At 43.4% G+C, this 57,671-nt stretch carries 51 protein-coding genes, 4 tRNA genes and 1 riboswitch (2 of these 56 running past the window's edge); of the genes, 48 read left to right on the top strand and 7 right to left on the bottom strand.

The genetic code is table 11. The features are described from left to right. The 15 genes from D6853_RS06480 to radA form a co-directional block, all read left to right on the top strand. Positions 1-489 carry the 3' portion of a response regulator gene (locus tag D6853_RS06480; protein WP_158588682.1) on the top strand. 273 nt of this gene lie to the left of the window's left edge, so only the last 489 of its 762 coding nucleotides appear in the window; the start codon falls outside the window, past its left edge; the stop codon is at positions 487-489. A gap of 28 nt (positions 490-517) precedes the next feature. Continuing rightward, positions 518-1,441 carry an orotidine-5'-phosphate decarboxylase gene (gene pyrF, locus D6853_RS06475; RefSeq protein WP_120657218.1) on the top strand — a complete coding sequence of 308 codons (924 nt, stop codon included), beginning with the start codon at positions 518-520 and terminating at the stop codon, positions 1,439-1,441. Between the two features lie 78 nt (positions 1,442-1,519). Further along, entirely contained in the window at positions 1,520-2,203 is a 684-nt protein-coding gene (pyrE, locus tag D6853_RS06470; protein ID WP_120657217.1) for an orotate phosphoribosyltransferase, read from the top strand. 33 nt (positions 2,204-2,236) lie between these two features. Beyond that, positions 2,237-2,389, top strand: coding sequence for a hypothetical protein (locus D6853_RS15390; protein WP_177223755.1), 153 nt, complete (start codon positions 2,237-2,239; stop codon positions 2,387-2,389). A gap of 1 nt (position 2,390) precedes the next feature. Continuing rightward, entirely contained in the window at positions 2,391-2,765 is a 375-nt protein-coding gene (locus D6853_RS06465) for a DUF6142 family protein (RefSeq protein ID WP_120657216.1), read from the top strand. A 9-nt stretch (positions 2,766-2,774) separates the two neighbouring features. Next, on the top strand, positions 2,775-4,874 hold the full coding sequence (locus D6853_RS06460) for an aminopeptidase (RefSeq protein WP_120657215.1): 2,100 nt from the start codon (positions 2,775-2,777) through the stop codon (positions 4,872-4,874). 103 nt (positions 4,875-4,977) lie between these two features. Next, a complete protein-coding gene (gene purE, locus D6853_RS06455) occupies positions 4,978-5,478 on the top strand; it encodes a 5-(carboxyamino)imidazole ribonucleotide mutase (protein WP_120657214.1) in 501 nt (166 codons plus the stop codon). Positions 5,479-5,550: 72 nt separating this feature from the next. Continuing rightward, positions 5,551-6,576, top strand: coding sequence for a phosphoribosylformylglycinamidine cyclo-ligase (gene purM, locus D6853_RS06450; RefSeq protein ID WP_120657442.1), 1,026 nt, complete (start codon positions 5,551-5,553; stop codon positions 6,574-6,576). Next, complete coding sequence (purN, locus tag D6853_RS06445) at positions 6,573-7,217, top strand: phosphoribosylglycinamide formyltransferase (RefSeq protein ID WP_120657213.1); 645 nt, start codon at positions 6,573-6,575, stop codon at positions 7,215-7,217. The genes purM and purN overlap by 4 nt, the downstream gene beginning before the upstream one ends. Then, a complete protein-coding gene (purD, locus tag D6853_RS06440; protein ID WP_120657212.1) occupies positions 7,217-8,491 on the top strand; it encodes a phosphoribosylamine--glycine ligase in 1,275 nt (424 codons plus the stop codon). The genes purN and purD overlap by 1 nt, the downstream gene beginning before the upstream one ends. Positions 8,492-8,510: 19 nt before the next feature. Further along, positions 8,511-9,992 carry an SH3 domain-containing protein gene (locus D6853_RS06435; protein ID WP_158588681.1) on the top strand — a complete coding sequence of 494 codons (1,482 nt, stop codon included), beginning with the start codon at positions 8,511-8,513 and terminating at the stop codon, positions 9,990-9,992. Positions 9,993-10,190: 198 nt separating this feature from the next. After that, positions 10,191-10,571, top strand: a complete 381-nt coding sequence (locus D6853_RS06430; protein WP_092242348.1) for a GntR family transcriptional regulator — start codon at positions 10,191-10,193, stop codon at positions 10,569-10,571. A 19-nt stretch (positions 10,572-10,590) separates the two neighbouring features. After that, positions 10,591-13,176: an ATP-dependent Clp protease ATP-binding subunit gene (locus D6853_RS06425; RefSeq protein ID WP_120657210.1), complete on the top strand. Its 2,586-nt coding sequence runs from the start codon at positions 10,591-10,593 to the stop codon at positions 13,174-13,176. Between the two features lie 81 nt (positions 13,177-13,257). Beyond that, positions 13,258-13,668, top strand: a complete 411-nt coding sequence (locus D6853_RS06420) for an endosialidase (protein ID WP_120657209.1) — start codon at positions 13,258-13,260, stop codon at positions 13,666-13,668. Positions 13,669-13,735: 67 nt separating this feature from the next. Continuing rightward, the gene (radA, locus tag D6853_RS06415) at positions 13,736-15,118 is read left to right on the top strand and encodes a DNA repair protein RadA (RefSeq protein WP_120657208.1); all 1,383 of its coding nucleotides are present in this window, start codon (positions 13,736-13,738) and stop codon (positions 15,116-15,118) included. A gap of 5 nt (positions 15,119-15,123) precedes the next feature. Here the strand turns inward: radA and D6853_RS06410 are convergent, their stop codons facing one another. Further along, positions 15,124-16,941 (bottom strand): hypothetical protein, encoded by a 1,818-nt coding sequence (locus D6853_RS06410; RefSeq protein WP_120657207.1) that lies wholly within the window; start codon positions 16,939-16,941, stop codon positions 15,124-15,126. A 146-nt stretch (positions 16,942-17,087) separates the two neighbouring features. Between D6853_RS06410 and D6853_RS06405 the strand changes: the two genes are divergently transcribed. From D6853_RS06405 to D6853_RS06370, 8 genes are all read left to right on the top strand, one after another. Then, positions 17,088-18,005, top strand: a complete 918-nt coding sequence (locus D6853_RS06405) for a hypothetical protein (protein WP_120657206.1) — start codon at positions 17,088-17,090, stop codon at positions 18,003-18,005. A 43-nt stretch (positions 18,006-18,048) separates the two neighbouring features. Then, positions 18,049-19,038, top strand: coding sequence for a transglutaminase domain-containing protein (locus D6853_RS06400; RefSeq protein WP_120657205.1), 990 nt, complete (start codon positions 18,049-18,051; stop codon positions 19,036-19,038). A 40-nt stretch (positions 19,039-19,078) separates the two neighbouring features. Beyond that, positions 19,079-19,507, top strand: a complete 429-nt coding sequence (locus tag D6853_RS06395) for a hypothetical protein (protein WP_120657204.1) — start codon at positions 19,079-19,081, stop codon at positions 19,505-19,507. Between the two features lie 163 nt (positions 19,508-19,670). Continuing rightward, positions 19,671-20,738 carry a substrate-binding domain-containing protein gene (locus D6853_RS06390; RefSeq protein ID WP_120657203.1) on the top strand — a complete coding sequence of 356 codons (1,068 nt, stop codon included), beginning with the start codon at positions 19,671-19,673 and terminating at the stop codon, positions 20,736-20,738. 123 nt (positions 20,739-20,861) lie between these two features. Beyond that, positions 20,862-21,539, top strand: coding sequence for a hypothetical protein (locus D6853_RS06385; protein ID WP_120657202.1), 678 nt, complete (start codon positions 20,862-20,864; stop codon positions 21,537-21,539). A 140-nt stretch (positions 21,540-21,679) separates the two neighbouring features. Beyond that, a tRNA-Pro gene (locus D6853_RS06380) sits at positions 21,680-21,752 on the top strand. Between the two features lie 312 nt (positions 21,753-22,064). Further along, entirely contained in the window at positions 22,065-23,741 is a 1,677-nt protein-coding gene (locus D6853_RS06375; protein WP_120657201.1) for a putative bifunctional diguanylate cyclase/phosphodiesterase, read from the top strand. Positions 23,742-23,764: 23 nt separating this feature from the next. After that, complete coding sequence (locus D6853_RS06370; RefSeq protein WP_120657200.1) at positions 23,765-24,334, top strand: ECF-type riboflavin transporter substrate-binding protein; 570 nt, start codon at positions 23,765-23,767, stop codon at positions 24,332-24,334. Positions 24,335-24,341: 7 nt separating this feature from the next. On the opposite strand, the gene D6853_RS06365 is transcribed toward D6853_RS06370, so the two are convergent. Continuing rightward, positions 24,342-25,397: a tRNA dihydrouridine synthase gene (locus D6853_RS06365; protein ID WP_158588680.1), complete on the bottom strand. Its 1,056-nt coding sequence runs from the start codon at positions 25,395-25,397 to the stop codon at positions 24,342-24,344. Positions 25,398-25,483: 86 nt separating this feature from the next. Between D6853_RS06365 and epsC the strand changes: the two genes are divergently transcribed. The 11 genes from epsC (at position 25,484) to D6853_RS06310 (ending at position 40,688) form a co-directional block, all read left to right on the top strand. After that, positions 25,484-26,383, top strand: coding sequence for a serine O-acetyltransferase EpsC (gene epsC, locus D6853_RS06360; RefSeq protein ID WP_120657198.1), 900 nt, complete (start codon positions 25,484-25,486; stop codon positions 26,381-26,383). Positions 26,384-26,502: 119 nt separating this feature from the next. Next, entirely contained in the window at positions 26,503-27,831 is a 1,329-nt protein-coding gene (locus D6853_RS06355; protein WP_120657197.1) for a flagellar hook protein FlgE, read from the top strand. A gap of 360 nt (positions 27,832-28,191) precedes the next feature. Further along, positions 28,192-28,277, top strand: a riboswitch (cyclic di-GMP riboswitch). 243 nt (positions 28,278-28,520) lie between these two features. Next, positions 28,521-29,126, top strand: a complete 606-nt coding sequence (locus D6853_RS06350) for a hypothetical protein (protein ID WP_120657196.1) — start codon at positions 28,521-28,523, stop codon at positions 29,124-29,126. After that, positions 29,119-29,694 carry a signal peptidase I gene (lepB, locus tag D6853_RS06345; protein WP_120657195.1) on the top strand — a complete coding sequence of 192 codons (576 nt, stop codon included), beginning with the start codon at positions 29,119-29,121 and terminating at the stop codon, positions 29,692-29,694. The genes D6853_RS06350 and lepB overlap by 8 nt, the downstream gene beginning before the upstream one ends. A gap of 60 nt (positions 29,695-29,754) precedes the next feature. Then, complete coding sequence (locus tag D6853_RS06340; RefSeq protein ID WP_120657194.1) at positions 29,755-34,542, top strand: LPXTG cell wall anchor domain-containing protein; 4,788 nt, start codon at positions 29,755-29,757, stop codon at positions 34,540-34,542. Between the two features lie 115 nt (positions 34,543-34,657). Beyond that, the gene (locus tag D6853_RS06335; RefSeq protein ID WP_120657441.1) at positions 34,658-36,136 is read left to right on the top strand and encodes a SpaH/EbpB family LPXTG-anchored major pilin; all 1,479 of its coding nucleotides are present in this window, start codon (positions 34,658-34,660) and stop codon (positions 36,134-36,136) included. A 137-nt stretch (positions 36,137-36,273) separates the two neighbouring features. Further along, a complete protein-coding gene (locus D6853_RS06330; protein WP_120657193.1) occupies positions 36,274-37,122 on the top strand; it encodes a class C sortase in 849 nt (282 codons plus the stop codon). Positions 37,123-37,147: 25 nt separating this feature from the next. Beyond that, entirely contained in the window at positions 37,148-38,233 is a 1,086-nt protein-coding gene (locus D6853_RS06325) for a Cna B-type domain-containing protein (RefSeq protein WP_120657192.1), read from the top strand. A 60-nt stretch (positions 38,234-38,293) separates the two neighbouring features. Further along, the gene (locus tag D6853_RS06320) at positions 38,294-38,941 is read left to right on the top strand and encodes a sortase (RefSeq protein ID WP_120657191.1); all 648 of its coding nucleotides are present in this window, start codon (positions 38,294-38,296) and stop codon (positions 38,939-38,941) included. Positions 38,942-39,130: 189 nt separating this feature from the next. Further along, on the top strand, positions 39,131-39,901 hold the full coding sequence (locus D6853_RS06315) for an adaptor protein MecA (protein ID WP_147367721.1): 771 nt from the start codon (positions 39,131-39,133) through the stop codon (positions 39,899-39,901). Between the two features lie 7 nt (positions 39,902-39,908). Beyond that, positions 39,909-40,688, top strand: coding sequence for an arginase family protein (locus tag D6853_RS06310; protein WP_120657189.1), 780 nt, complete (start codon positions 39,909-39,911; stop codon positions 40,686-40,688). 26 nt (positions 40,689-40,714) lie between these two features. Here D6853_RS06310 and D6853_RS06305 read toward each other — a convergent pair whose 3' ends face one another. The 4 genes from D6853_RS06305 to D6853_RS06290 all read right to left on the bottom strand — a co-directional run bounded on the left by D6853_RS06305 (position 40,715) and on the right by D6853_RS06290 (position 42,160). Next, positions 40,715-41,323: a class I SAM-dependent methyltransferase gene (locus D6853_RS06305; protein WP_120657188.1), complete on the bottom strand. Its 609-nt coding sequence runs from the start codon at positions 41,321-41,323 to the stop codon at positions 40,715-40,717. Positions 41,324-41,521: 198 nt separating this feature from the next. Then, positions 41,522-41,606 (bottom strand) — tRNA-Leu (locus D6853_RS06300). 55 nt (positions 41,607-41,661) lie between these two features. Beyond that, positions 41,662-41,744 (bottom strand) — tRNA-Leu (locus tag D6853_RS06295). 83 nt (positions 41,745-41,827) lie between these two features. After that, positions 41,828-42,160 carry a hypothetical protein gene (locus tag D6853_RS06290; RefSeq protein ID WP_120657187.1) on the bottom strand — a complete coding sequence of 111 codons (333 nt, stop codon included), beginning with the start codon at positions 42,158-42,160 and terminating at the stop codon, positions 41,828-41,830. Between the two features lie 54 nt (positions 42,161-42,214). Between D6853_RS06290 and D6853_RS06285 the strand changes: the two genes are divergently transcribed. From D6853_RS06285 to D6853_RS06255, 7 genes are all read left to right on the top strand, one after another. Continuing rightward, complete coding sequence (locus tag D6853_RS06285) at positions 42,215-43,783, top strand: sensor histidine kinase (protein ID WP_120657186.1); 1,569 nt, start codon at positions 42,215-42,217, stop codon at positions 43,781-43,783. A gap of 3 nt (positions 43,784-43,786) precedes the next feature. Next, positions 43,787-45,367 (top strand): response regulator transcription factor, encoded by a 1,581-nt coding sequence (locus D6853_RS06280; RefSeq protein ID WP_120657185.1) that lies wholly within the window; start codon positions 43,787-43,789, stop codon positions 45,365-45,367. 132 nt (positions 45,368-45,499) lie between these two features. Beyond that, positions 45,500-47,203, top strand: a complete 1,704-nt coding sequence (locus tag D6853_RS06275) for an extracellular solute-binding protein (protein WP_120657184.1) — start codon at positions 45,500-45,502, stop codon at positions 47,201-47,203. A 95-nt stretch (positions 47,204-47,298) separates the two neighbouring features. Further along, positions 47,299-48,246, top strand: coding sequence for an ABC transporter permease (locus tag D6853_RS06270; RefSeq protein ID WP_120657183.1), 948 nt, complete (start codon positions 47,299-47,301; stop codon positions 48,244-48,246). A gap of 12 nt (positions 48,247-48,258) precedes the next feature. Further along, entirely contained in the window at positions 48,259-49,170 is a 912-nt protein-coding gene (locus D6853_RS06265; protein WP_120657182.1) for a carbohydrate ABC transporter permease, read from the top strand. A gap of 235 nt (positions 49,171-49,405) precedes the next feature. After that, positions 49,406-49,490: transfer RNA gene (locus tag D6853_RS06260), tRNA-Leu, on the top strand. A gap of 476 nt (positions 49,491-49,966) precedes the next feature. Next, the gene (locus tag D6853_RS06255; protein ID WP_120657181.1) at positions 49,967-50,764 is read left to right on the top strand and encodes a hypothetical protein; all 798 of its coding nucleotides are present in this window, start codon (positions 49,967-49,969) and stop codon (positions 50,762-50,764) included. Positions 50,765-50,902: 138 nt separating this feature from the next. Here the strand turns inward: D6853_RS06255 and D6853_RS06250 are convergent, their stop codons facing one another. Further along, the gene (locus tag D6853_RS06250; RefSeq protein WP_147367719.1) at positions 50,903-52,282 is read right to left on the bottom strand and encodes a 1-acyl-sn-glycerol-3-phosphate acyltransferase; all 1,380 of its coding nucleotides are present in this window, start codon (positions 52,280-52,282) and stop codon (positions 50,903-50,905) included. Between the two features lie 157 nt (positions 52,283-52,439). Between D6853_RS06250 and D6853_RS06245 the strand changes: the two genes are divergently transcribed. From D6853_RS06245 to dnaG, 7 genes are all read left to right on the top strand, one after another. After that, positions 52,440-53,063 carry a VOC family protein gene (locus tag D6853_RS06245; RefSeq protein WP_120657179.1) on the top strand — a complete coding sequence of 208 codons (624 nt, stop codon included), beginning with the start codon at positions 52,440-52,442 and terminating at the stop codon, positions 53,061-53,063. 31 nt (positions 53,064-53,094) lie between these two features. Further along, the gene (gene ybaK, locus D6853_RS06240) at positions 53,095-53,565 is read left to right on the top strand and encodes a Cys-tRNA(Pro) deacylase (protein WP_120657178.1); all 471 of its coding nucleotides are present in this window, start codon (positions 53,095-53,097) and stop codon (positions 53,563-53,565) included. Positions 53,566-53,632: 67 nt separating this feature from the next. Then, positions 53,633-54,052 carry a hypothetical protein gene (locus D6853_RS06235; RefSeq protein ID WP_120657177.1) on the top strand — a complete coding sequence of 140 codons (420 nt, stop codon included), beginning with the start codon at positions 53,633-53,635 and terminating at the stop codon, positions 54,050-54,052. 66 nt (positions 54,053-54,118) lie between these two features. Continuing rightward, the gene (locus D6853_RS06230; protein WP_120657176.1) at positions 54,119-54,751 is read left to right on the top strand and encodes a DUF6465 family protein; all 633 of its coding nucleotides are present in this window, start codon (positions 54,119-54,121) and stop codon (positions 54,749-54,751) included. 5 nt (positions 54,752-54,756) lie between these two features. After that, complete coding sequence (locus tag D6853_RS06225) at positions 54,757-55,068, top strand: hypothetical protein (protein WP_092244651.1); 312 nt, start codon at positions 54,757-54,759, stop codon at positions 55,066-55,068. A 108-nt stretch (positions 55,069-55,176) separates the two neighbouring features. Beyond that, positions 55,177-56,184: a deoxyguanosinetriphosphate triphosphohydrolase gene (locus tag D6853_RS06220; protein ID WP_120657175.1), complete on the top strand. Its 1,008-nt coding sequence runs from the start codon at positions 55,177-55,179 to the stop codon at positions 56,182-56,184. A gap of 62 nt (positions 56,185-56,246) precedes the next feature. Continuing rightward, a protein-coding gene (gene dnaG, locus D6853_RS06215) for a DNA primase (RefSeq protein WP_120657174.1) crosses the window boundary here: on the top strand, positions 56,247-57,671 show its 5' portion. It continues 354 nt past the right edge of the window; 1,425 of the gene's 1,779 nt are visible here — the first part of the coding sequence; the start codon lies at positions 56,247-56,249; the stop codon falls past the right edge of the window.

Raw genomic sequence — 57,671 nt, 5'->3', positions numbered from 1 at the left:
TTGGGATTTATAGATGAGTCCAAGGTTCGTGAAATATACATAAGACCGCTCGATGTTAAGCTTCTTGCAAGTGATCTCGATATGGTCGTTGATTACAGCGAAGTCGATGACAATCTCAAAAAGAAGATTCTTATAGTGGACGATGACGGAACAATGCTTCGCATGATGAAGACATGGCTGTCCGTTAAATATCGTGTGTATATGGCAAGCTCCGGAAAGATGGCTCTTTCTTTTCTTGCGGAGAATACCGTTGATCTGATCTTACTTGATTATGAGATGCCGGTGCTCGACGGACCCGCTGTAATGCAGAAGATACGCGACGATGAGATCTTGAGTGAGATTCCGATCATATTTCTGACGGCCAAGGATGACAAGGAAAGTGTCATGAAGGTCCTTAAATTCAAGCCGGACAAATATCTTTTAAAATCAATGCCAAAAGAAAAACTCATCACGGCAATAGATGAATTTTTCGAGGGCAGAGTAGAATAAAAACTCAAATTAAGGAAGGTACAATTTAATGATTTCTAAGCTTATTGACAGAATAGAAAGTACGGGAGCACCTATAGTTGTGGGACTCGATCCCAAGCTCGGTTTTATTCCCGACGATCTTAAGAAAAAGTGTTTCGAAGAAAAGGGCGAGAACCTGGAAGGAGCGGCAGAAGCATTTTGGCAGTTCAATAAAGAGATCATTGACAATATCTATGACGTTGTACCTGCCGTAAAACCTCAGATCGCAATGTATGAGGAACTCGGCATTCCCGGACTTATCACATTTAAAAAGACAGTTGAATATTGTAAGGAAAAAGGACTTATCGTTATCGGAGATATTAAGAGAGGCGATATCGGTTCAACTTCGGAGTCATACGCCGTCGGACATCTCGGAAGCGTGACAATTGAGGGCAATACCTTTAAAGGCTTTGATGAAGATTTTGCAACAGTCAATCCTTATCTTGGTTCGGACGGAGTTAAGCCGTTCATCAATGTGTGCAACAAAGAAGATAAGGGTATCTTTGTCCTTGTAAAGACATCCAATCCTTCAAGCGGAGAATTCCAGGACAGACTTATCGACGGAAGACCTCTCTATGAGCTTGTCGGCGAGCAGGTTGAGAAGTGGGGACTTGAGTCCATGGACGGTTCTTACAGCAATGTAGGCGCTGTAGTAGGTGCGACCTATCCCGAGATGGGTAAGATCTTAAGAGACATCATGCCTCACGCATACATCCTCGTTCCGGGATACGGAGCTCAGGGCGGAAAAGGAAAAGATCTTGTTAATTTCTTTAATAAAGACGGACTTGGTGCGATCGTTAATTCTTCAAGAGGCATAATCGCTGCATGGAAGAGCGAAGAATACGCGCAGTATGACGGCAATGTAGGTGCGGCTGCAAGAGCTGCGGTTAAAGTCATGAAAGAAGATATTGAGGGCGCGCTTTTGGCAAGATAATTGTGTATATACCTTCAAGGTGCTATAATATGCGCGTGTTGATTTTTATATCATTATGATAAAAAGGAGCTGAGGGAGATGGAAAGATACAAGGAAGAGTTTATCGAATTTATGGTGGACAGTAATGTCCTTAAGTTTGGAGAGTTTACTCTTAAGAGCGGACGTAAGTCTCCTTTCTTTATGAATGCGGGAGCCTATGTAACGGGCGCTCAGCTTAAGAAGCTCGGTAATTATTATGCGAGAGCAATTCATGATACATTCGGTCTTGAATTCGATGTCCTTTTCGGACCAGCCTACAAGGGTATTCCCCTTGCGGTTGCTACCAGCATGGCAATAAGTGAATTATACGGAAGAGAGATCAGATATTGTTCCAACAGAAAAGAGATCAAGGATCACGGTGATAAGGGAATCCTCCTTGGAACCAAGCTTCGTGACGGTGACAGAGTTCTTATCATCGAGGACGTTACAACATCAGGTAAGTCCATCGAAGAGACAGTGCCGATCATTCAGGAGCAGGCTGATTGCGATATCGTGGGACTTATGGTTTCTCTCAACAGACAGGAGAAGGGCCAGGATTCGGATATGAGCGCTCTTGATGAGATTAAGGAGAGATACGGCTTCAGCGCACATTCTATTGTGACTATGGAAGACGTTGTTTCATATCTTTACAACAAGCCTATCGATGGCGAAGTTATCCTTACCAAGGACATCAAGAAATCTATCGACGAGTACTATGCAGAGTACGGCGCCAAGAAGGATTGATGTAAGATTCTTATTGATGAGGAGGTAATTTCAATGGATGAGCATACATATAAAGTACTCGGAACTACAGGAGCTTTGAATATAGCATTTGGAGTTATTTCCATTGTTGCGGGGATTGCTGCGGGAGTTCTTTTGATTATAAGCGGAGCCAAGCTTCTTGGAAGCCGCAAAAAGATTATTATCTGATATGAAGATTACAGGATTTAATTATAAGAAATTTATCAAAAAAAATATAAAAAAGCTTGATCCCATTAGGGAAAGATATATGTTTACGGACAACAGGCATCCCGAAAAGGGCATAATGTCTGCTGTGCTTGGTGTACTGTCAGTGATCACACTATCACTGGCTGTACTTTTTTCATACAAAAACGGAGGACAGGCTCTTGTTCAATACGCCGCAGCGGCTTTTGTTGCGGCGATATTTTCGTGTATAGGGTTAGTTCTGGGTATCATGTCCAGATTCGAAAAAGACATCTTTAAATTTTTCCCGAACATCGGTATAATCCTTAATTCCCTGGCGTTCCTGTTTGTACTGTTTTTACTTATTATAGGATTGAGGTAATTGACTTTTATGAACGATAACGAACTGTTTTTTGAATTTGAATCGGGAAATGAAGTCATAGACGAAAGATATGAACTTGCATCCCGCAGAATAAAAGAGATGTCAAAAGAACATCTCAAGAATAAAGAATTTGATCTGTATTTCCACGCTGTCGGAGAATTTCTTGAAATGATGACAGAAACCTATGAATGGGTACTTTCCAAAGGCCCGGACAAGGATTCCATGGAAGAACTCCATAAAAGAAATCAAAAACTCTATGGGGATATACTCCCCGCAAACTACGGCAAAAGCTACGGTAATCCCGCTTTTGCATGTGAGAAGTTGGGAGATGAGTTCGGCAAGCTGTTATCGGCTCTTTACTATGAAATGAGATATCTGATCGTATCAGCTTTCGAGCTTGCAAAGTTTGACATGGTCATCCGCTTGGAGCTTTTTATCGAGATATATGGCTCTTTTGCCTACGCGGACGCTGAAGACAAGCTCCCTTCATATGAGAGCGTAAGACAGACGATGTACTGGTTTTACAGCGATTATGCTGAAGAAGAGAGAATGCAGAGATTTGCGCAGATAGTTAATCCCGTTAATGACTTTGCAAGAAGCATCATCATGGAGAGTGACCTCTCCGATCTCAGATACTTATACAAGTTCGGTGAGTATATTTCGGACAACGAACTTGAGATTGCAAGGCATCTTCTTTCTCTTCCCGAGGAAGAAATAAATAAACTCGCGGATACTTTTACTGAGGGTTACAGGATCGGATTTGCAGCTACCGGCAAAGACATTTCGATCAAGAGTACCGCATCGATCATATATATTCTTGGTTTTGAGAGAATTATCAAAAGAGCTCTCGCCAATCTTAAGACTATCGGACTTGACGCCGGTATCACAAGATCTCTTACAAGTACTTTCTTCATTGAAGGAAGCGCCAGAAGAGTGAACTATCACGGCGCTATTCCAAATAAGCAGTTTGATTACGATCACAAGGATGATTTCGGACTCTTCTTTGACTCCGCTCTTATGAAAAGAAAGCTTGAAGCTGTAAGGGCAGCAGGAGAAAAGTACAAGAAGGAAGCCAAGCTTTACGGAGGTCCGGCGGTACTTGAAGGCTTCGGAGAAAAGCCTTTTTCACCTGAGCCCAAGAAGGAAGCGGTTCATCTTAATGAAAAGCAGCAGAAGATGCTTGGTGAGTACAAGATCCAGGCAGGTCTTATTCAGAATGAATATATCATAGGAAAAGAGAGAAGCTTTACTATAATCTCTTTCCCCGTTCCGGAGATAGGTGACAGATTCCCCGAGATATTCGAGGAAGTGGTCAAGATCAACACACTTGATTACAAGCTTTATCAGACAATCCAGCAAAAGCTTATCGATGCACTTGATGAAGCAAAGTACGTTGTGGTCAAGGGTATGGGAGACAACCGTACGGATATGAAGGTTATGCTCCACGAGCTGGGGGACAAGACCAAGGAGACCAACTTCGAGAACTGCGTTGCGGACGTCAACATTCCCGTCGGAGAGGTGTTTACTTCACCCGTTCTCAAAGGAACGGAAGGAACTCTTCATGTAACGGGAGTTTATCTCATGGGACTTTATTTTAAAAACCTTGAGATTAAATTCAAGGACGGCTGCATAACGGAATACAGCTGTTCCAATTTTGATTCCGAAGAAGAAAACCGTAAGTACATAAACGACAATATCCTGTTTAATCACAAGACTCTTCCGATAGGAGAGTTTGCCATAGGTACCAATACGACGGCTTATACATTTGCAAGAAAATTCAATGTGGCCGACAAGCTCGACATACTTATTGCGGAAAAGACAGGCCCGCACTTCGCTGTGGGCGATACCTGCTACTCTTTTGACGAGGACAACGATACATTTAATCCCGACGGAAAAAGACATATCGCAAAAGAGAATGAGATTTCCGCAGAAAGAAAGAACGATCCCGACAAGGCATATTTCAGTTGCCATACCGATATAACGATTCCGTACGACGAACTCGGTGAGATAACCGCAGTAAGAGAGGACGGAAGCGGAGTAACCATCATGAAGGAAGGACGTTTTGTGCTTCCCGGTACGGAGGAACTGAACAAAGCCTTGGATGAGTAAAGGAAAACAGTCCTTACATCATTCTGATGTAAGGGCTGGCACAATATATGGTATTGTGCTATGATACAAGGGACTAAATATTGCAATGCAAATGGAGGAAAACATGGCAAAAGTTGGAATTGTAATGGGTAGTGACTCAGACATGCCTGTTATGTCAAAAGCAGCTGACATTCTCGATCAGCTTGGAATTTCTTATGAGATGCGCATTATATCGGCGCACAGGGAACCTGATGAATTTTTCGAGTATGCCAAGACTGCTGAAGAAAAAGGATTTAAGGTAATTATTGCGGGAGCTGGAATGGCGGCACACCTTCCCGGAATGTGCGCAGCGATCTTCCCGATGCCCGTTATAGGAATACCCATGCATACAACTTCACTCGGAGGCCGTGATTCTTTATACAGTATCGTACAGATGCCCTCAGGGATTCCTGTTGCCACAGTAGCGATAAACGGTGGCGCCAATGCCGGAATTCTTGCAGCCAAGATCTTGGCAACAAGCGATGATGAGATTCTTAAGAAACTCAAGGACTACACAGCTTCACTTAAGGATGCGGTGGTAGCCAAGGACAAGAAGCTTCAGGAAGTAGGCTACAAGAACTATTGATATCGGTACACTTACCGGATGACCGGTACCGAAAGATCTTTTTATAGAAATGAGGAGTTAAATATTATGGCACTGGATTACAAGAAGGCCGGAGTTGACATTGAAGCCGGCTACAAATCTGTAGAACTTATCAAGGGTTATGTTAAAGAGACCAACAGACCCGAGGTACTTGGCGGACTCGGAGGATTCTCCGGAGCATTTTCACTTAGCAAGATAAAGGAAATGGAAGATCCGGTTCTTTTGTCCGGAACAGACGGAGTAGGAACCAAGATTAAGCTTGCATTCCTTCTTGATAAACATGACACTATCGGTATCGATGCTGTTGCAATGTGCGTTAACGACGTAGCATGCGCAGGCGGAGAGCCTTTATTCTTCCTTGATTACATTGCATGCGGCAAGAATATACCCGAGAAGATCGCTGCTATCGTTAAGGGCGTTGCAGAAGGCTGCAAGCAGTCTGACGCGGCACTTATCGGCGGTGAGACCGCAGAGCATCCCGGACTTATGCCTGAGGATGAATATGACGTTGCGGGATTTGCGGTTGGCGTTGTTGATCGCAAGGACATGATCGACGGAAGCTCAATTAAGGCAGGCGATGTGCTTATCGGTGTTGCTTCAAGCGGCGTACACAGTAATGGTTTTTCACTTGTTCGTAAAGTATTTGATATGACAAAAGAGAGCCTTGAGACATATTATGATGAGCTCGGTGCGACTCTCGGAGAGACTCTTTTAACTCCCACAAGAATCTACGTTAAGATGATGAAGTCCATCAAGAATGCGGGCGTTAAGGTTAAGGGCTGCAGCCATATCACAGGCGGCGGTTTCTATGAGAATATTCCGAGAATGCTTCCCGACGGAATCAAGGCCGTTATCAAAAAAGACAGCTATGACATTCCTCCTATCTTCAGTCTAATGGCTAAGAAGGGCGGAATTGAAGAAGAGATGATGTACAACACCTACAATATGGGTCTTGGAATGGTACTCGCGGTTGATCCCGCAGATGTCGACGCTACAATGAAGGCTATTGAGGCTTCAGGCGACAAGGCTTGGATAGTAGGAACTGCCGAGAACGGCGAGAAGGGTGTAGAGCTCGTATGAATATAGCGGTAATGGTATCCGGAGGCGGAACCAATTTACAGGCAATTATAGACGGAATAGACAGCGGTGTTATTACCAATACCAAGATATCGCTGGTTTACAGCAACAATCCGGATGCATATGCTCTTGAGAGAGCAAAGAAGGCAGGCATACCGTATGTTGCTAAGAGTCCCAAGGAGTTTGACAGCAGAGCGGATTTTAACGAAGCACTGCTTAAGATATTACAGGACGCCAACCCCGATCTTATCGTACTTGCGGGATGTCTTGTTGTTATTCCGGAGTGCGTTGTTAAGGCATTCCCCAACAAGATCATCAACATTCATCCGTCACTTATTCCTTCGTTTTGCGGAACGGGATATTACGGACTTAAGGTACACGAGAAGGCACTTGAGAGAGGCGTCAGAGTATCGGGCGCAACGGTTCATTTTGTTGATGAGGGAACAGATACAGGTCCCATCATTTTACAGAAACCGGTTATGGTCAGAGCGGACGATACTCCCGAAGTTCTCCAGAGACGAATCATGGAGCAGGCGGAGTGGAAGATAATGCCTATGGCGATCGATCTTATTGCCAACGGCAAAGTTAAAGTAGTTGACCGTAAGGTCATAATCGAAGGTTATGAAGAGGAGAAGGTTTTCTGATGAAAGTTTTGGTTGTAGGCGGAGGCGGAAGAGAACACGCTATCTGCGAGGCTATTTCAAGAAGCAGCAAGGTTGATAAGATTTATTGCGCACCCGGTAACGGCGGAATTGCAGAGCTTGCCGAGTGTGTTCCGATAACTCCCATGGAGTTTGATAAACTTGTTTCTTTTGCAAAAGAAAAAGAGATCGATCTTACCGTTATCGGTATGGATGATCCTTTGGTAGGCGGAGTTGTAGATGAGTTTGAGGAGGCAGGCCTTAGGGTATTCGGACCCAGAAAGAATGCGGCTATCCTTGAAGGAAGTAAGGCTTTTTCAAAAGACCTTATGAAGAAGTACAACATTCCCACAGCGGCTTATGAGACATTTGATAATGCCGAAGCTGCTCTTAAGTACCTTGAGACATCCAAGTTCCCCATTGTTCTTAAGGCTGACGGACTTGCACTCGGAAAGGGTGTTCTTATCTGCAACACTTTGGAAGAAGCCAAGGCCGGAGTAAAAGAGATCATGGAGGACAAGAAGTTCGGTGATGCCGGCAACCACATGGTCATCGAGGAATTCATGACAGGTCGCGAGGTTTCGGTTCTTTCTTTTGTAGACGGAAAGACAGTAAAGATAATGTCATCCGCTCAGGATCACAAGAGAGCGGGAGACGGTGATACCGGTCTTAATACGGGCGGAATGGGTAACTTTTCACCCAGCCCTTTCTATACCGAAGAAGTTGATAAATTCTGCAAAGAGAATATTTACAGCAGAACGGTTGAGGCAATGGCTGCCGAGGGCAGAGAGTTTAAGGGAGTTATCTTCTTCGGACTCATGCTTACACAGGACGGTCCCAAGGTTCTTGAGTACAACGCAAGATTCGGTGATCCTGAGGCACAGGTTGTTCTTCCCAGATTAAAGACAGACATCATTGATGTGTTTAATGCCTGCATAGACGGCACGCTTTCAGATATCGATCTCGAATTTGAGGATAAGGCTGCTGTTTGTGTTGTTCTTGCAAGTGACGGATATCCGGTTAGCTACGAGAAAGGTAAGCTTATCACAGGACTTGAGAACTTTAAAGGCAAAGACGGATATTATTGCTTCCATGCAGGAACCAAGGCTACTCCTGAGGGAATAGTTACAAACGGCGGACGAGTTCTCGGAATAACCGCCAAAGGGGATACCCTTAAGGAAGCGCGGGCTAAAGCTTATGAGGCAACGGAATGGGTTAGCTTTGAGAATAAGTATATGCGTCATGATATAGGAAAAGCGATTGATGACGTTAAGTAAGGAAGGAGGAAAGCTAATTATGAGAAAAGCGACAGGAAAGAGAATATTTGCATTTGTCATTGCTGTAGCTATGATCGTCACAATGTTTATGACTGCGATGCTTCAGACATTTGCATACACTGAGTCGACCGGAACGGTTTCAAATGACAACGTTAAAGTCAGAGAATCGGCGAGCACATCGGGCTCACAGGTTGCCAGCCTTAAAAAAGGAGATGTTATCGATATTATCGGGGAAGAAAAGGATTCTTCCGGATATATCTGGTACAAGATAAGAGTAAATAAGAATGAGCAGGGATATGTAAGAAGCGACCTTGTTAACAAGGCAGGCGGTCCCTCAACAGCATCGGATACAAACGCCGAAAAAAAAGAAGAAAAAGCCTCTACTCCGCCTGCGGAGACACAGGTTACGGATGTTGAGAACAAATCTGCGTCGATCGGATATGATAACGTTGTTATCAGAAAAGGCGCAGGTAAAGATTATGATTCCCTTGATAAAGGAACAAAGGGTGAAGCTGTTACCATAACAGGAGAAGCCAAGGGAACTGACGGAAAAACCTGGTACAGAATTACCTTCGGCGACGGAAAAGAGGGCTTCATAAGAGGTGACCTTGTTGATACAAGCGGAACCGCTCAGCCTGCACCTGAACCTGCTCCCGCACCTGCAGAGACCGCAGAGGCACCCGAGGCTACGGCTGCGCCCGAAGAAGGTGAAGGTGAGCAAGCCGAATCTGAAGAAGGAGAGTCTGAGGAGGGTTCTGAAGATTCCGAGGATTCAGAAGAGGAAGAACAGGAAGAAGCTCCTGCTACGGTAGGTGACGGTACTTACTCACTTACATATGAAAATGATACATGGTACTTAAATGATTATTCCGAACAGCGCAGAATAGAAGTTAAGCAGCTTATCGATCTTGCAACTAAAGCACCTGCATTTGATAAGCAGGCCAAGAACTTCAAGCTTATTGCTATAGGACTTGGAGCTCTTGCCGGAATTCTTCTTATCGCCGTTATCATTCTCGCACTCAAGCTCAGAGAGTCTATGTACTATGAGGATGAAGAGGACGAGGAAGAATTTGAGCGTTTCTCCGACAGCAGAAGGAGAAGAGCAAGAGACGATGAAGAGGAAGAAGAAAACAATCGTCCTTTCTCAAGAAGAGAGCGTTCTTCACGCGATGATGAGAGAGGTTCAAGAAGAGCATCTTCAGCCAGAGCAGAAGCATCAAAAAGAGGAGACGACGAAAGAACGGTTCGTCCGAATTCCGATGATGAAAGAACTGTAAGACCTTCAAGAAATCCCGAGGACAGACCTGCTCGTCCGAGAAGAAGCGAGGAAGACAGAGATCGTGCTTCAAGAAGATCTTCGGATTCAAGATATGATGAGCGTCCTTCAAGAGATTCTTACAGAGATGAGGAGCGTGAGGCTCCCAGAAGAAGAGCAAAGAACTTTATCGGAGACGATGACGATTTCGAGTTTGAGTTCCTTGATCTTGACGATGAGAAATAAAAATATAACGTGAACTATGAGAACCGTGCAGAGCTAAGCTTTGCACGGTTCTTTTAAGTAATCACCAGACTCAGTTTTTTTGAGTCGTGGTGTACTACTTAGTTCTGGCGAGCGTATGCGAGAGCAGAACTTCATATTTTATTATTATGTGATATGTGTTATACTAAACATATCACAAAAAGACTCATGGAGGCGGATATGATCATAGAGATTGATTTTAATAGTGATGAAGCTATATATTTGCAGCTTTGCAATCAGATCATACTGGGCATTGCTACGTCTCAATTTCGTGAGGGTGAGCAGCTCCCCAGTGTCAGACAGCTGGCTGAGACAATTGGTATCAATATGCATACGGTAAATAAGGCGTATTCCATATTGCAGCAGGACGGCTTTGTCAAGATCGACAGAAGGCGCGGAGCCATAATTGCCATCGATATCAACAAGCTTAAGGCTCTTAACGAAGCCCGGGATGAACTTGCGGTAGTTCTTGCACGGGCAATCTGTAAGGGAATAGGAAGAGAAGACATTCACGCTCTTGTTGATGAACTCTATGACAATTATGAATTTAACAGCAGATAACATGAAAGGATGATGAGATATGGATTCTAAATTCACCGTAATGGCTTTGGATGCACTTAAGCTTGCCAAGAAAACAGCCAGATCCTTGAAACTCAATTATGTCGGAACAGAACATATCCTTATGGGTCTCATCTTGGAGGATGGAAGTGTCGCTTCCAGAATTCTTATAGACAATGGAATAGATGAGAATCGCATGATGGATATGATAAGAGACCTTATCGTACCCGACAGCAGTGTTCGTACTCTGGATAAGGACGGTTTTTCTCCGAGAGCGGAGAAGGTCTTGGAAGAGGCTCACAGAATGGCTGAGCGTTTTCATGCAGACAAGACCGGTACAGAGCATATTCTTTTGGCACTGATAAAAGAGGGAGAGAACGTAGCCGTAAGGCTTATCAGTACTCTCAATGTACCCGCGCAGAAGATCTACGCGGAGACTTTGGCTGCAATGGGAGAGGACCCCAATATAGTTAAAGAGGACCTCGGAAGAAAGAATAATCCCAAAGCCGGTAAGAAAGCTTCGATACTTGCACAGTACAGCCGTGATATGACTGCACTTGCGATGGAAGATAAGCTTGATCCCGTTATAGGACGTGAGCGCGAGATTAAGCGTGTTATTCAGATACTCAGCCGTAGGACCAAGAACAATCCTTGCCTTATCGGAGAACCGGGTGTCGGTAAGACTGCGGTAGTTGAGGGACTTGCACAGCGTATTGCCGCAGGAAACGTTCCTCTTACAGTTCAGAACAAGAGACTGGTCACACTCGATCTTTCGGGTATGATCGCAGGCTCCAAGTACAGAGGAGAGTTCGAGGAAAGGATCAAGAAGGTTATAAAAGAAGTTGCGGAAGACGGCAACATCATTCTTTTTGTCGATGAGATGCATACACTTATCGGTGCCGGCGGCGCCGAGGGTGCTATCGATGCTTCCAATATCCTTAAGCCTTCTCTTGCAAGAGGCGAGATTCAGATGATCGGTGCAACCACCATCACCGAGTATCGTAAGTACGTTGAGAAGGACGCGGCGCTTGAGAGACGTTTCCAGCCTGTAAACGTCGATGAACCCGACAAGGCAGAGGCAACCGAGATCTTAAAGGGAATCGTAAGTAAGTACGAGGAACACCACAAGGTTACGATTACGCCTGAGGCTATCAAGGCTGCTGTTGAGCTTTCCGAGAGATATATCAACGACAGAAATCTTCCCGATAAGGCGATCGATCTTATTGATGAAGCAGCATCCGCAGTAAGACTTCGCACCATGGGAGTTTCTTCCAAGGTTAAAGATATTGACGATCAGATAAAGAACCTTGATCTTGAGATAGAGACCGCTCTTAAGAACTCTGATTTTGTTCTTGCGGGCGAGCTTAATAAGAGACAGAAGGCTCTTATCACCAAGCTTTCAAGAGTTAAGTCCGCTGAGAGGAGAAAAGAGCTTTCATCCGGATTTATCGTTAATGAGAACGATATAGCGGAAGTGGTCGCCGAGTGGACAAGAATTCCCGTTAAGAAGATAGCGGAGAAGGAGTCGGAGAAGCTTCTTAAGCTTGAATCCGTTCTTCATAAGAGAGTTATCGGTCAGGAGGATGCGGTTAAGGCTGTATCCAAGGCTATCAGAAGAGGAAGAGTCGGTCTTCAGGATCCCAACAGACCTATCGGATCGTTCCTGTTCCTCGGCCCTACCGGTGTAGGTAAGACAGAGCTTTCCAAGGCTCTTGCAGAAGCAATGTTCGGCGATGAGAATGCGCTTATCAGAGTTGATATGTCTGAGTACATGGAAGGTCATTCGGTTTCCAAGATGATCGGTTCACCTCCCGGATACGTCGGATATGACGAGGGCGGTCAGCTCAGTGAGAAAGTAAGAAGACATCCGTATTCGGTTATTCTTTTCGATGAGATTGAGAAGGCCCATCCGGATATATTTAACGTGCTTTTACAGGTGCTTGATGACGGTCATATTACAGACGCCAAGGGCAGAAAAGTCAGCTTCAAGAACACTATTCTCATCATGACATCCAATGTCGGCGCTCAGAGAATAGTCGATCCCAAGAAGCTTGGATTCGGTGCGGGCGATGACGCCAAGAAGGACTACGAGGATATGAAGTCCGGCGTTATGGAAGAGGTCAAGAAGCTCTTTAAGCCGGAGTTTATCAACCGTATAGATGAGATCATGGTATTCCACACTCTTACCGAAAAGGAGATGATGGATATCGTTACCCTTCTTTCAAGCAATCTTGCCAAGAGATGTAAGGCACAGATGGATATCAGCCTTACGATTTCTCCCGCGGTAAAGAAGTACCTTGTTGAGAAGCATTCCGACGCCAAGATGGGTGCAAGACCTCTTAAGAGAGCAATCCAGTCCGCAATTGAAGACGCGATGGCGGAAGAACTTTTAAAGGGTAATATCAAGGCGGGAGACGATGTTACCGTAGGCCTTAAGGATAAAAAGATTGTATTTACCACTGCAGACGGGAAAAAGACTTCCGTTAAGAAGGTCAGTGTTAAGACAACCAAGCCAAAAAAGGCTTCAAAAACAAAGAGTGCGGTGACTACCAAGAAGCCTGCAAGTAAGGCTCGCAAAACCACGGCTTCACGATCAAAGAAAAAGTAATAAAAATTTCAGTTTATCATTGGGTAGACTTGAATTATAATGTAATTAACTAAATATTTGTTTTTTGTCAGGAGGGTTAATATGGCTGTCGTAGAGCAGTTGATTCGCGCTGAGAGCGACGGAAGCATCAGCTTTGGTAACTATGAGCTTCCCGAGAAGAAGAAGCTTGAGAATTTCGAGCACAACGGAGATATCCTCAAGGTTAAGACTTTCAAGGACATTACTAAGCTCGAGTGCAACGAGAACTTTGTTTATGAATCGGTTCCCGGCACAGCGGTCACAGGCTTTAAGGAGTCCGACGGAGGTGTTGAATTCACCGTAGAAGGTGTTAACGATGCACAGATTACCTTGGGACTTTTGGAAAGCACAGAGTACAGCGTGTTTGTAAACGGAACCGCTATCGGCAAGATGAGCACTAATGTCGGAGGTAAACTCAATTTTAGTGTTGAATTGTCAGATGGAAGTTCTGCCAAAGTTAAGATTGAAAAATAAAAATTAAATAAATGGCCGAGGGCTTTTCGGGATACCTGAAAAGCCCTCGACGTTTATGGGAGGATATATGGCAACTAAGATAAAGACTATATTTTATTGCCAGAGCTGCGGATATGAATCATCCAAGTGGATGGGACAGTGTCCGGGCTGCAAAGAATGGAATACTTTTGTTGAGGAGACGGTCAAGCCGGCGGTAAAGACCAAGGGCGTGAGCTCTTCTTCCGCAAGACTTATCTCAGGAGCCTTGGAGGCTCCCAAAGCTCTTTCCGAGATAGAGATAAATGATGAGGAGAGAGCGGATACACATATCGGAGAACTCAACAGAGTTCTTGGAGGAGGCCTTGTAAGAGGATCGATGATCCTTGTCGGGGGAGATCCCGGAATAGGAAAGTCGACACTTCTTTTGCAGGTTGCAGGCAATCTCTCGGGGGATAAAAAGAATATTCTGTATATCTCGGGCGAGGAATCGCTTAAGCAGATCAAGCTTCGTGCCAACAGGATAGGAGAGTTTTCGGATACATTGAAATTCATGTGCGAGACCAATCTTTCCGTGATAGAAGATACGATCACATCCGTAAAGCCTGAGATCATCATCATAGATTCGATCCAGACTATGTTCAATGAGGCGATATCATCAGCGCCCGGAAGTGTTTCTCAGGTCAGAGAATCAACCGCGGTGCTTCTTAGAATTGCCAAAAGTCTTAATATAACCGTGTTTATAGTCGGACATGTAACCAAAGAAGGACAAGTTGCCGGACCTAGAGTTCTGGAGCATATGGTTGATACCGTGCTTTACTTTGAGGGCGACAGACACGCTTCCTACAGGATACTGCGAGCAGTAAAAAACCGATTTGGCTCAACCAACGAGATCGGTGTGTTTGAGATGGCTGAAAAAGGCCTTATGGAGGTCAAGAATCCGTCGGAATTTATGCTTGAGGGAAGGCCCGAAAACTCTAGCGGTTCTATCGTTACATGCTCTGTAGAGGGAACGAGACCCATTCTTATAGAGCTTCAGGCGCTTGTGTGCAGAAGTAATTTCGGTTTTCCGAGGCGTCAGGCCAACGGAACGGATTATAACAGAGTCAATCTCTTAATGGCTGTTCTGGAAAAGAGAATAGGACTTCAGCTTGGCGATTACGACGCATATATCAACCTTGCGGGCGGAATGAAGATAGCGGAACCATCACTTGATCTCGGAATCTGCATGGCTATCATTTCAAGCTTTAAGAATAAGCCTATAAGCGATGATATGATAGCATTCGGTGAGGTTGGACTTTCGGGAGAGGTAAGAGCCGTTAATATGGCTGAGCAGAGAGTCTCTGAGGCCAAAAAGCTTGGCTTTAAGACCTGTATTGTTCCCAAGGCTCTTTGCGCGAAGATAAAGAAAAGCCACCCCGATATCAATATAATAGGAGTGGCTTCTGTAGCTGATGCTATGAATTATATCTGATTATTTTAATTTGATAATTTCTTTTTACGCATAAGAATGACGATTGCGGTGCATGATGCGGCGATAATGAGGATTCTTCCTGCAATATCGGTATCATCACCTGTCTGACCCATTCTGGGAATCTTTTTGGTGGCGCCGAGTACTGTCAGTTCGGCGTCATTTTCTTCGAGTGCTTTTACGATTACGTTTTGCTGGAATGCCGCAAGAGTTACGCTTTCCGGATCGGTGTTATTAGCGCTTTCATCATTGCTGTAGTTTCCGCCATCAACAAATTCAAGCTTTCCGGCAACGCATTTTACGTTATAGAGTGAAGTTACGTCTTTTCCGTTCTCATCAACGATCATGTAAGAAGTTATCTCGTTCTTGGATGAGCCTATAACGCTTTGGCTTCCGCTTAAGACTACGCTCTTAAGCTTGTGACCTTCAAGGAGTGAGCCGGATGTGATGCTGACCTTATCGTTTGTAAGAGTCGAGCCGTCATAGTTCTTTACGGTTGTTCCGGCTTCAAGCGTGATGTTTCTTTGCTTGACGTTTATCTTGGCGGTGGTGGGCGTTTGCTGAGAAATGATACTTGCAGGGAGCTTGACCCATTCGCCGTCTTTTTCGTAGCTTACACTGATGTCCTTAGGATCAATTACTTTTCCGTTAAAAAGAAAAGGAATTGTGTATGTCTTTATCTCGGATGCCACTACATAAGCCGCATCGATATTTACCCAGTAGTTTATGCCGTTGTTTGAAAAATAGGTTCCGCTTCCGTTTGTTCCTGCGCAGGCTTCAACGGTCAGCAGGTCTCCGAGAGCATTAAATATATTTTTAAGTGTAGGGCGCTTGTTATCAAGGTCTTTTACCACGATATTGAAACCGCCTATTATATGCTCTTTTCCGTCGTATTCGATATCTGTCTCTTCACAGGTTGTGTAGATCTCAATTGAAACGTTTGGATAATCTTTCTCTATAATCTCCTTTGTTTCTTCGCGTGTTTTGATGACTCCGTCAACGTGAATGCTTGATTTCTGAGCTTTTTTGACGTACCATATAACGTATTGTTTGTCGGGATCGAATGAAGGGACAACGTTCTTGATGTCTTCGGCACTCGGATGGTTGTGGAGGTAGCTCAGTACTCCGTTGTTGGCGGTAAAACCGTCATCTGCAAGATCATTGGATGAACCGCCGTTATCGACAACCGGTAAATAGTAACCGAAATCATTCGGAATTGCCTCTTCTACAGTGATAGCGCTGCTGTAATCATCCACTGAATGATTCTTGGGCTCTTCCGGAATATCCGCATCTATAGTATTTAAGATATAGAAATATGCTGTGCTGTATGTCTGAACCCTGCGAGTTTCGGGCTCTTCTATGGGTATTTCTCTTTTTGGAGCTTCTTCTGGAAGTTTTTCTTCTATAGGAGGAGTTTCTATGGGAGCATCCTCTTTTTCTTCTATAGGAGCTTCTTTGGGAGTTTCCGACTTTTCTTCTATAGGAGCTTCTTTGGGAGTTTCCGACTTTTCTTCTATAACAACGATGTCCTCGGGAACTTCTTCCTTAATATCTTCTGTATCCTTTTTTTCTTCCGGTATGGGAATTATGTCTGTAGGATCTGCAGGAACGTCCTCTTTTTCCGAAGGCTTGTCCTGTAAGTTTGATTCAGATGTATCAAGTGATGTAGATGCATCGCCGGGCTTGGTATCATCATTGGCGTAGGCCGGATCTGCCTGCGATGTCTCGGCATGAGCTGTGATGGGCAAAGCGTGAAGTGTCAAGAAAGATGATGCAAGAGAAAATGCCATCAGCAGTGCCAAGGATTTGTTCTTCCTCTTAAACATAAAAAACTGCTCCAAATAATAATCGAAAAAATAAATAAATCAATAAATCGAACACACTCGAATATAATAACACATAAACTAAACTTTTTGTAAATAATGTCGATAAATTTTATATATAAAATCTAAAGAGGGGTAAGTCTGTCCGTATGAAGAAAATTATCAGATCAGCATTCGCCGTATTTTCGGCAGTTGCGCTAACTATTTTTACTATGTTTTCCGAGGTGTGTTCTTTGGAGATTCATGCCGCGGACGATCCTTATACTGCTTTATCAAAGGGCACGACCGTTTATAACGGTGTGGACTATAAATCTGAGTACAATCCGCTTTTTTACTATCTGAATTATGCAGATCTAAGACAAGCTTTCGGAACTGATGCCAACAAGCTTGTTGAGCACTGGGCTCTTTTCGGTAAAAAAGAAAAGAGAGTTGCAAACAGGCTTATAGGCGACAGCACGGAATTTGTTGTACCGACTGGAGATGAGGGCGTTGTTGTTATTCCAAAGACCAAGCATGACAACGGCGGAATGACCTATGCACAGGAGATTCAGGCAAGGAGCATTGCCAAGCAGATCGCCGATGCGATAAACAGAGCCGCTGAGGAATCCGATACTTCAAAGAGCTCGTCCTCTTCATCCAAATCATCCAAATCTTCATCTAAGTCTAAGACCAAGGAGATAAAAGAGGTCGAGAAGGTTGCATACGCAGCGGGCGTAGTAAAGGCCTATTGCGATCTCGGAACATATACTACAGAAGGTAAGATATACAGGACTGCCTACGGCGTATTCATCGGAGGCGAGTATTCATGCGCAGGATCAACAAGAGCGCTCGGACTCATACTCGATTATCTTGGTATCAACTGGGTTCACAAGAACATAAATCAGTGGGAAGATCAGTGGTGCCAGGTAATAGTTGACGGAAAAGAGGGCTATGGCGATCCGCTTCTCTCGGCTGCGGGCTACGGCAAGCATCCCAATGAAGGCGGTAATGCCAAAGACGCCGTTTCATATGCAAAGATAAGATATAAATTTGAGGTTGCAACGCAAAAGCCGAAGGCAACTCAGTAATAAAAAGATATTTCTATTGAGATTCAGTAATAAGAGGACCGAAATGACATCAGAGTTTTTTGACAATAAAAAAAGAATAACGGTTAGGATAATTACGTCTCTTTTGACGATAGCTCTTTTGACGGGGATGTGTTCTGTTAAGGCGAGTGCCATGGGGCCCACCAAGATAGACGCGATGACCTTTAGGGATAACACCGATATCACGACAGTGCACATCGGAAGCGACGTTACGGAGATAACACCCGGCGCGTTTAAGTGTCTTATGAAGCTTAGGTCGATAACTGTCAGCGAGAATAATCCTTTTTATACATCCTACAGTAACTGCCTTTATAACAAGGATATGACCGAGCTTTTGTGCTTCCCGCCTGCGCTTGACGGGGCGATGATCCCTTCTTCCGTCACATCGATTGGGGAGTATGCGCTTACGGGAGTCGGCAGCAAGCTCAAAGCCGATATAAGGGCTGCGATAAAGAGTAGCGCGGACAATAATCTAAAGTTGGAGGATGTTCCGGGAGAGCATTTTATTCACACCCAGTACGGGATCAAGTGGAGAGAGGCTGACGGAAACTATTCGGAGCCCGATACCGAGCTTAAACAGCTTGTTGCATCGGTGCTTGATTTTGCAACGGACGAGAACATGACGCAGAATGCGCAGCTTGAGAGATGCTTTAAATACATGGTCGATTTTTCCGCATATGAAAGAGACAACGAGGTTCCGGTAGGGAACTGGACCGGCGAGTATGCCAAAGAGATGCTTCTTGAAGGCAAAGGAAACTGCTATAAATACGCAGCGGCGTTTGCATATCTGGCTAAAGGACTTGGGTATGACGCAAAGGTCTGCACGGGAACGGTCTTGTCATCACTTGGCGGCAAAACGCCTCACGCATGGACCGAGGTTAAAGTGAACGAGACCTGGTATATATTTGACACTGAGATGCAGGACGCGAAGGGAGACGGTTATTACAAGCAGACTTACCAAAGCTATCCCGCCAAACCGCTTGATAAGGCGGCTGCGATAACGGTTAGTTATTAATAGCAAGATCTTTCACTGATTGTTTTAAGGAGCTGTTTATATGAGACGAATACTTGGAATATCGGTAGTATTCTTGGGAACCGTGGCATGTTTTCTTTTGATAAATATTGTATTATGCGCAATGGTTCCGCCTTATAAGAATGCAATTGCTTCCGCGATTTCGGGGAGCTCTGAAAACCATATGGTTAAAGCTTATGATTATGTACCTGCGGATAATGCAGGGAAAAAAGAAGGTTATACAGATAAGGTTGCAGATAATGAAGCAAGCAAGGAAGATGCGGCAATGAAGGCTGCCGATGAGTATTTTGATAATCTTGGAAAAAAAGAAGAGGCACCGGAAATTTCTGATTCCGAGGAAGCTTACGAGCAGCAGCCTGTAGTTATTGACAGAACATATTACGAGGACTGCGGAACGGGCAAAGGCTACTGGGTGCTTACTTATTCGGACGGAAGAAAAGTGGTGGAGTAATCGCAAAACAGTTTTTTATAAGATATTAAAACAAACACACGCCTAGAATACAGGCGTGTGTTGCTTTTTGGGATTTTATTTGATGTGATACCGGTTTGATGATAAACTTAATGGGTTATGAATTTTAGTTTCAAGTATTTGGAACTGGTTGGAGAGTTTGATAATGAAAAAGTTATTATTGGCTATAGGGGTTATGTCTCTGCTGATTGCTTTTGTAGTTACAGGCTGTCGTATCGGAAGCGGGGGAAAACAAGAAGTCACGGAAGATAATATAGAAGCGGATAATGATACTGAGCCCGACCTTTCAAAGGTTAAGATCGGAGTATGTATTTACCGTTTTTCAGATAACTATATGACTCTTTTCAGGAAGGAATTGGAGTCATACCTGGTGAGTCAAGGATTTGCAAAAGAGAACATTATGATACTTGACTCCGCAGACAGCAAGATCATTCAGGACAGACACATCAGATCTTTTATTGAACAGGATGTTGATGCACTTATAATCAATCCGGTCGATCCTTCTGATGTGGCAAGCGTCACGAATCTGGCGGTTGAAGCAGATATCCCGCTGGTTTATATCAACAGAGAGCCTGACGGCGATGAGGCTGTCAGATGGGAAGAGAATAATTGGAAAGTCACATATGTGGGCTGCGACGCCAGACAATCCGGAATCCTGCAAGGCAAGATCATAGCGAATCTTGGAATAGAGAACATTGACAGGAACAATGACGGAGTGGTTCAATACGTCATGGTTGAAGGCGATCCCGAAAATGCGGATACACAGTACAGATCGGAGTATTGCATCAAGGCACTTACAGATGCGGGAATTGAAAGCATGTGTGTCTATAAGGGCTGCGCAGACTGGGAGAGAGATAAAGCTGAGGAGATAGTTGCATACGCTATAGAGAACTATCCCGATACAGAGGTTATTTTCTGCAACAATGACGCCATGGCGCTCGGAGCTCTTTCAGCCGTTGAGAAAGCGGGAAGAAGAGCGGGAAAAGAGATCAAGATAGTCGGAGTCGATGCTCTTACCGATGTCCTTATTGCGGTTTTGGAAGGACAGATGTCCGGAACTGTGTTTAACAACTACGTTGAACAGGCGCATTCCACAGCCGATGCCCTGATCAAATATCTTAATAATGAGACCAATCCAAGCTACATTCCGTGTGATTACGTGGCCGTAACCGCGGACAATGCACAGACTATACTGGAGAACCTTGCAAGATGATGCAAGGTTTTCTTTTTATACTCTTTTAAGAAAAAAGAAAATGGCTTTATAGTAAAATATTAATACACCTAAAGATGAAGAAGCATTTGAAGCGTTGGCGATTCTTTTCCAAGCGGAGGTAATATGCGCGAGACCACCCAGATTACCTATGGAGACGGCATCGTGAGCGTAGAGCTCATTTCTGAGAGTAAGAGCGATATTCCCGCTCCCGTTATCAGATTTGGAGACTATGAGAAGGTGCTTGAATCCTGTTTTACGAGAAAAGAGCTCGAAGAAATCTATGAGGGTGACCATGCAAGTCTCACCTTTTCTTTTGTTATGTCCGACAGTCCCGAGGAAATAGAAGAATACGATACGCTTGTTTCTGCTGTTTCAAGGGCTTCGAAAAACTTTGGTGAGCTAAGCGAAGGAATTGCCTTGGAAGTAAATGCTGTAAAAAGCGTCGATGCGGGAGAGGAGCTTACTATCGATAATCTTTTGGGAAATGTTGAGCTTCAGATTGAGATCCCGCTCTATCTTATCAGGGAAAACAGAGAATATTATCTTATGACGGATTCATTCGGTGCTTGTACACTGTACGAGGACTATGATAACGAAGCTGACACGTTGTCGGTAAATACAAATACGGTGGGAACGAGTATGCTCATATATAGAGATACATATCCCGGCGTCCCCGTCGCAGAAACCTCTTCATTCGGAGTAAAACCACAGTTTATCTTCGGCGGGATTGTCATAATTCTCTTGGTATTCTGGAACTATGTGACCGGTGCCAGAAAACAAAGACTCAAAGAGCAGAGATAAATCAGTGATAAAAATAGTTGTTCAAGTGCGCTAGAGCAGCATAACCATGCACGTTATAGCGATTTTTGCAAAAAAAAGAAAAAATTCTCGAAAAAGTTATTGCTTTTCTATTTTGTACGAGATATAATGGAGAACGTCGTCGGGGTGTGGCTCAGTTGGTAGAGCACTATCTTAGGGAGGTAGGGGCCGCGTGTTCGAATCACGTCACTCCGACTTTTTCAAAAGCCCAGTACATACGCGCAAAACAATCTCTAAAGCGCTTGTGTACTGGGCTTTTTCGTGTTTTATGTGATTGAAAAAAATTAAAAAATAATCGTCAAAAATCATATAAAAATCAAAAAAGTTGCCACGAAAGTTGCCACGAAATTATCCAATAATGAGACATGCTGTGAGTCTGCCGGCATGTCTCACCCAAAAAATTCCCCATAAAAACAGCAACAAAAAACTATTAGAAACCGCCCTGAAATGGTATACTTACAGTAGTTGTGTACATTAAAAACAGAATTCAAAAACAGAATAATATAAATGACTGAAATGAAACCTGAAAACTTATTTGGTACAACAGCATACTATGATAAAAACAGTTCTTGCGAGGAACTTACGCAGATCATTTCATGCGGTATACAGCAGGATGAAAAAGGCATTATTTTTCTGAATGAAAGCGGACGTTGTATTTATGCCAACAAGCGTGCTTTTACCATGTTCCGCGTTATCGATAATCTCACAATTCTTTATGATACTTTCGATGCTTGGAGGAGGAGTCTGGGCGTTGAGGAAGGTACGACTTCCTGGTGCAGAGTCTATAATTCTTCCGGCAAAGAAAGACTATATCACGTCAGATACAAGGTACTTAACGAGAACGGCAAGATTCTCGGAGGTATGTATGTCATACAGAACGTATCCGAGTCGATGGACAACGATCTCGGCGAGCAGTACAGACTAACTCATGATGAGCTCACAAGGCTTTACAACAAAGAGGGATTTGTCGCCGCCGTTAAGAAGCTTCTTGAGGAAGCTGATCCCAATCGCAGCTACGTTATTGTTTATTCCAACATCAAAGATTTCAAGCTGATCAATCAGCTTTTCGGACTTAATAAAGGAAACGACATTCTCATCAATGTGGCGGATATGCTGTCGCAGATGGTAAAAGAAGAGGATGTGTACGGAAGGATCAACGGAGATCAGTTCGCGCTGTGCATGCCCGAGGACCGTTTTGACGAGAATCTGTTTAAGACAGCCATCAAGGAGCGCGCAAGCCGCCTTACAAGCAGAACTTATTCAATCCATGTTCAGCTCGGTGTCTACAAGATACATGACAGAAGAATGGATGTATCTTTTATGTGCGACAGAGCCTACATGGCATGTAAGACCATTAAGAGAGACAATGTATGCGAAGTCGCTTGGTACAACGATGACATGCTCATCAATGCTCTTTTGGAAAAAGAGATCCTGTCGAGTTTTGACTTTGCCATTATAAATAAGCAATTTGGCATATATCTTCAGCCGCAGCACTACTCGGACGGCAGGATATTCGGCGCGGAGGCGCTTGCCAGATGGCTACATCCGGAGAACGGCGTTATTGAGCCGGAAGTTTTTATAAGCGTTCTCGAAAGAGCGGACCTTATATACAAGCTTGATAAGTATATCTGGGAGCTTACGGCGGAGCAGCTTGCCAAGTGGAAGGGAACCAAGTGGGAAGGGCTGTCGCTTTCCGTAAATGTATCTCCCAAAGATATTTATTATCTTGATATCAAAAAAGAGTTCGATGAGCTTGTAAAGAAATACGATATCGATCCCGCAAGACTTAATATCGAGATCACGGAGACTGCGGTGACGACCGATGTGAACAAGTGCGCCAAGCTGATCCTTGATCTCAGAAAGAGCGGTTTTCTTGTTGAGATCGACGATTTCGGAAGCGGCTACTCATCGCTTAATATGTTAAAAGACATCAAGGCGGATGTTCTCAAGATCGATATGGGCTTCCTTAAGAGAACCGAGAATCATAAAAGAGCCAGAGTCATCCTTAACTTCACGATAGACATGGCGCATGAACTCGGAATGGGAGTTATTACTGAGGGTGTGGAGACCAAAAAACAGCTTGATTTCTTGGAAGAAATGGGCTGTGAGATGTTCCAAGGTTATTACTTTGATATGCCAATGCCGGTTGAAGATTTCGAGGCTAAGTTCAAAGACGGAGTTTAATAAGCTCTTATGGAGGAATAGGCATGAAAGGGAAATTCGGACGCAAGGAATTAATTGCCATTTTGGTTGGAACCGTTCTTTTCGCTGTTCTTACAAAAGCCAGAATACCGCTGAGATTTATCCCTAATACTGAGCTACACATTAGGATGGCTGTTCTTGCTTTTTTCTCGGCTGTATACGGACCGATTGTAGGTGCGGTTGTAGGAGTCTGCGGACATGCTTTCGGTGATGCGATTTTTGGCGGAACAAAGATATGGTGGAGCTGGGTGTTGTCCGAGGCCATCGTCGGAGCTGTAATTGGCTTTTTTGCGGATAAATTCGCTGTGCGTTCAGGTGGTTTTACAAAGAGCAAGAATATTGTTCTTTTTATTCTCGTAGAGATTATTGCCAATGCCTTGGCATGGATATTTGTGGCTCCGGCACTGGATATGCTTCTTTTCAAGGAGAGCTTTGATACGGTATTTGTTCAGGGAATGTTTGCTTTCTTTGGGAATATTCTTGTGATCGGAATATTGGGAACTCTTCCTTTGATTCTTTATTCGGATCATTCGGTGAAATCTAAATCAAAGGAAGATGATGATTATTTGAATTGATAGTTTATTACGCAATAAAATTACAAGTTGAAAATATGTTTCTAACTGCGGCCAGATATTCACCTTTACTTCTGGCCTTTCTTATTGCCTTCAAACACTTGTCACTGTTCTCAAAATGGCTGTTTATGAAGGCCCAGTGCTCGAGCATCTTGAAGATGACGTTTCGGTCCTCGTGAATAAAAGTTTCATATCCCAGGTACAGTTTTTGGAGATATTGTTTCAGTTCCTCTTTTGAAAGAGTTGGTGAACCGATCGAAAGGTCTCTTGCAAGCGCAGGGGTTCTGAGCATTCCGCGGCCCATCATAACAGCGCTTATTCCGCATGAATTATCGTTGTTGCCGACTGCGCCAAGGCTGCTCATATTGTCAATCAGCCTGTTGTAGTCGTCTATGCTGTTTATGTCTCCGTTGTAGCAGATATCAGCGGTTCCGCCGCTTCCTCTGTATATTTCAACTGCTCTTTTGAAAGCGTCCGTCTTAGGCTTGCCCTGGTAGAAATCCTTTTGGACTCTTGCATGGATCGTGAGTTCACTGATCGGGTATTTCGCAAATATTTCCATCAGCTTATCGGCTTCGGATTCGTCGGTTACGCCTAGTCTCGTTTTTACAGAGAATTTGGGAAAAGAGCTTGCGTCGTCGCTTTCGGTCTTGGAAAAAAGTTCATCCTCCGTGATCTTTTTTAGCATATCATCAAGATAATCCGTATCTGCAAGCAGTCCTGAGCCTTTATGTTTGGTTACAACGGTTGCGACGGGGCAACCCAGGTTTAAATTTATCTCTTTGTATCCTAAAGAAGCGATCTCTTTTGCTGCCCAAAGGAAGTTATCTGCGCTGTTAGCAAGGATCTGGGGGACCACCTTTTCTGTGAAATCAGGAAAGACATCATTGTTTACGGGAAGAATGTCGTTCTTTTCTCTTTTCTTGAATTTGCGCGTCTTCGGAGCCGAGAGAAAAGGAGTATAGTACTTGTCTGTTTCATCGCCGAACATAGCGCGGTGAGTGTTTCTGAGTGTATATTGTGTGATGCCCTCCATCGGGGCAAAATAAAACTTTGTTGGTGCCATCAGGCGTTTTTCTCCTTTTTTTCTTTTCATTCACGGTTATTATGTTATTATATGAGATAGATGTCAAAAAACAATGAGGTATTATCATGGATTACAAATACGATGATAACAAGAACTCCATTAAGAACGAGATAAAAGATATCGTGGATCTGATACTTACAGACTATGAGAAGGGCAGAGATATCGACAAGATGGATATCTTTAATCAGCCCGACAGAGACGCGGTAAAAGATATCGTTATCAAGCTCATTAGAATTATCTATCCCGGATATTACAGGGACAAGGTATACAAGAGCTACAATGACAACAACAGGATTTCCATTGTAATTGAGGATGTCATCTATAATCTTCAGAAGCAGATCGCGATCGCGTTCAGACACAGTGAGGATTATGAGGAGACTTCGGAGGAGACGCTTGATTGCGGCGCAAGACGCATTACGCATGAGTTTTTTAAGCATATTCCCAAGATCAGAGAATATGTGGATACAGACGTTCAGGCTTGCTACGACGGAGACCCCGCCGCATACAGCAAGGAGGAGATAATCCTTTCTTATCCGGGGCTTTTTGCAACGACTGTCAGCAGGATAGCTCATGAGCTGTATCTTCTTAAGGTGCCGCTTATTCCCAGAATAATGACTGAGTATGCTCATTCCAAGACAGGTATCGATATTCATCCCGGAGCTACGATGGGCAAGTATCTTATGATAGATCACGGCACGGGTATTGTTATAGGTGAGACTTCGATAATCGGTGAGCACGTCAAGATTTATCAGGGCGTTACCATCGGAGGTCTTTCGACAAGAGGCGGACAGGCGCTTAAGGGCAGCAAGAGACATCCCACTATCGAGGATGACGTTACCATTTATTCAGGTGCTTCAATCCTTGGAGGAGAGACCGTTATCGGCAAAGGTTCCGTTATCGGAGCTAATGCGTTTATCACGTCTTCTGTTCCCGCAGCAAGCAGAGTCAGCATGAAAAATAACTGATAAAAATATTTCTGAATTTTTTTACAAAAAGCTCTAAAGAAAAATAAGAAAACGTCCGATAAAGGAAATAGCAAGTAGTGTAGCTATTTCCTTTTTTTCTCTTCGGAGGTAAATGCTTTATGATGAGATCGCTTTGGTCAGGTGTGGCCGGTCTTACAACTCACCAACTTGAGATGGATGTTATAGGTAATAACATCGCCAATGTAAATACAACTGCTTATAAATCACAGGCAACCGGTTTTGCGGATATCTTTTATCAGACAGTAAGGAACGGCACGGGATCCGGTGATACCACCGCTACAACCAATGTTTCTCAGCTGGGATACGGAAATAAGGTTGCATCAATATACACCAATATATCTAAGTCAGGTTCAATGCAGACAACAGGAAATGCATTCGACCTTATGATCACGGGAGATTCGTTTTTCGTGGTTTCTTCTGATGCGAGCACAGATCCTGCAACACGTAATTTCAGCAGGGACGGTGCTTTCACGATTGACGCTGAAGGAAGTCTCGTTACTCAGAACAACGGATTCTATGTTCTCGGTATCATGGGAGACGGAAATATTCCCAGAGGCGGCAACGTTAATCTCACAAACTTAAAGCTTATATCCGACGATACAATGACTATAGACGGAACGGCTACATCCGCTTCGTATTTCAGAGGAAACATAGACAGTCTCGATCATGAGCTTAGTAGTGATGAAGGCAAGACCCTAAGACTTGAAGTTTTCGGAAGAGACGGTGAGATTTATACTCTTAAATACAGTCTCACTGACGGCGGAGATGATGCTGACAACACATTTAATCTTTCACTTAAGTCAATTCAGGATTCAAACGGAAACCTTATAACAAATACAACCAACAGCAGCTTTGATCTTGTTTACAGCAAGAACACAGGAAGACTTGTAAGCGCCGGTGGTTCCGCAAACGGAATGGTTCATATGGAGTTTGGCGGACAGGCCGGAATGATAGGCCCTATCGATGTTGACTTCACAAACACATCCAATTTTGCCAGCCTCAACGGCAACCACACTTCTTCATTCTACGGATACAGAGGTGATACACAGGGACTTAATCAGGGATACGCAAACGGCACCATGACAGGACTTTCAGTTACTGATAACGGATCTATATTCGCCAAGTATTCAAACGGTCAGACCGTTAAGATTGCGCAGGTTGCGGTAGCTGAGTTCAACAATGCTATGGGACTTGAGAAGGTCGGAGACAATCTCTACGCTCAGTCACTTAACTCCGGAGAAGCAATGATCATGGATATCACCTATGACGGCGGATACATGACGGCAGGAGTTTTGGAGTCAAGTAACGTTGACCTTGCAAAAGAGTTCACCGACATGATCACAACACAGCGTGGATTCCAGGCTAACAGTAAAGTGATCATCACATCTGATGAGATGCTCCAGATATTGAAGCAGCTTAAGAGATAATTGATAATATAATCGAAACTTATAACAGTCACTTTGAAACAAAATTTCCAAGGTGGCTGTTTTTTTGTGCTTTTTTTGGCTCGTCTTTAGTCGATTTTGATAAAATCATTATAAAAAAAGAGGATGATCATACCTCGAAAAACAGCTTAAAATCGTCATGTTGATGTTTTTTAACGGAAACTGAAAGAAAATTGAAAAATTTTTGAAATTTTGTATCACTGATGTTTACTGAGTTTGCGAGCGTTATGAATAAAAACTGTGAACTTTCTGTGAAAAAGTAGTTGTTTTTTTGTGTCCGATGGTTTATATTGATAATCAACCTATATATTTTTTTAGAAATTGTTCCAGGGAGAAAACTAAGCGTTTAAAGGGCAAAGCCATCGAAAGATGGTGACGCAAAGCTAAAGGGTCTTAATCACATAAGTGAAAGACAGCCAGTTGCTGGTGCTGGTTCGTTGGCACCAAGATGGTGACCGGACTGTACTAGCAGACGGTCTTATTTTTTACAATTACGGTACAATATAGGTTCATGGATGAACGACCGGGAAACCGGTGGGTACATGGAATGTAATTCCAAAGAGCAACTGGCCAAAGATACTTTGCGACGCCGATAATCTAGATTTATTAAGGTACATGCAAAGACCGAAAGGCCGGTGCATGTACTATTTTTTTACTCACAAGGACGGGCTATGGCAGAAGTTAATCTTAAAAAACTTAGCCGAGCGGAGCTTCTCGAGATGATGATCACATTTTCGGAGGAAGCGGAAGCCGCTAAGAAACATGAAGAAGAACTGAAGGAAGAACTGGAGAAAGAGAAGCAGCAATTGCTTAAGGAGATGGCCGAAGAAAGAAGCCGAATGCTCAAGGATTTTGACGAAGAGAAGCGTCAGATGAGAACCAAATTCAATGAGCAGAAGGTCGAGATGCAAGCTAAGTTCGACAAAGACATAAACGGCCTTAAAGCCAGACTCACAAGAGAGAAGGATGAACTTCAAAAGCAGGTTGACGATGCAATGTTTAAGATAGAGAATTCTCAATCACTTGCAGAGGCATCCATCCAACTCGGAGGCATCATGGAGGCGGCGCAGAAATCGGCTGACATGTTTGTTGAAACTCTTCAAAAGAGAGCGGAAGCGGAGTACATGGAATTTAAGAAAGAACTCGAAAAGGCAAAAGCTCAGATGAACCTCTGGCCCAAAAGCGAAGCTACTCAAGAAGAGAACGAGAAAAAAGCTCCTAAAAAGAAATCGTCCGGACAAGGCAGAAAGAAAAAAAGTGACAACGTAGATGAGTAAAGAAAAAGAATTAAAACCCTCTCTAAACGATCTGAAAAAAGAGCTTAAGAGAGAAAAAAGCAAAACAGAATATAAGAAAGTACTTAGAAACACATTGTATGTGGTGGTTATCGTGGCAGCACTTGCTGTCTTGATATCAAGCTTTTATATCACGGTACTGAGGGTTACGGGAGACAGCATGACGCCTACTCTTGAAACGGGACAGATCGTGATAGCGCAGAACAGTTCAACGTTTGAACCCGGAGAGCTTATCGCTTTTTACTACAACAACAAGGTTCTGGTTAAAAGAGTGGTTGGTTCGCCCGGTGATTGGATAAACATCGATAACGACGGCAATGTCTCGGTTAATGGGGAACTGCTTGATGAGCCGTACGCTGAAAAAAGTTTTGATCCAACAGATATAAAATTCCCATATCAAGTGCCTGAAAACAGATACTTTGTTTTGGGTGATCACAGAAGTGCTTCTATAGATTCAAGGAGCAGTGTCGTTGGCTGTGTAACCAGAGAGCAGCTTATCGGCAAAGTGATATTCAGAGTCTTTCCGTTTAATGTATCGGGAGGGCTTTAACAGCTTAGTCAGTCATAATGTAACCGCGAACGTTTTTTACAGGTAAAGAGGACCAGGAATATGCGCAAGAGTGTTGAAAATCGCGCAGAAAACTACATCAAGAGACACCGCAACTACAGGAAATGGTTGGCATTTGCACTGTGCATTGCAATGCTTACCGGAACGGTAACTTTGTACATGCTCAACAAGCCTGCTACAGCTATGACCGAGGATGCGTTTGGCTCGATCGGAATCATTGATACGGCGAGTGATGAGGATGAGCAGGAGCTTATCGAGAGCATGTATCGTGATAGCGACGACGATGGGGATGATCAATCCGGAGACGATGGCAATGGGGACAATGAGTCAGCTAACCCGGATGATGAAAGCGACGATAATAACGGGGAAGACAATAATAATAACGATGATGATAATGCCGATGATACCAATAAAGAAGACGGCGTTGATGAAGATAAGGAAAAAGGCGATGAGCCTGAAAATCCTGTAGAGGAAGAAAATAACGAGAACGAGGACGAGGCAGCAGATAAGGCCACACTCGGTGAAGGCGCAAGTGATGAGGCTTCTGACGAAGATTCTTCCGAGTCCGCATCGGATGCTTCAAGCGAGGCAACAACCGCAGCTGCTGATGATGCTTCAAGCGAGGCAACAACCGCAGCTGCTGATGATGCTTCAAGTCTTGAATCAAGCGAGACATCAATTGAGGCTTCAAGCGAAGTTTCTTTGGAGGAAGAGGAACTTGAAGAGCTTAAGGATGTTGTAATTACAGTCTATTATGTTGATGCTGAGGGAACAGAGTTTTCTGAGGCAAAAGAACTTTCTATATCAGATTCTTTTGACATAAAAGAAGATGCAAAGAAATTTGACGGATATATATATAAGAAGGCACTTCTTGGTGAAGAAGAGACTGAGGTCGTTACTATAAATAAGAAGACCAAGGAAGTATCCGTAACAAAAGAAGAGAATGAGGACAGCGCAGCTTCACTTGCTGAGGACGAAGAAGAGGTCCTTGAGTATGTATATTATGAAGCAGTAACGGAAGATGGCGAAAAGATCGAGATCACTGAGGATACAGATCTTAAGCTCGTTTATGACGAAGTTAACACTCAGGAGAAGTTTGTTGTTTCTGTAGACGGAATGACTGTAACGGTTATTTTGTCCAAACCCGAAGAGTTCCCTAAGGGAATCGGACTTAACGTTACTCCGCTCGACAAGTTCACAAGCGGATACAACTACGATGCATATATGGATGCCCTCAATGCAAACGCACAGGCAATTGCAGAGGCAGCCGGCAGAGAAGAAGCAATTGAATATGATGAGAGCAACACAATGCTCTTTGATATAGCATTCGTACTTGATGAAATCGAGTATGAGCCTAAAGAAGGAACGGTTTCCGTATCTGTTTCATTCGATGACAGCCAGCTTTCATCCGAGATGGAAACAGAAAAAGAGGAAGACGTATCTGTCCTTCACTTCCCTATTAAAGAAGCGGTTAAAGAAGGCTATGCATCAACAAGTGATGCTACAGGCATTTCTGCAGACGATATCGATGTAGATATTCTTACCGAGAGCGAAGTAAGCCTTGGAGAAGACGCCGATGTCATCAGCTTTACGACAGCATCCTTTTCGGTATACGGCGCGGTTACATATTCCGATGACGGATATACATGGGATGGAAGAGAATCATTCACACCGAATGGTGCGGTAGAAATGCTTGGTGATGCAACATACTTCGGCGCTGTAGCTATCGATTATTATGGCGGAGGAAAACAGTATCCTAACGGCCAGCACAGTGAAGCTAATATTGCGGTTAGGAATATCCACAATATACAGAACTTTACAATAGGTAACTCGGAGAAAGTATATAAGCATCTCGTCAGCTATAATATTACGGTTCATAAGACCGTAAAAGGACCTAATAAGATAGGAACATTTAATTTTAAGCTTTATTCCGATCCTGAAGCTAAAGTCGAGATCCCGAACAGTGCTTTTAGTATCACCACGAATGCAAATGGAGAAGGTTCCTATACATTTGATTTTGCAAAAATACAGACAAACAGAGTATATTCCAAATTCTATGTATTTGAGCTTGATGCGTATGGAAGACCTGTAATGAACGGTGAAAAGAACGGAAAATATACCGTTCAATACGGACAGGCAGAATTAAAAGGTTACAATGACAGCATTAGCCTGTTTACGGACAGCTATGTTGAGAATATGAATGGTTATACCGGAGAATATGTTCTTCAGCAGGTTAACGGAGCTACGATTTATTATTTGATAAATCCTAACAATCGTACCGGTTATGAGAGTGTTACGTATGATACAGCGTATAAAGATACGCCCGGACATAATGGAAAATCATATCACACTGAGAGATATGATGGTGAGTTCCCGGTAGATGTTACTACTTTGCTCGGTAATGCCAAAGCAGCTTCTTCTAAGCTTGTTAACGCCAACAAAGATGCTTGTAGTGCAAACGGAATAAAGGTAATCAATCTCGTCGGAGGAGCTCCTACAAATTACGGACCTCCCACCCTTGAGAACGACCTGACCCGTAGATATTTTGGATTCCCGGAGAATGTGAATGACGGTTATGCCGTTAACACAGGTATTGATATAGGCGATCAGTTCTTGCTTCTTAATATCGATCTTACCGGAGTTCCGGAGTATAAGCTCGGTAAGATTACGATTAACGGCGAGGGAACCGGTGATTGGAATGAGATCGCCAACAGAATAATAATAAATCCCGTTCAGAAAGACGGTAATGGTGGCTTTGTTCCTTATACAGGTAAGATCAACGCGGACATAATGTCCGGTACTCTTGTGGCACCTGATGCATATGTACTTACAACAGGTTCATATTGCGGAACAGTAATCGGAAAAACAATCGAAAAGGATTGTGAGATACACAAGATCGATGTAAGAAGATACCTTGACGAGTCTGGATTTGCTGATGTTTCAAACGTAGACGATACGGTTGTTCCTTTTGATCTTGAGTTTGAAAAATACGTAGATCAGTATTATGCAGGACCTACAGAGAGCGGTAAGTTTAAATTTACTCTTCGCATGTTTGATGAGAAGCAGGGCTCATGGAAGGTTATCGACAATAACATAACCAATGATCAGTGGCAGATCAAATACAGCTTTAATAATCCTGCGGATTACGGCATGGAGTATGGCGGTGAGAATACCTATTACTTCATGATGACTGAGAATGATACAACAGGCGATTATCTTAAGGATAAGAGCGGACTTCTTGCTAAGGTTAAATATTATCCCGGCAAGAACGGACGAGCTATAAATGAGATCTGTTATTACAGAATAAACGAACAGGAAGTTCAGAGCATATTATCAAGCTTTAGAAGCGGATATTATAATGACGCTCACAGGATTACAGAACTTGTAGGCTTCTACAACAAGTCGCGTAAACCTTTTGATATCGAGATGTTCAAGTATCTGAACGGAAGTCTTCTTAGCGATAACACTCTTAAGTTCAATTTCTGGATCAGAATGATCGATGAGAACAGAAACGTTATCGGTACAGACAGAAGAATCTTCGGATCAGGCTCGGGTAAGGTGCCTAACTTTATCTCTAATGTAGGCAGCAGTATCAAGTATACGGTAGATACAAGAGAATGTGCTTGGAATATGGAAGTAGGAAAGACCTACTACTTCATGTTTGTGGAGACCAATCCTGATAATGGCAACCATGTTCAGACAACTATCGATAACGCGATAATGGCAGTCAAAGTCGACTACTATGTCGATCAGACCAATGTGGTTCGTACATATTACAGGATTGCCGATCAGGATGCTATTGATACTATCATTGCAAATAACGCAAGCGTTGTTGATTATTGCACCGATGCCAATTATATAGATCCTGTAAACGCAGGCTTCTATAACAAGACACCTACCAAGGTATCTGTAATTAAGAACTGGAATCAGAACAGTACAGACGATATCTGGGATATCACTGTAGTACTTAAGAGAAGAGTTTCAGGCGGTGACTTCGAAGAAGTTGAGAGATTTGTGATACCTGCTTCTGACTACTATATGAGTGGCGGAATGGCAACTTCCAAGGCATACAACTTCGAAGATCTCGAAGCCTTTGATGAAAACGGAAATGCATATGAATATGCAGCCGATGAGTATTACGACAACGGAAGCGAGCTTGTACAGCTCAATCCTCTTAAATATGTCGTATATGATGCGTCAGGAAATGTGATCAACGAAACATCCGCAAGCGAAGATTCCGTAGGAATCGTTAACGGCTACAAGAATAGCGAGAACAGAACGGATATCGGAGCTGACGGAAGCACGACGATCACACTTACGAATACACCTTACATTAAGCTCAAAAAGGTATGGACACTTGATGGAAATCCTATACCTCCGGCAGAAACAACGGATTTCGGAACGGTATTTGTAAACCTGTACAAGTCATATGATGACGGTTCACTTGAGTTCTTTAAGGGACCTATAGCACTTAGTCCCGGAAATGAATGGACCGCAGAAGTAGCCGTACCTGACAGAGTGAAGTATCACATCGTAGAGTGTGATTCCACAGGTCAGAACGAATACAGAAATGCACCTAAGATTACATACTACGCATTCTTCAAGGATCAGCAGACTGCTATGGATACCAACTGGGAAAATGTCTATGCAGAAGGTATCAATACAATGCTTGAAGTATCCAACGAAAGAAGCGGCAATGTTCTTCCTAAATCAGGAGGAATCGGAGAACTTCCGTATGTGGTTGCGGGAGCGGGAGCAACAGTAATGTCTCTTGTGGGAGCAGGTGCGTGCCTCCTCGGAAAGAGACGCAAGAAGGAGGATGAAGAGTAAGATTCATCTTCGAAGGAAAGGATTTAAAGCAGGGAAGCTTTAAAACAGGTGCTCATTTGCACCGGATACACTATCAATATTACACATTTACAAGGTTCAAAAGAAGGAGAGGAATATGAAAACACTAAGAAAACTCATAATGGGCCTCCTCGTATCGATTATGGTACTGGGAATGGGGATTACCGCTTTTGCGGCTAGCGGAACTATTACAATAACCGGGGCTAGGGAAAATCAGGAATATAACGCATATCGCGTATTTGATTATGAGCCCGCAGATGAGAGCAATGCAGACGCAGGCGGAATTTATAAGCTTAATCCTGTATTTGCGGGATTCGAGTCCTATGTATTTAACTATACAGACGAGAACAATGCTGCACAGTCCGCAGATATGGCTGATTTCTTTAAGATCGGTGACAATGGTATCATTGATGCATCAGGATTAACAGATGCCAATGTAGCTATTTTTGGTAGAGCAGCTGTTGCTTATGCGCTTGCAAACGGTATTTCAGCTGACGGATCAACAACAGCAACCGCTGACGGTGATGCAACAATATCAGTTCCCGAGTTTGGTTACTATGTAATCAATTCATCACTTGGTTCTGCTGTAGCAGTTAATACAGCAACTCCTAATGTTGAGGTTCAGGAAAAGAACGATATTCCTAATCTTAACAAGGAAGAGACAGGTGCAACAAACGCTGCACTTGTATATACAGATCTTACAGGTGGAGATCATCAGATCGGTGATACTATTGAGTACACAGTTACTGCAGATCTTAAGGTTGGCGGTAAGGATTATGCAATCCATGACTGTGTAACAGACGGACTTACACTTGAAGAGGTTACGGATGCAAACATTTCATTTGCTCCCGACAATGCAGGACTTACATACACGATCAACAATAATTTCGTTAACGATAACGGAAGAAAGGGCTTTGAAATTGTATTTGACGGTGAGCCCAATAAGGATACTGTTGTAACTGTTAAATATACTGCAGTATTAAATGAAGATGCGGTTATCAACCCTTCACCTAATATCAACGAAGCTTACCTTACATATGGTAAAGAAGGTAACGGAACACATATTGAGATCAAGGATTACACATACCCTGTAGCAATCAGAAAGATTGCAAAGGGAGATGCTGAAGAGAAGCTTCTTAAGGATGCTAAGTTCCAGATTTACAGAGAGTTTGATAACTCACTTGTTAAACTTACAAAGGTTTCAGATACCGAGTATAAGGTTAATCCTAACGGAACAGTTACAGAGTTCACAACTGTTGAGGCTGATAACATTCTTATCACAGGTTTTGCACCCGAGAAGTATGTTCTTGTAGAGACACAGGCTCCTAAGGGATACAATCTTCTTGAAGGCAAAGTTACTGTTGGCGGCACAACTTATGAGCACGCTCAGGAGATGGTAGTAACAAAGAATTCTACCGTTGAAGCAGTACAGGTTGAGAAGGTTGAGGATGGAACAGGTCTTACACTTCCTTCAACAGGTGGGATCGGAACAACAATCTTCTACATTGTTGGCGGTATCCTCATCGTTGCAGGCATTGCATATTTCATCGTTCGCAGAAAAGCTGACGCTGAATAATTCTTATAATCGGTATGAAAAAAATTATTATATAATTTGAATCTTGTTGAATAACAATATTCTTCGGGGGAAGGGGTTCCCCCGAAGAATATATAAGATTCGAAAATACAATGAGGTGAAGAAGTTAGAACTGTCAGATGAAGAAAGGCATTACGAGAATCTTACCAAACTTAATATTCGGACTGATATTTATTGTAGGAATCGTTATTTTCCTCTACCCGTCTGTCAGTAACTATATCAATTCAAAAAACCAGAGCCGCGCGATATCCAACTATGAGGAGATTGTTCACAATATCCCCAAGGAAGATTATACGAAGATGTGGCAGGAGGCTTATGAGTATAACGAAGAACTTGCCAAAAAGCCTCTGAATTTTAACCTTGAAGGTGAAGATCTGGATAAATACAACAGTGTTTTGAATGTCACCGGATCGGGTATTATGGGATATATAGAGATTGAGAATATTGGGGTTAATCTTCCTATATATCACAGCACAGAAGAATCAGTACTTCAGGTCGGAATAGGACATTTGGAAGGAACTTCTTTTCCGACGGGAACCAAGAGTACACATGCTGTACTTTCGGGACACAGAGGACTTCCATCCTCAAAGCTTTTTTCAGACCTCGATCAGATGATCGTGGGTGATACATTTCTTTTACACATATTGGATCAGACTTTTGCATATCAGGTTGATAAGATCAACATTGTTCTTCCTGAGGAGACCAATGACCTGGCAATTGTCGATGGAAAAGAATACGTCACGCTTGTAACTTGCACACCCTACGGTATCAATACACACAGGCTGCTTGTAAGGGCAAGACGTGTTGATTATAACGAAGAAAACAGATTGATAGTACCTGCGGACGCTACGAGGTACAGTAATATGATCGTTGCACCGTTTATTGGTGCGCCGATATTGTTGATAGCATTTATAGTCTTTTTGATCAGAACAAGAAGGCCTAAGAAGGCAAAGGGAGTAAAGGCATAATGCTACTCTCAGAGGGATTGTTTTTATGAACAAGGTAAAGAGTATCTTTAGCCGAATATTGATCGCGGTGATGGTGTTTATGGCTGCCGTCGGAGCATATTCCGTTGATGCACACGCCAGAAGTGCCGTGGACCTTACCAAAACGGGTTCGCTTTCCGTGACCTACAAATTTGGCGACGACAAGCTGTTTGACGGCGTACAATCTCATATTTACAAGATAGGCAGTGTAACTGAGATAGGCGAATTTACGCTTGATTCGGATTACGCCGGTTTAACATCGATTTCGATTAATTCCATTAAGGATCAGGGGCAGTGGAAACAGGTTCTTGAGGCGGTAATGCCTACAGCGGTACTTCAGCATAAGCCTGCATACACTTCGGTTTCGCAGAATGGAAAAGCTTCATTTTCAGGCATCGGACTTGGATTATATCTGGTCTATACAGAGGATCTTTTGTATGATGATTGCCGATATGTCTTTTCTCCTTTCCTGGTTACCGTTCCGCAGCTCGGTGATGATGATGAATGGATTTACGACGGTGCACAGTACATTGCTGAGGCTACCGCAAAATGTGAAAAATATGATATAGATCGTGAGGTTCAATTTGAGCTTCATAAGAGATGGAATGATTCCGGTAATGAGAATGTAAGACCTACATCCATATCGGTACTTATAAAAAGAAACGGCGAAGAATATAAGAGAGTGACACTTAACAGTGGCAACGGATGGTCTTATTCATGGAAGGATAAGCCCGGATATATTTGGGAATTCGAAGAGACCATTGAGGGCAACAATTCTTCTTATACGGTTTCTATCACCAAGAATGAAGATTCTGACGGACTTATGGTGGTTTATACCATGACCAATACGTATAACGATACGACTCCGCCACCACCGGGACCACCCGGAACTCCTCCCGGAGGACCTCCGAGTACGCCTCCCGGACCACCGCAGTTTCCTGATGTTTTAGGAGCAATAAGGGAACTCCCTGCCGTTTTGGGCGCAAGGAGACTTCCTCAGACAGGACAGCTCTGGTGGCCGCTTCCGATTCTTTTGATCGTTGGTATCTTTTTCATCGTAAAAGGAATCAGGAAAAACCATAAAAAAGCATGAATATTACCCCATGAGTTACCTTGCTCATGGGGTATAATATAATAAACAGAGGAAAAATTTATGAAGAAATATTCCGGATACATTTATATAGCGATTGGAGCTATCTTCATATTTGCGGCGGCTTTTTTGATCAGACATAACTTTAATGAGAGCGCCGAGGCGGGAAAAGCTTCGGATGAACTTCTCGAGGGTGTTGTCGAGCAGATGCCGGGTATGGTTCTTGATTATGACGAATCGGGCGATATGCCTGTTGTCGATGTCGGAGGCAGGAGTTTTGTCGGAACGGTCGAGATACCGAGTCTTGGTCTATTGCTCCCCATACAGAGCGAATGGGGCAAGGATAACGCCAAAGTATCAGTGTGTAGATACAAGGGCTCTGTATATGAGAATAATCTCATAATCGCGGGGCATAATTATGTTGAGCATTTCGGAAACTTAAAGCTGCTTTCGACCGGGGATGAAGTTGTGATCACCGATATGAACGGAAAGAGCTTTTATTTTGAAGTTACCAATATGGAAACGCTTGGATCTTATGACGCCGAAGAGATGGAAGCGGGCGACTGGGATCTGACTCTTTTTACCTGTACGATCGGTGGTGCAAACAGAGTTACCGTACGCTGCGAATCGACGGGAAAGACATCGGAGACGGGAGCTGTTCCCGATGTGCTTGATGCGGCTGAAAAGAGTAAACATATTAGAAAAAAATAAAGAACTTATTAAATCGGCTTTTTTGAGACGCTTTTAGTTATCGAGGGTCTTGGAAAAGCCGATATATTTACATATAAGAAATTCTTTTATTGTTTTTTTATAGAATAGTTAGCACTCTAATGTGGACAGTGCTAATGATTTAAACTATAATTACAGTACAGAAAGAATCATGAAAGGAGATGATGCGTAGTGATTATAGTAAAAATGAATGACACAACAGTTGAATGCAGTATAGCCGCATCAGAACTTCATGAGATAGGTCTTACTCCTGAGGCGGTTATCAACGGAGCTGAGAATACCACATCTTTCTTTGCTCAGCTGGGAAAAGAGGTCGGACAGCAGCTCGACTACAATCCCGAGACGGAAGTTATGATGATGAGCAAAAACATCATGATGGACGGAAGTGTGCGCATTTTCGCCGTTAAGATGACCAATGAGGATATCAAGAAGGCTTCAGAGAGAATTCGCGGGGCCGCACTTACGGTTCTTAATACTCTGACCAAGGAAAAGGTTGAGGATATTTTGGCTAAGACCGGCAGAGATAAGGGCGTTGCTTTTAACGAGGTGATCACGAAGGTTTCGGATACGATCAGCAAGATTTACGGCCGCGAAGAGGCGGATATGGAGAATTCGGAGCCTGAGGCAAGTTATCAGCCTCTTTCCGAATATGCTAGATATATGATGGAATTTGACAATCTTGAGGATGCTGAGAGATTCTCCAAGGTTGTACAGAAGCTTCCCATTGTTGATTCCGTTTTGTACAAATATGGTGGAATGTATTATCTTATGGCGGGACTTATGTCCGCCAGGGAAGAGATAATCTATGACATGAGAAGAGCGGGAGTTGAGTACTCCGAGATACTTCTCGTAAATGCCCCCGAAGCGATGTTTATCGAGGAACAGGGCGAGAAGATCATAGACAGCGACGCGATCATCCACTTGGCAGACCTCACAAGATAAGGACAAGATGAACGGCAAGATTACTGTATTAAATTTTTCAGGTGTTTATGAAGAAGAGAGCTTTTATCAAGGCGATAAAAGCTCTTGTTTTTGTGGCAGCGGCAAAGAGGCTGCCTTGCTTGATATGAAGGACATCCCCGGCACGAATTGCATGTGCGACGATATTGCGGTGGCTGAGATAAAAGAGAGGATTGAAAAAGCAAAATTGTCGCCAGAAAGCATACATTTCATAGATTCCGGCAACTATCACTATATGTCTTACATTCTTTTATCCTTGGTGAAAGAGCCTTTTTCTCTTATTGTCTTTGACCATCATCCCGATATGCAGCCGCCCAAGTTCGGCGATATCTTATCCTGCGGGGGATGGGTGCTAAAGGTCTTGCAGGATAATCCTAATGTGAGAGACGTGCACATCATAGGCGCCGATGAGAATCTTATTTCGGAGCTTTCTAAGGAAGACACGGACAGGGTTTCTTTTTATACGCTTGATGATATAAAAACAGGTCTTCCCAAGACCGAGTATCCCGTTTATCTCTCTGTAGATAAAGATGTAGTAAAAAGAGAAGAACTCATAACCAACTGGGATCAGGGAGAGATGAATGCTGATGATTTACTTGGGAGTATCCGTGAGCTGGCCTCCGCCCCCGATAGAAAGCTTATCGGAATCGATATCTGCGGAGAGTGTGCTCCGGATCAGGAAGGCATCGACGTCGGAGCGGCGATGGCAGGGAATGATGAGTTTAACCTGAAAGTGCTTGAAATACTGAATGAAAAAACGGCAGGCTGATATTCGTTCAGCCTGCCGCTTTTATATTACGCATGTTCCCACTTATAAATAACAGTCTCATACTGTTTTACATCATCAAATAGTCTTTCTTTTTCTACGAGTCCGTGTTCAAGGACTTCGTTGGCGCATACCGGGTTGTGAAGAATGATCCAGAAAGGATCGGATCTTCTGTACAGTATCCTTCTTAGAACTCTGTTCATCACATCTTTGTTGAACGGGTTAAAGAAGTAAAATACGTTGAAATTCTCATATCCGTTATATCTGCAGGCATCGCCCCTGATGACTTTAACTCTTCTTTGAAGATTGAGCTTTTTCATGTTTTTCTCGGCAATCTTGGCAAGATCCGATGAATACTCAAGTCCTGCGATCTCTCCAAACGGGAAGTAACTCGCATCTCTTAGAAATGCGCCCTTTCCGCAGCCGATATCGAGCAGCTTTTTGCTGCAATCAACGTCCAAACAATCCAAAATCTCTTCCGCATGCTTATCATCCGTCTTGGAATAACCGTGAAGTACGCCTCCCGTTTCCTCTATGAGTGATAAGTCGCGCATAGTAAAATCAATACCTCTTATTCGTTCCCCAAGGTACTGAACAAGGTACTTTGCATACCTCTTGTACTTATAGTAATTAAACATCTCTTTCCCTCCATTTATTACTTAAGCGTTAATCAATTCTCCTTCCGATAACATATAATCCCCACACCATTATACTAAATAAGCACATATTAATGCAAATTGCTGCAACAAAGTGTTAACAAAAAACAATGCCAAAGTCCCATCTTCCGCACTAAACAAAAGGAATCGGTTCATTGAACCGGTTCCTTTTTGGTTTAGTGCGGAAGATGGGACTTGAACCCACACGACATAAACAGTCACAAGATCCTTAGTCTTGCTCGTCTGCCAATTCCGACACTTCCGCATATATGCGCCCCGAAAGGGCTTATGAACTTCACCATTGCACCGGAAAGCTCCAGTGCAGGAGAAGGGACTTGAACCCTCATGTTGTTGCCAACACATGGACCTGAACCATGCGCGTCTGCCATTCCGCCACTCCTGCAAGCAACGTAGTTAATGATACCCACTTTTTCGGGCGCTGTCAAGAGGTTTGAAAGGCTAAATCAGACCTCTTTTTTATGCTGTTTACAGCATCGTCAACTTATCTACAAAGACACACAGTTTTCCCATAACATCCTTGCTCTCTTTGTAGCTGAAAGCCATAACGATTCCGCCGATAAACATTACGATTCCGATTATATCGACGAAAAGCACATTTGCGATGATTCCCGCTGAGAAAATAACGCAAGCGCATACAAAGATTCCCATGGTCATTATGATCTTTCTAAGCATTTCGTGCTGGAGTATATCTACATGAAGCCCTATCTCTTCTTTTTCCTGGTCAACCTCTTCTTCGGATAGAACGTCAAAATCAAGCTTTTCAAAGTGTCTTATGTAGTCTCTGAATCTTTTTTCCAAATCATTCACCTCCTTGAATATACGCTGTAAATTTCATGTGATAAAATAGTCTCTATGAAAAAGAAACTAATTATACTATACATGTTTTTTGCAATAATTCCACTGGTAATAATGGATGCGGTCGTGATCGGCGGTATTTTGCGTACCGAGAACACCAAAACAATGCATGAAATGGAAAGTGTAGCCGATGCTGTCAAATACACGTGTCAGGAAGAGGTTGAGACAGCTGCGAGGCTTGCCAGGAGCATCTATACCAGTAGGTACATATATAATTACATGAACAGAGAGTATTCGTCTCCTCTTGAGTACTATGATGCCTACAGAGATTTTTTTGACGATACGCTTGTTAATGTGGTTGCAGGACAGAGTAATGTTGAATACGTTATCTACACGGACAACGATACGATTGTGAACGGATCGCAGTTTCAGCATATTGATAGATGTAAGAGGCAACCCTGGTATATATATACTCAAAATACCGGCTTGGATATGGGGCTGTATTTTTTCTACGGAAGGAACAGTGCAGGCACGACTGAAAACGCCAGAAGAGTTTACTTTATAAAAAGGCTGGACTATTTTGATCACAATTCCAAAAGTATTCTTTTGATCAGTCTTGATTATACCCAGTGCAATACGCTTCTTTCGAACATGAACTATGACATGGCGGCATATGTGTGCGACAATGACAGGATTCTTTTTTCAAACAAAAAAGATTCGAATATAGCACAGCCGTTCAGGAGAGTATCGGAGCTTACCAACATCGGATATACTGCGGATATGCAGATATATAATCAGCAGCTCAAGATTCATGTGATAAACAACGGACAGAGCAGAGAAGGTTGGCTCAAGAACTGGGGCTGGCAGCTGATTGTTTTGGGACTTATAAATGTAATCCTTCCCGCGGCACTTATGCTTAGGATTAACAGGATCGCATACAGTTACAAGCTAAGAGAGCAGGAGATGGTGCTGACGAGGCAACACGCTGAGCTCCATGCGCTCCACAGTCAGATCAACCCGCATTTTCTTTTTAACGCGCTTGAGAGTATAAGAATGCACAGCATTATCAAAAAAGAGTCGGAGACTGCGTACATGGTCGAGAAGCTCGCCAAACTCCAGCGTCAGTACACCGAATGGGATCATGACAATGTTACTGTCAAACAGGAGCTTGAGTTTGTAGAGAATTATCTGGAGCTTCAGAAATACAGATTCGGTGACAGACTTTCGTATAATATAGAAGCAGACGACGAGTGCTTGGAATACAACGTTCCCAAATTGACGCTCGTTACGTTTGTCGAGAATGCCTGCGTTCACGGAATAGAGAGTAAGATCACGAACGGCTGGATCTTCCTTAGGATCTATAAAAAAGATGATATGCTGAACATCGAGGTTGAGGACACCGGAAACGGAATGCCCGAGGAAGAAGCAGGGAAGCTTTTGGATTCAATGAGAAATGCCAGTATAGAATTGCTACAGAAAAAGGGAAGAGTCGGTGTTATCAATGCATCGCTCAGACTTAAGATGGTGACAGACAATAAGGCTGTTTTCGACATTGATTCGGAAGAAGGCATCGGAACGATCGTTACGATCAAAATACCGAGCGAGAGTTTGAAAGGAATTATATAAATAATGCTGAAAGTTTTACTTGTTGATGATGAGCCTTTTATTTTGCAGGGACTTAAGGTCCTTCTGAATTGGGAAGAGGAAGGCTTCGAAGTTTATACCGCACTTGATGGCGTGAGCGCGCTTGAAGTACTTGAGAAAGAAAAAATAGATCTTGTGATCGCGGACATCAAGATGCCCGGGATGAACGGAATTGAGCTTCTTAAGAAAGTACGAGAGAGCGGAAACGATGTCTTTTACGTTATCTTAAGCGGATACGCCGAGTTTTCTTATGCGCAGGAAGCGCTCAGATATCATTGCAACGCATACATTCTTAAGCCTGTTGAAAAAGACAGTCTTGAGGGCGTTCTTAAAAAAGTTATAGAAAAAAATAAAGATAAAGAGATTGAGGCGAGCAGAAACAATAAGCTTGTCAAAGCCTTTTTTGAACAAAACTTACGCGCGGCTTTCAGAGGAAAACACAGCGAAGATCACATCGAATATCTCACCGACAAGCTCCCGGATAACGGACAGATGCGCTATGTCGGAATCGAGCTTGATTTTAGCGAGGACGACGGCGATTATTTCGGAGAAGAAAAGAACAACTATATTACTAAGCTCTATGATATTGCTTCTGAGTATCTTGATGATTATTCTTACCTTCTTGTAAGAGACGGATTCGGCGATGAGAACGTTTATGACATAGGTTTTTTGTATCTTAACTTCCTTGCCAAAGAGCAGCAAAAGAGTGACGAAGAATATCTTAAAGAGATGATTGCTCATATAAAAAGAGTAAGCGGACTTCCTATAGTTATGCTTGTCGGAAGGACCGTAAACGGCGTAGACGCTATCTCAAAGTCTTTTACCAGCGTGAGCATGCTTCATTCGCTTCACGGATTCAGAGAGAAAAAAGATATTTATTTCTATGAAGAAGAATACCAGATAACTGATAAGGGAATTCTTTTATGTAAGAACAAGCTCGACGAACTGATCTCGGCAATTGAACTTAATGAACAGGTCAAGATCAAACAGAAGGTCGATGAGTTCCACAATGAGATGAAAAAAACCGGAATTACCGGAAAGACTATGAATCTCAACATCAATTATCTTTTGTTCCAGCTTATTCATATCGCGACCGAGCAGGACAGTGAAGTTAACCAGGAAGAGATCCTGAGACTTATTTCCGAGAATGCCTATGAGCAGGGCATCAAGAGAGGCTCCAAGACGCACCTTTACAGGATGGCATGTGAGTACGGCGAGTATCTTGCGCAGCTTCGGAAGAAAGAGTCAAAGGGCGTTCTTGCCAAGGTTGAAGAAGAAGTAAAAAACAACTACGCAAGCAACATAACTCTGAAAGAGCTCAGCGAAAAGTACTATGTAAACAGCGCATACCTTGGACAGCTTTTTAGAAAAAGACACGGATGCACATTTAAAGATTATCTCAACAGACACAGACTTGATGAGGCAGCGATGCTTCTTAGAAAGACCGATGAAAAGATATATATCATAGCCGAAAAAGTAGGCTACAAGGACGTTGACTACTTTGTAAACAAGTTCATTGAGGCTAAGGGCTGCACTCCCGCCAAGTACAGAAAACAGGAATCATAACCCCGAAAAATTTATAAACTATACTTTTTCAGGATTCTATAATTTGACCTACTTTTTTATATATTTCCTCCCATGTTTTGATTGACGATTTTTAATACAATGGTCATATCAAAACAAGGAGGATTCTTTTTTATGAAAAAGAGAGTGATTAGCATGTTGCTTGCAACGCTCATGGTTGGTGGAGCGCTTGCTGGATGCAGCAAAGGTAATGCCGGTGGGGGCGCTACTGCATCCGAAGATGGCGGATCAGCAGGTGACGGAAAAGTAAAAGAGTTCACAGCATTCTTTTCAGTTCCTCACGCTGAGATCAATGACGACAATGAGATTCAGCAGATCATTGCCGAGAAGACAGGAGCTAAGGTAAAAGAGACTTGGCTTACAGGTCAGACTGCAGAAGAGGCAGTTGGAACACTTATCGCCGGCGGTGAGTATCCTGATTTCGTAGATGCAGGAGACGGATCCGTACAGATGTATGAGGCAGGAGCACTTGTAGCTCTTGATGATTACCTCGATTCAGGCAATTATCCTAACATCAAAGAATTCTTTACAGATCAGGAGTGGGATTCACTTCGTCAGAGCGACGGAAAGATTTATTGGATTCCTCAGTTCTCTAACATCTATGGTGAAGAGAGAGTCTGCGCACACAATGACGAGGCTTTCTGGATCCAGACAAGAGTTCTTAAAGAAGCAGGCTATCCTAAGGTAGAAACAATGGATGAGTACTTCGCTCTTATCGAAGATTATTATGAGAAGCATCCTACAATGGAAGACGGAACTCCTATCATTCCTTACACAATCCTTTGTGAGGACTGGAGATATTTCTGTCTTGAGAACGCACCTCAGTTCCTTGACGGATATCCGAATGATGGTTCTGTTATCGTTGATACAGATACAATGAAGATCGTTGACTATAACACAACAGATACAGCTGTTAAGTACTTCAAGAAGCTCAACGAGGAGTACAAGAAGGGTATCGTTGATAAAGAGTCATTCACACAGACATATGACGAGTACATCGCTAAGCTTTCAACAGGTTGCGTACTTGGTATGATCGATCAGTGGTGGGATTTCGCATACACAGCAGGTGATGCTCTTAAGGCAGCAGGCCTTGATAAGCAGGGTTGCCAGTATGTTCCTCTTCCGATCACAATCGATAAGGGAATGAAGAACCAGTGGCACAATTCAGGCGGAATCGTTCATACAAGTTCAGGTCTTGCTATTACAACAAGCTGTAAGGACGTTGAAGGCGCTCTTAAGTTCGTAGATGACCTTCTTAGCCAGGAGATCATGGATCTCAGATTCTGGGGCGTTAAGGATGTTGACTATCAGGTTGGCGAAGACGGAATGTATTCCAAGACTCAGGAAATGAGAGACAACGACGCTGATACAGCATACAAGGCTTCTCACAAGTGTGAGTATGCATATTTCCCTCAGTGGGAAGGAACAAGCAGAGACGGCAAGAATGCTATGAAGCCTGAGCAGCAGGAAACAGAGTTCTATGATGGACTTTCTGATGACCTCAAGGAGTGCTTCAATGCATACGGTGTTAAGACATACGTTGAGATGCTCGGAACAACACCTGCTCCCGGACCTTGGTATCCTATGTACACATTCTCACAGACTATGACAACAGCTACACCCGGTGGTACAGCTTGGAGAAGCATGGAGGATTGCAAGCACCAGTATCTTCCTAAGGTTGTTATGGCTGACGACTTTGAGGCAGGATGGAAGGAATACATGGATGCATACAATGCATGCAAACCTGAAGATTTCCTTTCAGAGATGCAGACAGAGCTCGACAGAAGAGTTGCAGAAGCAGCTAAGTACGAGAACTAATTAAAATAATATATAGCGGGCCTTCTTGGTATTCTAAAGAATGCCCGCTATTTTTTTGAAATTTAAGCGTAATAATATTTAAAGGAGTAAGTTTTATGGCTCAGCAGAAAAAAGATAAGCTTTCCAACATACCGAAGGCAGAACTGGTTAAGCAGTTAAAAAGACAGTGGGTTCTTATTGTATGGTCAATTTTCTTTGTTGCATACGGACTTCTGTTTTACTATGCACCGCTTGTAGGATGGCTTATGGGCTTCCAGCAGTATAAGCCCAAGGACGGAATTTTACATTCCAAATGGATCGGACTTGCGAAGTTCAAGTCGCTTTTTTCCGATGCAACTTATCTCGGAGTAATCAGAAACACACTTGCTATGGGTGTTATTAACCTTATAGCAACAACTATCATGGCAATCCTTTTTGCCATTCTTTTGAACGAGATTGTAGGAGTTAAGAAAAAGAAGGTTGTTCAGACTATTTCATACCTTCCTCACTTTTTATCATGGATCATCGTTACGGGTATCCTTCATGATGCTCTTTCGGGATCAGGTATAGTTAATGAGCTTTTACTTAAATTTCATATCGTTCCTCAAGCCATTAACTTTTTTGCACACGAAGAATATTTCTGGCCGATCGTTGCCTTTGCCAATGTTTGGAAGGAAACCGGTTGGAATGCAATTATATATTTGGCAGCAATCACAGCTATCGATCCCTCTTTGTATGAGGCAGCCGCAATTGACGGCGCCGGAAGATGGGATAAGATCAGATACGTTACAATTCCCGGAATCAAGTCAACCATCATTATTCTTCTTATCATGAATGTTGGTAACGTACTTAACGCCGGATTTGAGATTCAGTACCTCCTTGGTAACGGACTTGTTCAGCGAGTATCCCAGACAATTGATATCTACGTTCTTAAATGGGGTATCAGCCAGATGGACTATTCACTTGGAACGGCTGCGGGTATCTTTAAGAGCGCAGTTAGTATCGTTTTGATATTGATCTGTAACGAAGTCGCTAAGCGTCACGGCGAAGAAAGATTGTTCTAAGGGAGGTCCGCAATGAGTAAATCTGAAGTAATTACAAAAAAGAAAAAGAAGCTATCCGGTGCGGATATCGCTTTCTATACATTTAATACGATATTCATGGCAGTATTCGTTATCGTAACGCTTTATCCTGTTTTGAATACACTTGCCATTTCGTTTAACGACGGTCTTGATGCGTTAAGAGGTGGAATTTACCTCATTCCCAGAAAGTTCAGTATCAAGAGTTACGTAACTGTTTTGAAGAAGGATGACCTTCTTGTAGGTGCTTACATCTCTGTAGCAAGAACGATAGTGGGAACACTTCTTTCACTTGTTACCTGCGCTATTCTTGCATTTATCGTAAGCCGTAAGAACTTCCTTTTTGCAAGACACCTTTCACTGTTCTGGGTTATCACAATGTATGTTAACGGTGGTATGATCCCGATCTTCCTTTTGTACAAGGGACTTCATCTTACCAACACATTCTGGGTATACGTTATCCCCGGAATGGTATCAGCCTTCAACATGCTCGTTATCAGAACTTATATGAACGGTATCCCCGACAGTTTCGAGGAATCGGCTCAGCTAGACGGTGCAGGTTATACGACGATCTTCCTGAAGATCATTTCACCACTTTGTAAGCCTGTTTACGCTACAATAGCTCTTTTCGTAGCAGTATATCAGTGGAACTCTTGGTTCGACGTTATGCTCTACAACAGAATGAGCAACAAACTTACAACTCTTCAGTATGAGCTTATGAAACTCCTTGCTTCAGTTACCAGCCAGAGTACATCAGCTCAGTCAATGAAGAACTCAACAAGCTCCATCACACCCGTTTCAATGCGTGCGGCAGCAACTATCGTTACAATGCTTCCTATCGTATGTATCTATCCTTTCTTACAGCAGTACTTCGTAAGCGGACTTACACTCGGTGGTGTTAAGGAGTAATTAGAATAAGTAGACCGCTATAATCTTCCTTTTTGAAATATTATTATCGAATAAAGGCCTGTGGAATGACGATTCCGCAGGCCTTTTTCGCTATTAATATACGGATATTTGAATCTAAATTATTCGCGAAAAAGATACTGGAAATTTTTCCAAAAAAATTTGAAAATTCTTGTTGACGAAAGGCATAGACTTTGCTATTATAAACAAGTCGCCACGAGAGAGATGACGACGGTTTGCGGAAGTGTCGGAATTGGCAGACGAGCAAGACTAAGGATCTTGTGACTGTTTATGTCGTGTGGGTTCAAGTCCCATCTTCCGCACGAAAATCAGCTCAGTTGAGCTGATTTTTTTATATCATGAATTAGGCATGGTTAAAATCATGACTATTCATATCACAAAGCCCTTCTGTGGCTATGTGAATTCTATTTATCTGTTGGCAATTCGCCGACTATTTCGCTGTTTTGATTATTTTTGTAATGGATTTATTGATTGAATGGGGATTATTATGCGCCCACACCGCTTGTGGCGGGTAAGTTGCGCGTGGGCGGTGCCAAAACAAGTGCTCGCACCGCCTACAGAGAAAAACAAGCACAGCAGCGGTGCAAAATAAAGCGTCCGTACCGCTTGCAGAGAAAAACATGTGTAGCAGCGGTGCCAAAACAATTGCTCGCACCGCCTACATAGAAAAACAAGCGCAGCAGCGGTGCAAAATAAAGCGTCCGTACCGCTTGCAGAGAAAAACATGTGTAGCAGCGGTGCGTATGCCGGTTATACTACAGAATTAAGGAGAATAATAATGATAGATTATATGAAAGAGTTGTCAGCTCAGTTGAATGATTTACGAGATTTGATAAAAAGAGTTGAGAAGAGAAAGCAAGAATACAATAAGCTTCCCAAGGGTAGTATTCGCGTTACATCGTGTCGTGGCGTAAAACAATATTACTTAAGAAACCTTGGGTCGAATAAGGAAGAGTACATCTCCTCACAAAACAAAGAACAAGTAAGGCTCATGCTTCAGCGAGAATATGATGAAAAGCTTATTAAAGAGCTATATAAGCAAGAAAAAAGACTGGAAAGATTCCTTAAGAACCATGACATCGCCAGAATCGACAGCATATACGAAAATATGTGCGCCGGCAGAAAAGAGCTGGTGACGCCGGTTAAGCCAACACAGAAGATGAGAGTGAATAAATGGCTGGATGAACATCAGGGGCAGAAGAACACAATCAGCGCTGCACCTTTGTATAAGACCAACAAAGGCGAAATGGTCAGATCAAAATCAGAGAAGATACTTGCTGATTACTTCTATAATCTCAAGATTCCCTATGCTTATGAATCAAGCTTTATGCTGCATGACGGAAGAGTGGTATACCCTGACTTTGCTTTGTATAGCGTAAGGAAAGACAAGACAGTCTATTGGGAACATCTTGGCCTTGTTGATAATCCCGAATATGCAATCAAGAACATAAAGAAGCTTATTGATTATGAAAAGAGTGGCCTCATACTTGGGGACACATTGTTATTATCTGCAGAAAGCGCAGAAAGTCCGCTCAATCTCGAAGCTATAAAAAAGAAAGTGGAAGCGGTTTTATGATCGCCGTATGTAAACGACGCTAGCCGGCTTACATACGGTTGATCACCAATAATAAAAGAGTGGTAATAATGTCAAGGCTGTGAAGCACCGCCGCAGGCGGGGCGCCTTGAAATGATTACCACTCTTTTATATCTAATATCACATCGCTTCTTCGGAAGCTCTGAGTCTTTCAGGGATACTAAGCTTGTACATTTCTTCTGTCGCAAGTCTTACCTTAGCGACGTTCACAGATTTATCCTTTGGAAAACAGTAGTACTGAATATCCATTGTTCCGATGCTTACCATGTCACCGATCTCGTACCAGAAGTAATCTGCGTAGAGAGAATAGGAATTCTTGGCGGACTGGTGATATTCAAGCTCGCCGCCGCATCCCGTAAGTTCGAAGCCGTTTAAAGAGTGAACAAGGCGGCCTTCGCCGACCTGATAAGCGGCTTTGGTATCCTTCACAACTACGATATCGACGGGGATATCGAGATAGTACTTTCCTTCGGCGATTTCCTTCTTTACCATGTCGCGCTCCCAGCGATACCAGTCAGAGACATAGCTGAAGTCGTAGGCATCATACTTATCGGCAACAGCCAAGTCGCCATATGCAACATCTTCACGCTCACCGGTGCTAACACTTGCCGTATCCTCACCCGTTTCCGCATCCTTCCTCACAAGAGCACCGTCTTCTTCAAGTTCCCACGTCGCGCCGCAGCTTCCGCAAGCTATCTCGAAGCCGCTTGATCTCATCACTCTTTCTTTTCCGCAGACAGGACACTTGTATAAAACGCGCTCAAGCCCCTCGGCTCTGAAAGGTTCAGTGACTTTGATTCCGCTTTCGCGTTGCCATCTCCAGTGGTCAAATGAAAACTCTTTTTTCAATATCTCATTGAGCTCTTTTACACTCTTAGACTTGATGTCATCTACAGATAAAAGATACTTAACCGTTGCCTTCACAGCCACATCGCGTTTACGAAGCCCGTTATATAAAGGGTCTCTGTGGAAGGCGCCCTCGGTGGTTATCATTACAACAGGCACGTTAAAGAGCTTAAGGCACTTTCCGACACTTGATGGAAGAGCAGTAGCCGTTCCGTCAAAGCTGTAGCTTGCTTCCGGGTACATGAGCACTGAACTGCCAAGATCCTTAAGGCAATACACTATGTCTTTTACCAGAGGCATGTCCGTGATGAACTTGCGCGCCGGAATGCAGCCAAGGCTCCTCATAAGCCATTCTTTGCCGACAAAGCCGTCCAAAGTCATAACGATGTGATACTGCCTGTCGGAAAAAAGCGTCGAGAAGATCTCAAGGTCCGTAAACGAAGAGTGATTCATAAGGAAAAGACAAGGCTCATCTTTGCCAAGCTTTTCCATGCCATCAAACTCATAAGTGAAATTGCAGTCCTTAAGGTCTTTTGCCGACAAGGTCTTCATGAGAAAGCGCCAAAATACGCGCTGTTTCCTAGGCGTTTTGTTCTTGTATGCGGGCGTTTGCGCCACTTCTTTATAGTTTTTTTGTACTAATTTAATCTTCAAAATATTGTCCTCTTTAAAATACTTTACTATTATCTTTGAATAGGGTAAAGTATGAACATATCTTTTATAAAAACTTATTTCACGGATGGGATAGGTCAATAATTTATCTGATGCCGAACGGGGGGTATGGCAATGATTTTTTGGAGGACAGTATCAGATGAGGTTAGGGCATGTAATTTATGCGGTAAAAGACCTTGAAAAAGCGGTCAAGGAGTGGACCAACAGAGGTTTTACAGTTGAATACGGGAAAATGTGCAAGTCACACAACGCATACATATATTTTTGCGAGGGACCGTATATTGAGCTTGTTGAAGGCGGCGGAATGTCTAAGTTTCAGAGGAAGCTTACAGCTGTTTTCAAGGGAAAAGAACTGGCTAAGAGATTTGAGGAACTTGCTGAGCACCCTGAAGGCTGGGCATGTTTGTGCATAGAAAAAGAATCGGGCAATCTCGAAGGAGAAGTCGATTATCTTAGAAGTATCGGAATTGAAGGCAAGTATATAAAGAAAGGTAGCAGGACCGACTCCAAGAACAGAAATCTCAAATATAAGTGCTATTATACATATGATTACAATATGCCTTTTCTTATGACATATTTTGAGGGCGCAGATCCCAAGCCCGTTGATTATATGCATCCCAACGGTGTAAGATCGATCTCCAAGGTTGTGTTCCATACGACCAAGAAGTACGCCAATACCTTAAGAGGTCTTGTAAGAGACGAAAGGCTTGAGCTTATCGAGACCTTCAATACCGGAATAGAGAACGTGGAGTTTAAGAGATAATGCCTATTAAGGCTTGTCTCGAAGAAGCAACATGAACGAAAAGACCAATGTAATGCGCGTTTTGCAGCAAAAGAAAATAGAGTACAAGAGTTATTCGTACGAGCCCGATTCAAGTCTTACGGGCGGCGAGATTGCGGATATACTCGGAGAGCCCAAGGAGAGAGTGTTCAAGACTCTTGTGACCGAAGGCAAGGCGAAGACTTACTATGTTTTCGTTATTCCCGTGGAAAAAGAGCTTGATCTTAAAAAGGCCGCCAAGGCCGTATCCGAGAAGTCGGTAGCCATGCTCCCGTTAAAAGAGCTTTTGCCCCTCACAGGGTATGTGCACGGCGGATGTTCACCTATCGGAATGAAAAAGAGCTTTACCACAGTTATCCACGAGAGTGCGAAAGAGTTTGACAAGATCTTTTTCTCCGCCGGAAAAGTAGGATATCAGGTCGAAGTTGCGACCGAGGACCTCTCAAAAGTAATAAGATTTAATTACGCTGACGTTTGTTCATAAACGCAGCGTTTTTTTCTTATCTGTGCTATCATATTACTATACTTTTTAGACGTAGGAGGTTGACAGAATGGAAGAAAATCAGAACAATATCGCAACATCCAATGACGCGATACTTACAGAACTACGGGACCTTTCAAAGAAGCGTCTTTTTTATCAAAAAATATCTACATGCTGCATAGCGGGAATGCTTGCAGTGCTTCTTATATGCGTGCTCATCGTTATACCAAAAGTCAGCACGACACTGTCTCATATAAACAGCGTGGCAACCAAAGCCGAGACATCGCTTGAAAGTGTCGACAAAATGACTGACAGCATCTTAAAAGCCAGCGAGAACATGAACAAGCTTGTTGACGATAACGGCGAGAACCTTGCGGCAGCCGTTAAATCGCTTTCCGAAATAGATTTTGAAGGATTAAACAAAGCGATCACCGATCTTCAGGACGCTGTAGGACCTTTGGCGTCGCTTATGAAGAAGCTCGGAAGATGACATAACATTTAGAAGGCTCTTTTGACCAAGCAATAATTCAAACGCTTGAATTACGGAGGAAAAATCATGGGAAAGAAATCTGCAGAAGAAACATTTAAAGAAATCGCCAAAGAAGTTACCAAGGCCGCAGGACCTGTTATCAAGGCTGCGGAGCCTGTTATAAAGGATGTCAAGGAAGCAGCCAAGCCCTACATGGACAAGGCAGAGCCTTATATAAACGACATCAAAGCCAAGGCAGAGCCTGTATATAAAGACATCAAGGCTAAGGCAGAACCTGTCTATAAGGACATTATTTCAAAGGCAGAGCCGGTGTACGACGATGTAAAAGCCAAGGCTGAGCCTATATACAACGACATCAAGACCAAGGCAGAGCCCTATATCAATAAGGCAAAAGAAAAAGCGGCTCCCGCAGCGGATGCTGTAAAAAGAAGCTCCAAGAAGGCAGCGGATGTAGCTAAGAATGTCGGAAACGACTTAAGCAAGACAGCAGCAAAGCGCAAATGCAAAGAAGAGGTCTTTGTTCAGTACAATCACCACGAGGTGAGGGCAACGGACATCGTTGAGAGAGCAAAGGCTGACTACGTCGCAAAGGGCAACAAGATGACCGATATCAAGGAAATTCAGGTCTACATCAAGCCTTCGGACAACGCGGCTTACTATGTTGTCAATCACGCAGATACGGGAAAAGTTGAGTTTTAAGAATTATGGCTATTGAATTACACACATTTTTTAATCTGTCACATTATGAATACGGCGAGGCATTTTTCGGAAGCTACAAAGGAATGAGATACAGGCTTGCCAGAGAACCGCTTGAGAACGTTAAATTCGTTCCGGTGGATCAAAGAGGTCCTGCGACGCTTATGGCGACGGTGTGGCCCGAGCCCAATTCATACGCCCATACGGACGACAGCCTCAAGACCAGCGAGAACTTCGAAGTATCGCAGGAAGGGCTCGAGAAGGCCGTTGAATGGTTTAATGAGCAGTATGAGAGCCGTATTACGGAATGGACGAAATAAAAATAAAATTTTTTTGAATCAAAAAAAGGAAATCGCAAACCCACGTCGAATATTATTGATGTGGGTTTTTTCTTTCCAAAAGTCACCCCACGGAAAAGAGACTTTACTTTGAAAATTCGAAAGCAGCTCGAAGAAAGAGAAAAAAAGTTCTTAAGTAAGCATGCTACTCTAAGCATGAATTCCAGAGGAAGAGAAAAAGAAGAAAAGCCATGCGACATCAGGCCGTGCTTCCAGAGAGACAGGGACAGGATTCTTTATTCCAAGTCCTTTAGACGTCTTAAGGATAAGACGCAGGTTTTTTTGTCTCCGGACGGCGACCATTACAGAACCCGCATGACGCATACATTGGAGGTTTCGCAGAACGCGAGGACGATTGCGAAAGCTCTTTTGCTTAACGAGGACCTGACTGAGGCGATCGCGCTCGGACATGACCTTGGACACACTCCCTTTGGGCATGCAGGAGAGAGAGCGCTCAACGAAGTCAATCCCGGAGGCTTTAGGCACAACGAGCAGAGTCTTAGGATAGTTGAGACCCTGGAGAACTACGGAAAGGGCATGAACCTTACGTGGGAAGTCAGAGACGGCATACTTAATCATGAGCTCAACTTGACGCCTGCGACGCTTGAAGGCAAGGTTGTAAGGCTTTCCGATAAGATCGCATATATGCATCACGACATGGATGATGCTATAAGAGGCGGTATCATGAAGGAGAAAGACATCCCCGAGAGACTCGCCAAGACGATCGGCCATACCAACGGAGAGTGGCTTGATACCTTTATCCACGACATCATCGCAACCAGCATGGACAAGGACGATATAACGATGTCTGCGGAGATCTACGAAGCATTTTTGGAGCTTCGTGAATTTATGTTTGCAAACGTCTACACGAACCCGATAGCCAAGGGGCAGGAGGGCAAGGTAGAAGAAATGATCAAGATCCTTTACGGATATTATCTTGAGCATATAGATAAGCTCCCCGATTATCTGAAAGCAATGCTGGATGAGGGCGAGACCAAAGAGAGGATAGTCTGCGACTATGTAAGCTCAATGACGGACAGATATGCCGTTTCCGTCTTTGAAGAGGTTTACATTCCAAAGTCATGGACGGTTCTGTGATAAAGACGCGGTGTGAGGCGATAAACCCGCGACGAAATACAAATGTGTAGGAGACTAATTATTTGCGCTACTCAGATGAATTTATAGAAGAGGTGCGCTCCCGCAACGATATTGTGGACATAGTCGGACAGTACGTCCATCTGCAAAAGAAGGGCGCCAATTATTTTGGCCTGTGTCCGTTCCACAATGAGAAATCCGGTTCTTTTTCGGTATCGCAGCAAAAGCAGATGTTCTACTGCTTCGGATGCGGAGCCGGCGGGAATGTCATCACTTTTTTGATGAAATATGACAATTTAACATTTCAGGAAGCGGTAAAAGAGCTGGCGGAGAAAGCCGGCATGAAGCTTCCGGACGAAGACGATTCTCCGGCCGTAAAGGCCATGCGCGATAAAAAGCAGATTCTTCTTGATATCAACAAGGAGGCCGCCAAGTATTACTACTATCAGCTTAGGGGTAAGACTGGGCAGAAGGGAATGGAGTACTTCCGGGAAAGAAAGCTCACCGATGAGACGATGCAGCATTTCGGACTGGGATACGCCAATATCTCAAGCCATGATCTTGTTGATCATCTTAAGGGACTGGGATACACAGATGCCCAGATAATCGATGCGGGGCTTGCTTCGCATGACGAGAAGATGGGAACGCACGACAAGTTCTGGAACAGAGTAATGTTCCCGATACAGGACGCATCACAGAAGGTTATCGGCTTCGGCGGACGAGTCATGGGAGACGGAAAGCCAAAGTATCTCAATTCACCGGAAACACTCATTTTTGATAAGAGCAGAAATCTATTCGGACTTAACTATGCCAAGAATGCCAGGGCAGGTTATATGATAATCTGCGAGGGCTACATGGATGTTATAGCCATGCATCAGGCGGGCTTTAACATGGCGGTCGCATCGCTGGGAACGGCGTTTACGACGGGACAGGCCATGATACTTAAGCGGTATACGGACGAAGTCATCCTGTCATACGACAGCGACGAAGCCGGAACCAAAGCGGCTCTTAGGGGAATAAAGATCCTGAAGGAAGCGGGACTTCGAGGCAAGGTGCTCAACCTTAAGCCGTACAAGGATCCTGACGAATTCATCAAGAACGAGGGAAAAGAAGCTTTTGAAGAGCGGATAAAGAACGCGGAGAACACATTCTTCTTTGAAGTAAGGATCATGGAAGAGGCGCACGACATGTCGGATCCCGAATCCAAGACGGACTTCTACAAAGAAGTTGCCAAAAAACTCTGTGAGTTTGAAGAAGCTCTTGAAAGAGAAAATTACATAGAAGCGGTTGCCGCAAGATATAACATAGCGATCGACGACCTTAGAAAGCTCGTCACATCGTACGCGGCGCAGGGCGGAATGATAAAGACTTACGATAAGCCCAAATTCGGTATACAGAAAAAGAACTCGCCGGAGGACGGAGCCAAGAAAAACCAGAGGCTCCTGCTTACATGGCTTACCGATGAACCCGGGATATTCCCCAAGGTTTCA

Origin of the sequence: Butyrivibrio sp. X503, from assembly GCF_003625475.1 — a bacterium.
Lineage (GTDB): Bacteria > Bacillota > Clostridia > Lachnospirales > Lachnospiraceae > Butyrivibrio.
Note: the sequence above shows the minus strand (reverse complement) of the source record. Positions and strands in the feature narration are given on the sequence as shown.

Coding starts and splice junctions, on each gene's coding strand:
- D6853_RS06335 (WP_120657441.1), top strand. CDS start 34,658: ATGAAAACACTAAGAAAACTCATAATGGGCCTCCTCGTATCGATTATG.
- D6853_RS06225 (WP_092244651.1), top strand. CDS start 54,757: ATGGCTATTGAATTACACACATTTTTTAATCTGTCACATTATGAATAC.
- D6853_RS06395 (WP_120657204.1), top strand. CDS start 19,079: ATGAGACGAATACTTGGAATATCGGTAGTATTCTTGGGAACCGTGGCA.
- radA (WP_120657208.1), top strand. CDS start 13,736: ATGGCAACTAAGATAAAGACTATATTTTATTGCCAGAGCTGCGGATAT.
- D6853_RS06350 (WP_120657196.1), top strand. CDS start 28,521: ATGGCAGAAGTTAATCTTAAAAAACTTAGCCGAGCGGAGCTTCTCGAG.
- epsC (WP_120657198.1), top strand. CDS start 25,484: ATGGATTACAAATACGATGATAACAAGAACTCCATTAAGAACGAGATA.
- D6853_RS06280 (WP_120657185.1), top strand. CDS start 43,787: ATGCTGAAAGTTTTACTTGTTGATGATGAGCCTTTTATTTTGCAGGGA.
- D6853_RS06265 (WP_120657182.1), top strand. CDS start 48,259: ATGAGTAAATCTGAAGTAATTACAAAAAAGAAAAAGAAGCTATCCGGT.
- D6853_RS06410 (WP_120657207.1), bottom strand. CDS start 16,941: ATGTTTAAGAGGAAGAACAAATCCTTGGCACTGCTGATGGCATTTTCT.
- ybaK (WP_120657178.1), top strand. CDS start 53,095: ATGAACGAAAAGACCAATGTAATGCGCGTTTTGCAGCAAAAGAAAATA.
- D6853_RS06330 (WP_120657193.1), top strand. CDS start 36,274: ATGAAGAAAGGCATTACGAGAATCTTACCAAACTTAATATTCGGACTG.
- lepB (WP_120657195.1), top strand. CDS start 29,119: ATGAGTAAAGAAAAAGAATTAAAACCCTCTCTAAACGATCTGAAAAAA.
- D6853_RS06435 (WP_158588681.1), top strand. CDS start 8,511: ATGAGAAAAGCGACAGGAAAGAGAATATTTGCATTTGTCATTGCTGTA.
- D6853_RS06420 (WP_120657209.1), top strand. CDS start 13,258: ATGGCTGTCGTAGAGCAGTTGATTCGCGCTGAGAGCGACGGAAGCATC.
- D6853_RS06275 (WP_120657184.1), top strand. CDS start 45,500: ATGAAAAAGAGAGTGATTAGCATGTTGCTTGCAACGCTCATGGTTGGT.
- D6853_RS06460 (WP_120657215.1), top strand. CDS start 2,775: ATGAACGATAACGAACTGTTTTTTGAATTTGAATCGGGAAATGAAGTC.
- purE (WP_120657214.1), top strand. CDS start 4,978: ATGGCAAAAGTTGGAATTGTAATGGGTAGTGACTCAGACATGCCTGTT.
- pyrE (WP_120657217.1), top strand. CDS start 1,520: ATGGAAAGATACAAGGAAGAGTTTATCGAATTTATGGTGGACAGTAAT.
- D6853_RS06320 (WP_120657191.1), top strand. CDS start 38,294: ATGAAGAAATATTCCGGATACATTTATATAGCGATTGGAGCTATCTTC.
- D6853_RS06310 (WP_120657189.1), top strand. CDS start 39,909: ATGAACGGCAAGATTACTGTATTAAATTTTTCAGGTGTTTATGAAGAA.
- purN (WP_120657213.1), top strand. CDS start 6,573: ATGAATATAGCGGTAATGGTATCCGGAGGCGGAACCAATTTACAGGCA.
- D6853_RS15390 (WP_177223755.1), top strand. CDS start 2,237: ATGGATGAGCATACATATAAAGTACTCGGAACTACAGGAGCTTTGAAT.
- pyrF (WP_120657218.1), top strand. CDS start 518: ATGATTTCTAAGCTTATTGACAGAATAGAAAGTACGGGAGCACCTATA.
- D6853_RS06425 (WP_120657210.1), top strand. CDS start 10,591: ATGGATTCTAAATTCACCGTAATGGCTTTGGATGCACTTAAGCTTGCC.
- D6853_RS06430 (WP_092242348.1), top strand. CDS start 10,191: ATGATCATAGAGATTGATTTTAATAGTGATGAAGCTATATATTTGCAG.
- D6853_RS06365 (WP_158588680.1), bottom strand. CDS start 25,397: ATGGCACCAACAAAGTTTTATTTTGCCCCGATGGAGGGCATCACACAA.
- purD (WP_120657212.1), top strand. CDS start 7,217: ATGAAAGTTTTGGTTGTAGGCGGAGGCGGAAGAGAACACGCTATCTGC.
- D6853_RS06355 (WP_120657197.1), top strand. CDS start 26,503: ATGATGAGATCGCTTTGGTCAGGTGTGGCCGGTCTTACAACTCACCAA.
- D6853_RS06325 (WP_120657192.1), top strand. CDS start 37,148: ATGAACAAGGTAAAGAGTATCTTTAGCCGAATATTGATCGCGGTGATG.
- D6853_RS06285 (WP_120657186.1), top strand. CDS start 42,215: ATGAAAAAGAAACTAATTATACTATACATGTTTTTTGCAATAATTCCA.
- D6853_RS06390 (WP_120657203.1), top strand. CDS start 19,671: ATGAAAAAGTTATTATTGGCTATAGGGGTTATGTCTCTGCTGATTGCT.
- D6853_RS06400 (WP_120657205.1), top strand. CDS start 18,049: ATGACATCAGAGTTTTTTGACAATAAAAAAAGAATAACGGTTAGGATA.
- D6853_RS06385 (WP_120657202.1), top strand. CDS start 20,862: ATGCGCGAGACCACCCAGATTACCTATGGAGACGGCATCGTGAGCGTA.
- D6853_RS06255 (WP_120657181.1), top strand. CDS start 49,967: ATGATAGATTATATGAAAGAGTTGTCAGCTCAGTTGAATGATTTACGA.
- D6853_RS06405 (WP_120657206.1), top strand. CDS start 17,088: ATGAAGAAAATTATCAGATCAGCATTCGCCGTATTTTCGGCAGTTGCG.
- D6853_RS06270 (WP_120657183.1), top strand. CDS start 47,299: ATGGCTCAGCAGAAAAAAGATAAGCTTTCCAACATACCGAAGGCAGAA.
- D6853_RS06245 (WP_120657179.1), top strand. CDS start 52,440: ATGAGGTTAGGGCATGTAATTTATGCGGTAAAAGACCTTGAAAAAGCG.
- D6853_RS06375 (WP_120657201.1), top strand. CDS start 22,065: ATGACTGAAATGAAACCTGAAAACTTATTTGGTACAACAGCATACTAT.
- D6853_RS06230 (WP_120657176.1), top strand. CDS start 54,119: ATGGGAAAGAAATCTGCAGAAGAAACATTTAAAGAAATCGCCAAAGAA.
- D6853_RS06370 (WP_120657200.1), top strand. CDS start 23,765: ATGAAAGGGAAATTCGGACGCAAGGAATTAATTGCCATTTTGGTTGGA.
- D6853_RS06305 (WP_120657188.1), bottom strand. CDS start 41,323: ATGTTTAATTACTATAAGTACAAGAGGTATGCAAAGTACCTTGTTCAG.
- D6853_RS06340 (WP_120657194.1), top strand. CDS start 29,755: ATGCGCAAGAGTGTTGAAAATCGCGCAGAAAACTACATCAAGAGACAC.
- D6853_RS06235 (WP_120657177.1), top strand. CDS start 53,633: ATGGAAGAAAATCAGAACAATATCGCAACATCCAATGACGCGATACTT.
- D6853_RS06465 (WP_120657216.1), top strand. CDS start 2,391: ATGAAGATTACAGGATTTAATTATAAGAAATTTATCAAAAAAAATATA.